Raw genomic sequence first — 57671 nt, forward strand, 5'->3', positions numbered from 1 at the left:
CAACCGGCACTGAGGCCGGCCTGGTGTTCTTTGAAAACATGTAAACGAGTGACAAGCGTCTTGGTTCAAACCGAACCGAGATAAGTGTTAAGGCGAAACGAAGTGGCTGGATGTATGTGGCCCCGAGGCGACTTGGGGTTATATGGTCAAGCGACTAAGCGTATACGGTGGATGCCTTGGCAGTCAGAGGCGATGAAGGACGTGGCAGCCTGCGAAAAGTGTCGGGGAGCTGGCAACAAGCTTTGATCCGGCAATGTCCGAATGGGGAAACCCACCGCTTAGGCGGTATCGTGCAGTGAATACATAGCTGTACGAAGCGAACCCGGGGAACTGAAATATCTAAGTACCCGGAGGAAAAGAAATCAACCGAGATTCCGTCAGTAGCGACGAGCGAACGCGGACTAGCCCAAAAGTGTCGTACATTCTAGTCGAACAGCGTGGAAAAGCTGGCCGTAGACGGTGATAGCCCGGTAGACGAAAGGGTGCATGGCATGAAATTGAGTAAGGCGGGGCACGTGAAACCTTGTCTGAACATGGGGGGACCATCCTCCAAGGCTAAATACTCCTGACTGACCGATAGCGAACTAGTACCGTGAGGGAAAGGCGAAAAGAACCCCGGAGAGGGGAGTGAAATAGACCCTGAAACCGTATACGTACAAGCAGTGGAAGCCCGCAAGGGTGACTGCGTACCTTTTGTATAATGGGTCAGCGACTTACTGTCAGTGGCAAGCTTAACCGTATAGGGGAGGCGAAGGGAAACCGAGTCTGAATAGGGCGAATAGTCTCTGGCAGTAGACCCGAAACCGAGTGATCTATCCTTGACCAGGTTGAAGGTGCGGTAACACGCACTGGAGGACCGAACCCACATCTGTTGCAATAGATGGGGATGAGTTGAGGATCGGAGTGAAAGGCTAAACAAACTCGGAGATAGCTGGTTCTCCTCGAAAGCTATTTAGGTAGCGCCTCGTGCGAACACTGTTGGGGGTAGAGCACTGTTATGGCTAGGGGGTCATTGAGACTTACCAACCCATGGCAAACTCCGAATACCAACACGTGATACACGGGAGACACACGGCGGGTGCTAACGTCCGTCGTGAAAAGGGAAACAACCCAGACCCGCAGCTAAGGTCCCAAAGTCATAGCTAAGTGGAAAACGATGTGGAAAGGCATAGACAGCCAGGAGGTTGGCTTAGAAGCAGCCACCCTTTAAAGAAAGCGTAATAGCTCACTGGTCGAGTCGGTCTGCGCGGAAGATTTAACGGGGCTAAGCTATGCACCGAAGCTCGGGGTGTACGGATTTTGATCCGTACGCGGTAGAGGAGCGTTCCGTAGGCCTGTGAAGGTGGATTGTAAAGTCTGCTGGAGGTATCGGAAGTGCGAATGCTGACATGAGTAACGATAAGGGGGGTGAAAAGCCTCCCCGCCGAAAGCCCAAGGTTTCCTCGCGCAACGTTCATCGGCGCAGGGTGAGTCGGCCCCTAAGGCGAGGCAGAAATGCGTAGTCGATGGGAAGCAGGTTAATATTCCTGCACTTTTCTACAGTGCGATGTGGGGACGGAGAAGGTTAGGTCTACCAGGCGTTGGTTGTCCTGGGGAAAGGCGGTAGGCATGATTCTTAGGCAAATCCGGGAATCTTTATGCCGAGCACCGAGACGAGTCCTTTGGGACGAAGTGACTGACACCACGCTTCCAGGAAAAGCCACTAAGCTTCAGCTGTAGAAAAACCGTACCGTAAACCGACACAGGTAGGCAGGGTGAGAATCCCAAGGCGCTTGAGAGAACTCGGGTGAAGGAACTAGGCAAAATGGCACCGTAACTTCGGGAGAAGGTGCGCCTCTTGGTGTGGTCACGTGCGTGACTGAGCATCGAGGGGTCGCAGTAACCTGGCCGCTGCGACTGTTTATCAAAAACACAGCACTCTGCAAACACGAAAGTGGACGTATAGGGTGTGACGCCTGCCCGGTGCTGGAAGGTTAATTGATGGGGTCAGCCGCAAGGCGAAGCTCTTGATCGAAGCCCCAGTAAACGGCGGCCGTAACTATAACGGTCCTAAGGTAGCGAAATTCCTTGTCGGGTAAGTTCCGACCTGCACGAATGGCGTAACGACAGCGGCGCTGTCTCCACCCGAGACTCAGTGAAATTGAAATCGCTGTGAAGATGCAGCGTTCCCGCGGCAAGACGGAAAGACCCCGTGAACCTTTACTATAGCTTTACATTGAACGTTGAGTTCTTCTGTGTAGGATAGGTGGGAGGCTATGAAACCAGGACGCTAGTTCTGGTGGAGCCATCCTTGAAATACCACCCTGAAGTGCTTGACGTTCTAACCTAGGTCCGTAATCCGGATCGGGGACCATGTATGGTGGGTAGTTTGACTGGGGCGGTCTCCTCCCAAAGAGTAACGGAGGAGCACGAAGGTACGCTCAGCGCGGTCGGACATCGCGCACTGTGTGCAAAGGCATAAGCGTGCTTGACTGCGAGATCGACGGATCAAGCAGGTACGAAAGTAGGTCTTAGTGATCCGGTGGTTCTGTATGGAAGGGCCATCGCTCAACGGATAAAAGGTACTCCGGGGATAACAGGCTGATACCGCCCAAGAGTTCATATCGACGGCGGTGTTTGGCACCTCGATGTCGGCTCATCACATCCTGGGGCTGTAGCCGGTCCCAAGGGTATGGCTGTTCGCCATTTAAAGTGGTACGCGAGCTGGGTTCAGAACGTCGTGAGACAGTTCGGTCCCTATCTGTCGTGGGCGTTGGAGATTTGAGGGGGGCTGCTCCTAGTACGAGAGGACCGGAGTGGACGTTCCGCTGGTGTTCGGGTTGTCATGCCCATGGCATTGCCCGGTAGCTACGAACGGAAGTGATAACCGCTGAAAGCATCTAAGCGGGAAGCACGCCCCAAGATGAGATCTCCCGAGAGCTTGACTCTCCTTAAGGCACCATCAAGACTAGGTGGTTGATAGGCACGGTGTGGAAGTGCAGCAATGCATTGAGCTTACGTGTACTAATGAGCCGTGAGGCTTGACCATATAACCCCAAGACGCTTCACCGTCTTATCTCTTAACTCGCTGTTCGACTAAACCCGGACGCTTGTCACTCGTTTACACCCTCTGTGGAGCCGGCGCTCAATGCGCTGCTCCCACCCCTTCCCTGGCGGCTATAGCGGCGTGGTACCACCTGATCCCATCCCGAACTCAGAAGTGAAACGCGCATGCGCCGATGGTAGTGTGGCTCAAGCCATGCAAGAGTAGGTCACCGCCAGGGGCTTTATCCTGAAACACCCGTCCTCACCAGAGGGCGGGTTTTTCTTTTGCGCGCAGCGCGACCCGCAACAGGTCACCGCCAAGCGCTTTGTCTGAAACACCCGTCCTCGTCAGAGGGCGGGTTTTCTTTTGCGCGCAGCGCGACCCGCAACAGGTCACCGCCAAGCGCTTTATGTTCTTGAGGCCTCTCCCTTACCGGAGAGGCCTCGCCTTATCCAACGCTCAAAGAATGTTGATCTGGGTGTACACCGTGTTGTGCGGTGCATTGGTCGACGTGTTCTGATACTTGAACAGTCCGGACTCGTAGCCGTCCACGTTGTACTCGTTGAGCCAACCGACCACCGTCTGGCCTGGCGTGCATGGCCACGTGTACTGCGTGCCGGTGACACAGATGCCGGTGCTCGCGTATTGGGCCGAACGCGGCAACTGTCCGCCATTCATGGACGCGATCGGGTTGGATCCGTACCCGATCTCCATGACGGCGACGCGGAGCTCGCCGCCGCCGTGATTGCATGTCGTTGTTCCCTTGCCATCGGGATATTCCCAACCGCACGCAGTCGAGCCCACGGCAAGAACACGGACGCTCGAGAGTCCAGGAGCGGGCGCACGTGGGACAGGCACCACGGACTGCGCGTCGATCGGCACGTGCATCTCATTGTCTGCCGCAGTCAACGACGGCATCGCGGTCATGGCATGCCGGGGGACGGCAAAAGCTTCTTGTGCATGGACGCCCAGGGCGGGTGTGCAGGACAGTGTCATGGTGCAGAAAAGAAAACGAACGGAATTCAACGGAGATCCTTTGCATAGAACGGCTTGAGTCGCGTGCGACGATGGCCGGTCGTACCGCCATGTATGCCATGCCATGCCATGCCATGCCGCGCAGCGACGTGATGAGTAACGCGTCGGTGCCGCGTTACGCAGCTTGGGAACGAGGCCCACGGACTGCGCAACAAGGATCGCGTCTCGCGCTTCCCACGAATGTCGGATTGAGGCCGTACCAGTACGCTGAATAGGCAAAGGTGTGATCGTCGACGCATCGACGCCGGTGCAACATGACACTCGTCCGATTAGACGCCATCATGTCGGCGCGTCGTGCAAGAAGGGAACGTCATGGATTTACGCCTCAATCGAAGACAGGAAGAACTGGTCGCGATCGTCCAGCGCCAGGGCTTCGTCGGTGTCGATGAACTCGCCAGCCACTTCGACGTGGCGCCGCAGACCATCCGGCGGGACCTGAACCTGCTTGCCGATGGCGGGTTGATCCGCCGCTACCACGGCGGCGTCAGCACCCCGACCAGCAGTGTCGAAAACGTGGCTTACGCGGCGCGCCAGACATTGCAAGCGGCGGAGAAGGGCCGCATCGCCGCGGCTATCGCCGCACAGATTCCCGACGGGTCATCGTTGTTCATCAACCTCGGCACGACCAACGAGGGGGTGGGACGCGCGCTGCTCGAGCGTCGGGACCTGCGTGTCATTACCAACAATCTCAACATCGCCTTGCTGCTCAGTGAAAACCCGACGTTCGAGGTGATCGTCGCCGGCGGTGTGGTCCGGGCTCGCGATCATGGTGTGACAGGCGAGGCCACCATCGAGCTGATCCGTCAGTTCAAGGTGGACTACGGGATCATCGGCATCTCGGGTATCGAGCTGGATGGCACCTTGCTGGACTTCGACTTCCACGAAGTGCGTGTTGCCCAGGCGATCATCGAGCACTCGCGCCAGGTCTACCTGGCGGCGGACCACACCAAGATCGGCCGCAACGCGATGGTCAGGCTGGGTGACTTCAGCCGGGTGGATGCCTGGTTCACCGATAAGACGCCGCCGGAGCCGTTGCTCCCGGTGATCGAGGCGGCGGGTACGCGGTTGTTTGTGGCGGACTGAGGGGCGCCACCGCCCCCAGCACGGCTTCCCAGCGCCTCCCCAGACGGCTCGCGAGCCTGCCCTCGCTCCTTGAAAGACTTACCCAGCTCGCATTACGGACAAATCGTACGCTGCACTGCAGCGTGCGATGTTCGTTTGTGTTCGAATATGCTCCTTTCAACGCGGGCGACGCCTTGCCGATGGTTTGACATGTTCGTTTTTGCGCCCTTCGGGCGCTCCCTCAGGGAAAACGAACGTACCCGAGCGTAGGGTTCTCTCCTCAGCAACGCGCCGCCCCCAGCCAAGTGGGGTGGGTAATGGTCGAGCAGGTCGATGTTCTGGTGGTCGGTGGCGGCGTCAACGGTGTCGGCATCGCGCGTGACGCCGTGGGCCGCGGGCTCTCGGTGTGGCTGTGTGAACGTGACGATCTGGCCTCGCATACCTCGAGCGCGGCGACCAAGCTGATTCATGGTGGCTTGCGCTATCTCGAGCAGTTCGAGTTCGCCCTCGTGGGCAAGGCACTCGCCGAGCGCGAGGTGCTTCTTCGCGCGGCCCCGCACATTATCTGGCCGTTGCGTTTCGTCCTTCCGCATCAGCCGCATCTGCGCCCGGCGTGGATGATTCGTATCGGACTGTTCCTCTACGATCATCTGGGCCGCGGTCGCCGCACGCTGCCGGGCTCGCGCCGCGTTCGTTTCGCCAAACACGTCACCGGCGAGCCGATGCGCGATGACTTCGCGGTAGGCTTCGTCTATTCCGACGCCTGGGTGCAGGACGCACGTCTCGTGGTGCTCAACGCCATGGACGCCGTGCACCGCGGCGCCAAGGTGGAGACGCACACCAGGTGCGTCAGCGCACGTCGTGACGCGGACGGCTGGACGGCTGAACTCGAGTCCCGCGACGGCACCCGCCACTTCGTCAAGTCGCGGGCGCTCGTCAACGCCGCGGGTCCGTGGGCCGCGAGTTTCCTCGACGACGTAGTGCACGTGAAGCACACGCACTCGCTGCGCCTGATCAAGGGCAGCCACATCATCGTTCCGAAGATCTTCGATCATCGCTACGCGTATATCTTCCAGCAGCCCGATCGTCGCATCGTGTTCGCTATCCCGTACGAGCGCGACTTCACGCTGATCGGCACCACCGACGTCGAGTACAAGGCCGACCCGTCGCATCCGGAAATCGACGCCGACGAGACGCGTTACCTTTGCGACGCCGCCAACCGTTACTTCAAGAAGCAGCTGACGCCGGACGACGTGGTCTGGAGCTATAGCGGCGTGCGTCCGCTGCTGCAGGACGAAGCGGGCAGCGCCTCGGAAGTGACGCGCGACTACCTGCTCGACATCGATCAGACCGGTGGGGCGCCGCTGCTGAACGTCTTCGGCGGTAAGCTGACCACGTACCGCAAGCTGTCCGAAGAGGCGGTCAACAAGCTCGCCCCGCTGCTGGGTAACGACAAGCCGGCGTGGACGGCCGACGCGCGTCCGCTGCCCGGTGGCGGTGAGCGCGACATCGACGCGCTCACCGACGACATCCGGTCGTCACGTCCTTGGTTGCCTGAGACCTTCGCATGGCGGCTCACGCACATGTACGGCACGCGTGCCCGCGATCTGCTGGGCGAAGCCGATGGCCTCGATGCGCTGGGGACACACTTCGGTTCCGACCTGTACCAGGCTGAAGTCGACTACCTGATCCGGCACGAATGGGCGACCGAAGCGGAAGACATCCTCTGGCGGCGCAGCAAGATCGGCCTGCGTGTCGGTCCGGACGACGTGAAGCGTCTTACCGAATACCTCAATCAGCGGGTCCCGAAGGGCCCCGCCATTAACCCGTAGCGCTCACGCGCTGCCCCTGCCATGAAACCGATGGAGAGACGGATCATGCGACAAAATATAGGCGAGTTGATTTCCGAAGCCCTGGCGATGTTCATCATCATCGCTTTCGGCGATTCCGTAGCATGCATGTACGTGCTCTACGACCCTAGTCCCTATCTGAATGCCTACTGGGGTGTCTGTATCGCGTGGGGTCTCGCGGTCACCATCGCGATCTACGCGACCGCATCGGTGTCCGGTACGCACGCCAACCCGGCCGTAACGCTGGCCCTGGCGGTATTCCGCGACTTCTCCTGGAAGAAAGTCGTGCCTTACTGGATCGCCCAGGTGATCGGCGCGTTTCTTGGCGCGGCTATCGTCTATGCGCTGTTCGGTCCGGTCATCGATCACTTCAACGCCACGCACAACCTGACCCGTGAAGCGGGCGGTGCGGCGGGCGTGTTCTTTACGCATCCGGGCCTGGCCGTCTCGCCCATGCACGCGCTGTCCGATCAGATCATCCTCACCGCTTTCCTGCTGTTCGGTATCTTCGCCATCACCGAGCAGTACAACGAAACCGCACCGGGCGCGAACAACGGCGCGCTGATCATCGGCCTGCTGGTCGCCACCATCGGCGCGTCGATGGGCTATCTCGAAGCATGGGCGATCAACCCCGCGCGTGATTTCGGTCCGCGACTGTTCGCCTACTTCGCCGGCTGGGGTCCCTCGGCGCTTCCGTCGCCGGACAACTACTGGTGGGTGCCGATCGTCGGTCCGCTGATCGGCGGTGTCGTCGGTGGCGGCGCTTACCAGCTGCTCGTGCATCCTTTCCTGCCAGCACGTCAGCGTGCGCTTGAAGAAGCGCGCCAGAAGGCGGCGCGCGGCACATCTTCCACCAACACCATTTCGTGAGGCCGCAGATGAGCAAGCAGAAATACATCCTCGCCATCGACCAGGGCACCACCAGCTCTCGCACGATTCTTTTCGACCACGACGGCAACATCGCCGGCACCGCGCAGCGTGAGTTCCCCCAGATCTTCCCGCAGCCGGGCTGGGTCGAACACAACCCGCGCGAAATCATGACCAGCGTGCTGTCGACGATGACCGAGGTCATCAGCAGCTCCGGTATCGACGCCAGCTGTATCGAAGGCATCGGCATCACCAACCAGCGCGAGACCGCGGTGGTGTGGGACAAGAAGAGCGGTCAGCCCATCTACAACGCGATCGTCTGGCAGTCGCGCCAGACCGCCGACATCTGCGAGAAGCTCAAGGCCGACGGCCATGACGAGATGGTGCGCGAGAAGACCGGCCTGCTGATCGACGCGTATTTCGCCGGTACCAAGGTGCGCTGGATTCTCGACCATGTCGAAGGCGCGCAGGAGAGGGCCGAGGCGGGCGAGCTTCTGTTCGGCACCATCGACACCTGGGTGATCTGGAACCTCACCGGTGGCAAGGTGCACGTGACCGATTACACCAATGCGTCGCGCACGCTGATGTACGACATCTACAAGCGCGAATGGGACGATGAGCTGCTGAAGATGCTCAACGTGCCGCGCGCGATGCTGCCGGAGGTGAAGTCGTCCAGCGAGGTCTACGGCAATACGCTGGCCAAGCATTTCTTCGGGCGCGAGGTGCCGATCGCCGGTATCGCCGGTGACCAGCAGGCGGCCTTGTTCGGTCAGGCATGCTTCGAGCCGGGTCTGGCCAAGAACACGTACGGCACCGGCTGCTTCATGCTGATGAACACGGGCGAGAAGGCCGTGCGTTCGAAGAACGGTCTGCTCACCACCATCGCGTGGGGTGTGGACGGCAAGGTCGAATACGCGCTGGAAGGCAGCATCTTTGTCGCCGGTTCCGTCATCCAGTGGCTGCGCGACGGTCTGCGCATGCTGGGCAAGGCGTCGGATTCGCAGTCGTATGCGGAACGCGCGAAGGACAACGATGGTGTGTACTTCGTGCCGGCGTTCGTCGGTCTTGGTGCGCCGTACTGGCGCAGCGATGTGCGTGGCGCTGTGTTCGGTCTCTCGCGCGGTACGACGAAGGAACAGTTCATCCGCGCCGCCCTCGAGTCGATGGCGTACCAGACGCGCGACGTGCTCGAAGCGATGCAGATCGACTCGGGCATCGAGCTGAAGGAGCTGCGCGCCGACGGTGGTGCGATCGCCAACGACTTCATGGCGCAATTCCAGGCGGACATTCTCGACGTGACGGTGTTGCGTCCTAAGGTGCAGGAAACCACGGCGCAGGGCGCGGCGTACCTCGCCGGCCTCGCGGTCGGTTTCTGGAAGGACCGTGCGGATATCGCCAAGCGCTGGGCGGTCGATCGCAAGTTCGAGCCGGCGATGACCAAGGAAGCGCGTGACGACCTCTACGAAGGCTGGAAGCAGGCGGTGACGGCGACGATGGGGTTCAAGCCCAGGAACTGACGCGGCCGTGTGGGGGTGCGCCCTGCGCGTGATGCGCTTTGTCGCGGGGTGGGTCGCGCGCGGGGCGCGCTCCTACCGTTTGCTGCATGAAAAAAGGGGCGACGCATCGATGCGTCGCCCCTTTTTTTCAAGCGTCTTACAAGCGGCTGTCAGCCCAGCTTGTAACCGAACTGGCTTTCGAACTCGGTCGCGAACTGCTCGTACGTGAAGTACTGGTTTTGCGTGCCCGGATGCTCGACCTTCAGCGCGCCCATCAGCGACGCCATCTTGCCGACGGTCGGCCAGTCGTAGCCCTTCATGATGCCGAAGATCAGACCGGCACGATACGCGTCGCCGCAGCCGGTGGGATCGACCACCTTGTGCTCCCGTGCCGGCGGGATCTCGATCGTCTGGCCGTCGACGTGGATGAGCGAGCCGCGCGGACCCTGCGTGATGATGTACGCGGTGACCTTCGACGCGATGTCCGCCGCGCTCCAGCCGGTGCGCTGCTGCAGCAGCTGCGACTCGTAGTCGTTGACGATGACGTACGTGGCCTTGCCGATCATCGAGCGGAACTCGTCGCCGTTGAACAGCGGCATCGCCTGGCCCGGATCGAAGATGAAGGGCACGCCGCGTGCGGCGAACTCGTCGACGTGCTGCAGCATGGCTTCGCGGCCGTCCGGCGCGACGATGCCGAACTGATAGTCCGGGATATCACGCACGTGGTTTTCGTGCGCGCTGGACATGGCGCCCGGATGGAAGGCCGTGATCTGGTTGTTGTCCAGATCCGTGGTGATGAAGCACTGCGGCGTGAACTGGTCGTCGAACTGGCGGACGCCATCGAGGCGGATGCCGAATTTCTCGAGGTGCGCGCGGTAGGGCGCGAAATCCTGGCCGACGGTGGCCACGGGCATCGGTTCGCCGCCGAGCAGCTTCAGGTTGTATGCGATGTTGCCGGCGCAACCGCCGAACTCGCGGCGCATGGCCGGCACCAGGAACGACACGTTCAGGATATGCACCTGGTCCGGAATGATGTGGTTCTTGAACTGGTCCTGGAACACCATGATGGTGTCGTAGGCGAGCGATCCGCAGATAACGGCAGTCATGCTTGGGCGACCCTGAAAGGATGAATGGCGCGGCCGTGAGCCGGCCGCCGCGAGCGCCGAACGCGAGGGGTTCGGCAAACCGACGGATCGTACCCAAAATCGTCCGCCGAGGCGACAGGTACTCACGTACAGAATTACGGATATGCGTCACCTTTCGCTCGCATCCATCGGACTTACAAGACTTTCTTAACTTCTTCGCCTCCGCTCCGCCCTTGCGTGGGGGAGGGCGCCAATCTAGACTTCCACGCTTACTTTTTGCCGCAACGGGCGCCCGCCGCATCATGTTTAAGAAGTTCCGCGGACTCTTTTCGAACGACATCTCCATCGATCTCGGTACGGCGAATACGCTCATCTACGTGCGCGGGCAGGGCATTGTCCTGAACGAGCCGTCGGTCGTGGCCATCCGTCAGGATCGTGGCCCGGGCGGCCCGCGTGCCGTCGCCGCCGTGGGTGGCGACGCCAAGCGCATGCTCGGCCGCACCCCGGGCAATATCGCCACGGTGCGTCCGATGAAGGACGGCGTCATCGCCGACTTCACCATGACCGAGGCGATGCTCCAGCATTTCATCAAGCAGGTGCACCGCTCGCGCATGCTGCGTCCCAGCCCGCGCGTGCTGGTCTGCGTGCCCTGCGGTTCCACTCAGGTGGAACGCCGCGCCATCAAGGAATCCGCCGAAGGCGCCGGTGCGCGCGACGTGTTCCTGATCGAAGAACCGATGGCCGCCGCGATCGGCGCCGGCATTCCGGTGCACGAGGCCCGTGGCTCCATGGTCCTCGACATCGGCGGCGGTACCTCCGAGGTCGCGGTCATCTCGCTTAACGGCATCGTCTACTCGCAGTCCGTGCGCGTGGGCGGCGACCGCTTCGACGAAGCCATCATCAACTACGTGCGTCGCAACCACGGCACGCTGATCGGTGAATCCACCGCGGAGCGGATCAAGCTCGAAGTCGGCTGCGCCTTCCCGCAGAGCGAAGTCCGCGAGATGGAAATCTCCGGCCGCAACCTCGCCGAGGGCGTGCCGCGCATGTTCACGATCAACTCCAACGAAGTGCTCGAAGCCCTCCACGAGCCGCTGTCCGGCATCGTGGCCGCGGTCAAGGCGGCGCTGGAGCAGACCCCGCCGGAGCTCTGCTCCGACGTGGCCGAGCGCGGCATCGTGCTCACCGGTGGCGGCGCGCTGCTGCGCGATCTGGATCGCCTGATCTCCGAGGAAACCGGCCTGCACGTGCAGGTGGCCGACGACCCGCTCACCTGCGTGGCGCGTGGCGGCGGCAAGGCCCTGGAGATGATCGACCAGCACGGCAGCGACTTCTTCGCTTTCGAATGACCGCCGCGCTCGCGGCGCCCGGACGCTAGGCCGTGGCGCTGAATCGCGACGACAAGTCGCCGCTTTTCGCACCAGGCGTAGCGGGAACGCTACGCCTGATCGTGTATCTGGCCCTCGCCTGTGTCCTGATGGTCCTTGACCACCGGGGCGGCTGGCTGGCCAACGTGCGCTACGGCCTGTCGATCGTCATCGAACCCGTTTACCGGATCGCCGGCCTGCCATCGCAGGGTTTCCAGGCGGCCACGGTGGCGTTCGCCGATCGCCAGCGCCTGACCGAGCAGAACCAGCGCCTGCGGGAAGATCTGCTGCTGGCCAATGCCAAGCTCAACCGCATGGCCTCGGTCGCCGAGCAGAACCAGCGCCTGAAGGAACTGCTCGATACCCAGCACAGCCTCTCGCTCAACGTGCAGCTCGCGCGTCTGGTCGGCGTGGACCTCGGTCCGTTCCGACACCGGATCGTGCTCAACCTCGGCGCCCGCGACAAGGTGCAGCAGGGGCAGGTGGTGATCGACGCGCGTGGCGTCATGGGCCAGATCGTCGACGTGATGCCGACTACCTCGGTGGCCATGCTGATTACCGATCCCAACCACGCCATTCCGGTGACCATCGAGCGCACCGGCCTGCGCACCGTCGCCTATGGCTCACGTGCGGGCGACATGCTGACCCTGCCGACCATTCCGGTTTCGGCTGACGTGCAGGCGGGCGACAAGCTGGTCACGTCGGGCCTCGGCGGCCGCTTCCCGCCGGGCTTCCCGGTGGGGGAGATCCGTGACGTCGCACAGACCGCATCGGGAACCTTTCTTTCCGCGCAGGCCAAACCGGCCGCCGATCTCGACCGCAGTGAAGACGTGCTGCTCCTGCACGACCTGGCCGAGCCGGCGGGTCCGCCGTCGCTCGCGCCGGAAGCGGGTCCGCCGGCCAGCATGGCGCCCGATCCGAACGCACCGCCCGCGGCCCCGACGCCCGCGCCCACGCTGCCTTCGGTGACCTCGCCGACCACGAGTCGCGTCGCGCCCGCGCGCGCATCCACGGCCGGGAGCACGCCATGAACCGTATCCGCGTCCGGCAGCTCTGGTTCGCGGCGACGCTCCTGCTGTCGCTGTTCCTGATGCTGATTCCGTTGCCGGGTCCGCTGACGCCGTTCAAGCCGTACTGGCCGGCGCTGATCCTGCTTTACTGGTGCCTGCAGTCGGGCGACCGGGTCACGCTTGGCATGGCGTTCTGTCTGGGCGTGGGCGCGGATCTGTTCGACGGTGTGTTACTCGGCGAGCAGGCACTGCGACTTACCGCCATGGTCTTCATCGCGCTGCGCTTCCGCTCGCGGCTGCGTTTTTTCCCGATGTGGCAGCAGGCGCTGGCCGTGCTGGCCCTGCTGCTCAACGACCGTGTGCTGCTCCTTCTGATCCGCGTGCTCGGCGGCGATCCCGTGCCGCCGGCGGAATACTGGATCTCGCCCTTCGTCGGCGCGGCCTTGTGGCCGTTCGTGTTCCTGATCCTGGACGACCTCCGCGCACGGCTGCGCATCCACGAGACATGAGCACCCGGCGCGCCTCGATCAAGGAGGTCCGTGGCGAGGTGGCGCTGTTCCGCCGCCGCGCGCTGGCCGGTTTCGCGCTGATTCTGGCCGGCCTGATCGCCGTGTGCTGCCAGTACGTCAACCTGCAGGTCAATCACCACGACGAGTTCGCCACGCGTTCGGAGCAGAACCGCGTGAAACCGCGTGCGATTCCGCCCGCGCGTGGCCTGATCTTCGATCGCAACGGCGTGCTGCTGGCCGATAACGTGCCTGCGTTCCGGCTCGAGGTGACGCCCGAGCAAGTCGGCAACATGGACGCCATGCTCGCCAGGCTCGGCGCCATCGTGCCACTCAGCGATGACGATATCGCCACGTTCAAAAAGCAGGTGAAGGGCAGTCGTCGCTTCGAAGGCGTGCCGCTGAAGCTCAAGCTGACCGAGGACGAGATCGGCCGCTTCGACGTCAATCGCTGGCGGTTTCCCGGCGTGGATGTCGTGCCTTACCTGACCCGTCGCTACCCGCTGGGTCCGGCGTTGGCCCACGTCATCGGTTACGTCAGCCGGATCGACGTGGACGACCTCAATCGCATGGACGACGAGGAAGAGGCCAGCTACAAGGGCACCACGCACATCGGTCGCATCGGCATCGAGCGCTCGTACGAGAAGCTGCTGCACGGCGCGCCGGGCTACGAGCTGGTCGAGGTGAATGCGGACGGCCGCACGCAGGCCGTGCTCGACACCACGCCGCCCACGCCGGGCAAGAACATCTACCTGAGCATCGACGTGCGCCTGCAGAAGGCGGCCGAGGATGGACTCAACGGCCGCGCGGGCGCGGCGATCGCGATCGATCCGCGCAATGGGCAGGTGCTGGCCTTCGCCAGCGAGCCCAGCTTCGATCCCAACCTGTTCGTCAACGGCATCAGCTCGGCGGACTACAAGGCGCTGACCACCTCGCCCGACAAGCCGCTGTACAACCGTGCGCTTCGCGGCGTGTATCCGCCGGGTTCCACGGTGAAGCCCTTCCTCGCGCTCGGTGGCCTCACGATGGGGATTCGCCGGCCGTCGGACACCGTGCTGTCGACGGGTGAGTTCTGCATCCCCGGCCAGTCGCGCTGCTATCGCGACGACGTGCGCGGCGGTAACGGCACGGTCAACATGGTCCGCGCCATCGAACTGTCGACCAACACCTATTTCTATCGTCTCGCGCTCGACATGGGCATCGACCGCCTCTCCCAGTGGATGGGGAGTCTCGGCTTCGGCAAGAAGACGGGCATCGATCTGGTCGGCGAAGTCGAGGGCATCCTGCCGTCGCGTGAGTGGAAGGCGTCGCGCAGTAAGGCCGGCTGGTTCCCGGGCGAAACGATCATCGCAGGCATCGGTCAGGGTTACTGGGCCGTGACGCCGCTGCAGCTGGCGCACGCGGTCGCGACGTTCGCCGGGCGCGGCGTGCCCTACACGCCGCACTTCCTCCTCGATACGCAGGACGGTGTGGACAGCCCGCGCGTGGCTCAGTCATTCCCGCCTTCCGGTCCCTCCGTGATTCGCAAGGAGGCCGACTGGGAAACGGTCAACGACGGCATGAAAGCGGTGATCACCGGCGGTACGGGCAAGAAGCTGGGCATCGGGTTTCCGTACGTCATCGCGGGCAAGAGCGGCACGGCCGAGCGCTTCTCGCGCACCACCAACGCCTACGACCAGAACAAGAATTCGGCCTATCTGGCGTCGCGCCACCGCGCGCTGTTCATCGCCTACACGCCGGCGGACGACCCCAAAATTTCGGTGGCCGTGGTGCTGGAGGCCGGCGCGTGGGGCGCGCAGGATTCCGGCCCGATCGCGCGCAAGGTGCTCGATCAGTGGGTGGTCGACGAGGGTGGCCCGCGTCCGGCCGAAGCGCCACCCGGCCCCATCGCGACCGCCGATGCGCCGCCTGAGGCGGCGCCGCCGGAAGACGCTCCCGCCCAGGGCGTGCAGCCCGCCGGTGCCGCCAGCAGTGCGGAGCCGCCCGACGACAATGGTGAGGACCAGTGACCGTGATCGCCAACCTCACCATGCGGATGAAGCGTTTCGGCCTGCGTCTTCTGAGCCGTCCGCGCCTCGACATTCCGCTGCTGCTGGCGCTCTTCATCCTGGCCTGCGTCGGCCTGACCACGCTTTACAGCGCGGGCAATGCCGATGCCAGTCTGGTGACGGGGCAGGCCATGCGCTTCGGTCTCGGTGCCGTGCTGCTGGTCGTCATCTCGCGGATTCCGCCGCCGGTGCTGCGCTCGTGGACGCCCTGGCTGTACATGGGCAGCACCGCCTTGCTGGTCGTCGTCGCGATCCTGGGCGAAGGCCGCGGCGCCTATCGCTGGCTGGATCTGGGTGTCATGCGTTTCCAGCCGTCCGAACTGCTCAAGCTGACCATGCCGATGATGGTCGCCTGGTACCTGCATCCCCGGCAGCTGCCGCCGAGCTGGAAGGACATCGCGGTGGTCGGTCTGCTGATCGCGGTGCCGGCCGGTCTGATCGCGAAGCAGCCCGACCTGGGCACGGCGCTGCTGGTGGCGGGAGCGGGTGCGTTCGCGCTGTTCCTTTCCGGCATGGCCTGGTGGCGCATCGGCCTGATCGTCGGCGCCGTGGGCGGCGCCATTCCCGTGGCCTGGCAGTTCCTGCACGAGTACCAGCGCAATCGCGTGCGCACCCTGCTGGATCCGGAATCCGACCCGCTGGGCAACGGCTGGCACATCATCCAGTCGAAGATCGCCGTCGGCTCCGGCGGCATGTTCGGCAAGGGCTGGCAGCACAGTACGCAGTCGCGTCTGGAGTTCCTGCCCGAGCACACCACCGACTTCATCTTCGCGGTGTTCTCCGAGGAATTCGGCCTGATCGGCGTTATCGGCATCATGCTGCTGTACGCGTTCATCATCGGCCGCTGCCTGTGGATCGCGATGAACGCGCGCGACACGTATTCACGCCTGCTGGCCGGCGCCATCGGCATGAGTTTCTTCGTCTACGTGGCGGTCAACGGCGGCATGGTCGCGGGCATTCTGCCGGTGGTCGGCGTGCCCATGCCGCTGGTCAGTTACGGCGGTACGTCGGCCGTCTCGCTGCTGACGGGCTTCGGTGTGCTGATGTCGATTCACGCCAATCGCAAGCTGCACGATTGATGGCTGAACAGCGGCCGAAACGCGCCCCGGATGCGCCACACCTGCGTGTTACCCTTCGGCGCATGGATGAAGTTCTGACTGCGCGCCGCGCCCGACCCGCACGCCAACTCCCGCGCCTCGCTGGCGCGTTGATCGGTATCCCCCTGCTTTTTGCAGCGTCCGCGCATGCTGAGACGCATCCTGGCCAGGATGCGCTCGTGCGCGAGGTGGCGAAGGACACCGGCAAGAGCAAGGCCTCGCTGAACACGTTGCTCGACAACGCGAAGAAGCAGCAGGCGATCCTCGACGCGATCAGCCGACCCGCCGAGGGCAAGCCCTGGCGCGATTACCGTCCGATTTTTCTCACCGAGCAGCGGATCGCCGCCGGTGCCGCGTTTTACGAGGAACACCGCGCGCTGCTCGACGGCATCGGCCGCAAGTACGGCGTGCCGCCGGAATACATCGTCGCCATCGTCGGTGTCGAAACCTTCTACGGCAAGAACACCGGCAAGTGGAAGGTGATCGATGCGCTCACCACGCTCGCGTTCTACTACCCCAAGCGTGCGCCGTTCTTCCGCGAGCAGCTGAAAACGTTGCTCGAACTGCCGTCGAACCACCTGGGCGGGCCCGTCGACACGCTGACCGGCTCCTATGCCGGCGCGCAGGGGTGGGGCCAGTTCATGCCGTCGTCCATCCGCGACTGGGGTGTGGATTACGACCACGACGGCCGTATCGACATGAAGGGCTCGATGGGCGACATCTTCGCCAGTATCGCCAACTACTTCGTCGAGCATGGCTGGGAGCGTGGCGGTCCCGTGGCGGCGCGTGCGCAGCCCGATACGCGCGTGCGCGCGCCCGACGTCCCGAAGGACTGGCGCCCCGTGGCGCCGGTGGAATCGTTCGTCGCCGACGGCTTCGCGCCCGTGCAGCATCTCAACCCGGGTCGCGACGCACAGCTGGTGCGTCTCGACGGGCCGTCGGGTGACGAGTACTGGTTCACCTTCCAGAATTTCTACGTGATCACCACCTACAACCGCAGCCCGATGTACGCCATGGCCGTGAACCAGCTGGCGCAGGCCATCCGCGAGCGCGCCGGCGGACCCGCCCCGCGATGAGGCATCGCGCCGGTACGGCGGCGATGCCGGGTAGGAGCGCGCCCTGCGCGCGACATCCTTTCGCGTCGTGTTCCGGTGCCGCGCGTGTGCTCTCGATGGCTGCCCGGGGGTATCGCATGCGGGGCGCGATCCTGCGGGTTGCCACTGTCCTGCTGGTCGCGTTGTTGCTCAGCGCCTGCGGCGGCTCGAAAAATACTCGCCCGGCCTCGCGTGGCGGTAGCAGTGGCGGCTCCTCATCCTCATCGCGCGGCGGCTACGACGACATCCGCAAGTCGCAGGGCTCCCGCTATCGGTCCAGTTCCGACAGCGTGCCGACCGAGATTCCGGATGTCAGCAAGCTCCCGGAGCCGGTGCCGAAGGTCGAGCCACGCTCGCTCTACGGCAACAAGAGCCCGTATTCCGTGCTCGGTCAGACCTACAACGTGCTGCCCTCGCCGCGCGGTTACGTCGAGCGTGGCATCGCCTCGTTCTACGGCAACAAGTTCCACGGCTACAAGACCTCGAGTCTCGAGGAATACGACATGTATCAGTTCTCCGGCGCGCACAAGACGTTGCCGCTGCCGAGCTACGCACGTGTCACCAACCTCGAGAACGGCAAGACGGTCATCGTCCGCATCAACGATCGCGGTCCGTTCCACGAGAACCGCATCATCGATCTGTCCTTCGCCGCGGCCGTGAAGATCGGTGTCTGGCCGAAGGGCACGGGTCTGGTCGAAGTCCGCGCGATCGATCCGACGGAAGCCAACAGCGATCGCGGCGCGCCGTACGTCAACACGGCGCCGAAACCCGCGCCGATCACCGCGCCCCCGCCGCCGCCGCGGGTGGTCGCCAGCGCGGCCGCTCCCGCGCCGGTCGGCGCGCGTCCCGCGTCCACGCCCGAGCGCGCGCTGGCGCCGCGCGCACCGTCGCAGGATATCGATGCCCCGGTCGGTGGAGCGGCGGTGGCTGGCGTCAGCCCCGCCGAGGGCCATGTGCCTGGCATGACCGGGGTGTCGCCGACCGAGGCGCTGCCGCCCCTCGCGGGCGCGGGCACCGGGACAGGCGCCAAAGCCCCGGTTTCCAGTCCCTCCCGTGGCCCGGTTACCGCGCCCGTGGTCGGCAAACCCACCATCTATCTTCAGGTCGGCGCCTTCTCGGATGCCGCCAATGCCAACCGCGTCGCCGACCAGCTGAACAAGGCTGGCCTTGGCCCTGTCAGTGTGATCGAGACCGCCGTCGGCGGCCGCAGCGTGCGCCGGGTCCGGGTCGGGCCCATGGCTGACGTCGATACGGCCGACCGCGTGACGGACCAGATCGCTGGCATGGGTCTGCCCCGCCCCTCGGTCGCGGTAGACTGACCTTCTTTTTTTGTTGCATTTGACTGGACCGTTGAAACGATGAAGCTTCTGCCTCGCTCCCTGTTCGCTTTTGCCGCCGCCGCGCTCGTCGCGGGTGTCGCGGCGCAGCAGCCCCCCCGTCCGCCCGTCGTACCGCGCCCGGTGGTGCCCGAGGCGCCGGTGCCGCCGCCGCCGGACGTCGAGGGCAAGAGCTGGGTGCTGATGGACTACAACACCGGGCAGATCATCGCGTCGAAGGACATGGACGTGCAGCTGGAGCCGGCCTCGATCACCAAGATCATGACCGACTACGTCGTCTCGGCCGAGCTGGGCAACGGCAAGATCCACAACGAAGATCCGGTCACCATCAGTGAGAACGCCTGGCGCGGCGGCGGCGCCAGCACCGACGGCTCCACCAGCTTCCTCAAGCTCAACAGCCAGGTGAAGCTGAAAGACCTGCTCTACGGCATGATCATCCAGTCCGGTAACGACGCCGCCATCGCGCTGGCCGAACACACCGCGGGCTCGGAGCCGGCCTTCGCCAATCTGATGAACGCGTACGCCAAGCAGCTGGGCATGACGCATTCGCAGTTCCAGAACGCCTCCGGTTATCCGGTCGCCAACCACTACACCACCGCGCACGACATCGCGATCCTGTCCCGCGCGCTCATCCACGACTTCCCCGAGGACTACGCGATCTCGGCCGTCAAGGAGTTCGAGTGGAACGGCATCAAGCAGCACAACCGCAACCTGCTGCTGTGGCGCGATAACACCGTCGACGGTATCAAGACCGGTCACACCGCGGCGGCCGGCTACTGCCTGGCGGCGTCGGCCAAGCAGGGCGACGCCCGCATGATCGCCATCATCATGGGCGCCAACAGCGAGAAGGGCCGTGCGGACGCCGCGCTGGCGCTGCTCAACTACGGTTTCCGCTTCTTCGAGAGCCACAAGCTCTACGAAGCCAACAAGCCGCTGGCCACGCCCAAGCTGTGGAAGGGCGCCGAGAACACCATCCCGCTCGGTGTTGCCGAGGACGCGATGGTGTCGGTCAAGCGCGGCGACTACGACAAGCTCAAGGCCAACCTCGACATCCCCTCGACCCTGATCGCCCCGTTCAAGAAGGGCCAGCAGGTCGGCACGCTGCGCGTGACGCTCGACGGCCAGCCGGTGCTCACCGCGCCGCTCGTGGCCCTGAACGACGCGCCCGAAGGCGGCTTCTTCTCGCGCCTGTGGGACACGATCATGCTGTGGTTCCACAGCGACGGCGACAAGAAGTAAGAGGGCTCGGGCGATGAAGGAAATCGACTTCACTGACGCGCAGAAAGACGGCAAGGGCTTCCAGTTCCCGGGCGAGTTCGAGATCACCGCGATCGGCAACGCCAACGCGGGTCTGGACAAGCACGTGCCGGCCTTGCTCCACGGTGTCGGCCTCGAAGTACTGCACGAGACACTGTCGACCAAGCTGACCCCGGCCGGCAATTACCAGTCGGTGACGGTGAGCTTCGTCGCGCCGACGCGCGAGAAGTACCTCGAGGCGCATAGCACCTTGCGTGCGGACGAGAATATTCGCTTCACGATGTGATCCGGGCATGCCCCTGCAGGAGCGCGCGGGGCGCGCTCCTGCAGGGGGGGCTATCCTTGTTTAGCGCGGGCATCGCCCACAATTCCTCGGCATCCCCTCCGACCCCATCCTCATGACCCACCCCCTCAACGTCCGCCGGCTGGGGCGCGTCCCCTACGAATCCACCTGGAAGGCCATGAGCGCCTTCACCGACAACCGCACCGACGACACGGTCGACGAGCTGTGGCTGCTGGAGCACGACCCTGTCTTTACGCTGGGACAGGCCGGCAAGGAGGAGCACGTGCTGGCGGCGGGGGATATCCCGGTGGTCCGCGTGGATCGCGGCGGTCAGGTGACCTATCACGGGCCCGGCCAGATCGTGGCCTACCCGATGATCGACCTGCGCCGTGTCGGGGTGGGCGTGCGTGAGCTGGTCTGCCGCATCGAGCAGGCCATCATCGATACCCTGGGCGAATGGAACATCGGCGCCGAACGTCAGGAAGGCGCGCCCGGCGTCTACGTGGCTGGTGCCAAAGTGGCCGCCCTCGGCCTGCGCATCCGCCGCGGCTGCAGCTTCCACGGGCTGGCCTTCAACGTGGACATGGATCTCGAGCCCTACCACCGCATCAATCCCTGCGGGTACAAGGGTTTGGAAGTCACCCAGGTGCTAGACTTGGGCGGTCCGTCGCGGTTGGTGGACGTGGAAGACGTCCTGGTACAGGAATTCTGTAAGCAGTTCGGCTTCCATGCCGTCGCCGCCGACTCCACTCTCCCCGAACTCCCCGCCCGCGTCGCGGTCTGAGGACGTAGCCGTTATGAGCCAAACCTCCGCCACTCCCTCCCGCAGCATCCCTATCGCCGTCGTCGACAAGCCGGGCGAGAAGATGCTGGGCAATGACAAGATCGCGCTCAACCGTGCGGGCTTCGATACGAACGTGCCCGTTCTGCGCAAGCCGGGCTGGATCCGCGTCCGTCTGCCGCAGGGCAACGCCGTGCAGCAGCTGAAGGCGCGCCTGCGCGAAAACTCGCTGGTCACGGTCTGCGAGGAAGCCTCCTGCCCGAATATCCACGAGTGCTTCTCCAAGGGCACCGCCACGTTCATGATCCTCGGTGAGGTCTGCACCCGTCGCTGCTCGTTCTGCGATGTGGCCCACGGCCGCCCGCAGCCGCCTGACCCCCTGGAACCGGCGCGCCTGGCCGAGACCATCCGCGACATGCGCCTGAAGTACGTGGTGATCACCTCGGTGGACCGCGACGACCTGCGCGACGGCGGTGCCGAGCATTTCGCTTCGTGCATCCGTGCCGTGCGCCATGCCAGCCCCAACATCCGCATCGAGATCCTGACCCCGGATTTCCGCGGCAAGGGCCGGATGGAGCGCGCGCTCGAGGTCATGAAGGACTTCCCGCCGGACGTCTTCAACCACAATCTCGAGACCGTCCCGCACCTCTACCGCGAAGTGCGCCCGGGCGCGGATTATCAGTGGTCGCTGGACCTGCTCAAGCGCTTCAAAGCGCAGCATCCCGAAGTGCCGACCAAGTCCGGCATCATGCTGGGCCTGGGCGAAACGATGGAGCAGGTGCTCGAGACCATGCGCGATCTACGTAACCATGACGTGGACATGATCACCATCGGCCAGTACCTGCAGCCGACCGCGCATCACCATCCGGTGGTCCGTTACTGGACGCCGGACGAGTTCGAGGCGCTGCGCGTCGCGGGCGAAGAGATGGGCTTCGGCCATGTCGCTTCCGGCCCGTTAGTGCGATCCTCCTACCATGCCGACCTGATGGCTCACGCCGCCGGTGTCGTCGAATAAACGATTTGAAGCACTCCGAGGCTGCGACTACATGACCCTTCGTCCCGCGTTCGCTCTCCTGCTTGCCCTCTCGGCAGCAGGCGTCCAGGCCCAGACCGCCAAGCCGCAGCCGGACACAGCGCCCGCGACCAAGCCGGCCGCACCGCAGCCGAAGGACGCGTCGGAAGCTGCGACCTCGCCCGAGCCGCAGCGTAAGGAATCCACCCTGCCGCTGAAGGCCACGCCGGCCGAAGCGCAGGCCTCGCAGCTGTCGGCGCGCTTCCTCACGCGCTTCCACTATCAGGCCCAGCCGCTCGACGACGCTATGTCGGCCAAGATCTACAAGGCCTACATCGAGTCGCTCGACAGCGAGAAAGTCTTCTTCACGCAGGAAGATCTGGCCAAGTTCGAGCCGATGAAGACCCAGCTCGACGACGCCATCTGGAACCAGGACCTGACCGCGCCGTTCTCGGTGTTCAACCTGTACATCACGCGCGCGGTCGATCGCATGAACTACGCGCGCAGCCTGCTGGCCAAGGGCTTCGACTTCAGCGGCAACGAAAGCTTCAACTTCGACCGCAAGAAGGCCGCCGCCCCGAAGAACCAGGCCGAGCTCGACGACGTGTGGCGCAAGCGCACCATGAACGACTGGCTGCGCCTGAAGCTCGCCGGTAAGACCGACGACGAGATCCGCAAGACGCTCGATAAGCGCTATGCCACGTACATCTCGCGCGTGCGCCAGCTGGATAACGAGGACGCGACGCAGGCCTTCATGACCGCGTACGCCAACTCGACAGACCCGCACACCGATTACCTCGGCCCCCGCGCCGCGGACCAGTTCGACATCGCCATGCGTCTGTCGCTGGAAGGCATCGGCGCGGTGCTGCAGGCCCGCGACGACTACACCACCATCCGCGAGCTCGTCCCCGGCGGCCCGGCCATCAAGTCCGGCAAGATGAAGGCGGGCGACCGCATCGTCGCCATCGGTCAGGGCGAAACCGGTCCCATGGTCGATGTGGTCGGCTGGCGCCAGGACGACGTGGTCAAGCTGATCCGCGGCAAGAAGGACACCACCGTCCGCATCGAGATTCTTCCCGCCGATGCCGGCGTCGACGGCAAGCACAACGTCGTGACGCTCGTCCGGAAGAAGGTCACGATGGAAGAGCAGGCCGCGAAGTCCAAGGTCATCGACGTCAAGGACGGCGATGTCACGCGCAAGATCGGCGTGATCGACCTGCCCACGTTCTATCAGGACTTCGGCGCCCGCCGTAACGGCGACGCCAACTTCAAGAGCGCCACGCGCGACGTGTCCAAGCTGCTCACCGAGCTGAAGGCGCAGAAGGTGGACGGCATCATCATGGACCTGCGCAATAACGGCGGCGGTTCGCTGTCGGAAGCCACCGAGCTCACCGGTCTGTTCATCGACACCGGCCCGGTCGTGCAGGTGCGTGACGCGCGCGGCCAGATCGACGCGCAGGGCGACGACGTCCCGGGCATGTCGTGGGACGGCCCGATGGCGGTCATGGTCAACCGCGGTTCGGCGTCGGCCTCGGAAATTTTCGCGGCGGCCATCCAGGACTACGGCCGCGGCATCATCATCGGTGAGCCGACCTTCGGTAAGGGCACCGTGCAGAACCTGGTCGACCTCGACCGTTTCGGCAAGGCGCAGACCGGTGAAGACGCCAAGTACGGCGAGCTCAAGATGACGATCGCGGAATTCATCCGCATCAACGGCGACAGCACGCAGCTGCATGGCGTGACGCCGGACGTCCAGTTCCCGCAGAACGGCGATGCGAAGGAATTCGGTGAGTCGACCTATGACAATGCGCTGCCGTGGCGTCATATCGACCCGGCTGACTACAAGCCGGTCGCCGACCTCAAGCCGATCATCGGTCCGCTCAACCAGAAGCACGACGCACGCGTCGCCACCTCGCCCGCGTGGAAGCTGATGCTGGACGAACTCGCCCAGTACAAGAAGCTGCGTGACAAGACCGACATCTCGCTCAACTTCGCCGCCCGTCAGGCCGAGCGTAAGCAGTACGACGCGCTGCAGACCGACTTCCGCAATCGTCGCAAGGCGATCTTCGGTGGCGATGGCAGCGCGGCGGATCCGAACGACGACGACACCACCGGTGACGATGGCCTCAACGCCAACGAGCGCAGCCTGAAGTCGGAGATCAAGCAGGAAGCCGACGCGAAGAAGGCCAAGGACACGCCGCTGGACGAAGCCGCGCACATCGTCAGCGACGAAGTGGCGCTGATCAAGGCGGACCCGAAGGTCGCCGCCGAGGTGCTTCCGTACGGCGGCAGGAAGATCGACACCCCGCAGACGGCGCAGGTGCCGACCAAGCCGGCGGCTACCAGCACGCCGTAACGAAAAAGGCGCCGAAAGGCGCCTTTTTTGTGCCTGGAAACCACCTTTTCACTTCGTCGCTGCTAGCCTCGTCGCGCACTTTTCCACCGTCCAAAGGCAGCCCCATGAACGACTTCCTCGACCGTATCGGCGTCGATGCCGCCATGCGCACGCTCATCCTCTCGTACTCCGTACGCATCGGCCTTGCGCTCCTCCTGCTGGTCATCGGCTTCTGGCTCGCGGCACGCCTCGCCAACATCGGCCGTCGTGCACTCGAGCGCGCGCATGTCGATGTCACGCTGGCGCTGTTCCTGCGCAACGTCGTCTACGGCGTCCTGCTGGCGCTGCTCTTCATCCAGGTGCTCGGCACGGTCGGTATTCCCACCGCTTCCTTTATCGCGGCCATCGGCGCCGCCGGACTCGCCGTCGGCCTCGCGCTCACCAGTTCGCTGTCCAATCTCGCCTGGGGCGTGCTGCTGATTCTGTTCCGGCCGTTCCGCGTGGGTGATTACGTCACCGTCGGCGGCATCGATGGCACGGTGCAGAGCGTCAACCTGATGCACACCTATCTGATCACGCCGGACAACCGGGAAGCCGTGGTGCCGAACGCGAAGGTCGGCGGCGACGCGATCATCAACTACAACGTGCGTGGCACGCGTCGCTTCGAGTTCAAGGTCGGCATCGGCTACAGCGATGACATCGGCAAGGCGATGAAGGTGATCACCGATCTGTTCGATGCGGATCCGCGCATCCTCAAGGATCCGGCGCCGGGCGTCTGGACCGATGCGCTCGGCGACTCCAGCGTCAACCTCGTGATCCGCGCCTGGACGGCGGTGGCCGACATGCAGGGGGCGCAGACGAATCTGCTGCGTCGGATCAAGGAGCGCTTCGACGAGGAGGGGATCACCATTCCTTACCCGCAGAGCGAGATCCGGGTGATCGGCAATCCGGCGCCGGCGGCGGAAGGGCAGGGCAAGGTCGACGGCCCGGCTGCGAATCCGCTCAGTCCGTCGTAACTCCCAGTAAAAGCAGAAATTCATCCCAACGACCGTTTGAATCGTGGGAAAAGCTGCGTGAGGGATTACAATCGACCGGTTGCGCCGCAGCATAGGCGCCTGTCTTCCCCCGCCGGTGGGTTCGCCGCCCTCCGACGCCTGTTTTCTAGGAGGTTCCATGGCCGACGTCAAAGAAGCCCGCGTCCCCGATATTGGTGGTAGCGCGGTCCCCGTCATCGAAATCATGGTCAAGGTCGGCGATCGCGTCGAAAAGGACCAGAGCCTCGTGACGCTCGAATCCGACAAGGCCACGATGGAAGTGCCGGCGCCGTTCGCTGGCGTCATCAAGGAACTGAAGGTCAAGGTCGGCGACGAAGTCGACGAAGGCCACGTGATCGCCCTGGTCGAAGCCGAGGGCGATGCCCCGGCCGAAGCGCCCAGGGCTGACGCTCCCAAGGCAGATGCACCGAAGGCTGCCGCTCCGAAGGCCGACGAGGCCAAGGCCGCCGCGCCGGCTCCGGCTCCGGCCGCCGCCAAGGCGCCGTCCGCCTCGAAGTCGTCGGGCCCGGTCAACGTCACCGTCCCCGACATCGGTGGCAAGCCGGTGCCGATCATCGAGCTCATGGTCAAGGTCGGCGATACCGTCGAGAAAGATCAGAGCCTGATGACGCTCGAGTCGGACAAGGCCACGATGGACATCCCGGCCCCGGCCGCGGGCGTCATCAGGGAACTGAAGGTCAAGGTGGGCGACGAAGTGAACGACGGCGACCTGATCGCCGTGCTCGAAGGCGCCGGCGGCGAGTCCGCTGAAGCCGCCTCGGCCGACGCACAGCCCGCCGCTTCGACCGACAAGCCCGGTATCTCGGAAGCCCCGGCCGAAGCACCGAAGCGTGCCGTCGCCTCCGACGCCTCGACCTCGGAAGCCTCGAAGTCCGAACCCGCCGGTGGCACGCCGCGTACGCCGCCGGTGTCGTTCGACGCCAGCGTGATCATGCCGGGCAATGCCCCCTACGCCAGCCCCGCCGTGCGCGCATTCGCACGCGAGCTCGGTGTCGACGTCGCCCAGGTCAAGGGCAGCGGTCGCGGTGGCCGCATCCAGCGCGAAGACATCTCCGGCTACGTGAAGCAGGTGATGGCCTCGGGTGCGTCCCCGTCGAAGGGCGGCGCGGTCGCCGGTGGCAATGGCCTCAGCCTGCTGCCGTGGCCGAAGGTCGACTTCTCGAAGTTCGGCGACATCGAAGAAAAGCCGCTCGGCCGCATTCCGAAGATCTCCGCCGCGAACCTCGCCCGCAACTGGGCGATGATTCCGCACGTCACGCAGTTCGAAGACGCGGACATCACGGAGCTCGAAGCCTTCCGCAAGAAGCTCGGCGAAGAGAACAAGGACCTCAAGGTCACCCCGCTGGTCTTCCAGATCAAGGCGGTGGTCGCGGCGCTGAAGAAATTCCCCACGTTCAACGCGTCGCTCGATGCGGCCGGTGAAGTGCTGACGCTCAAGAAGTACTACAACGTCGGTATCGCCGTGGACACGCCGGACGGCCTCGTCGTCCCGGTCATCCGCGACGCCGACAAGAAGGGTCTGCTCGAGCTCGCCGCGGAACTGGGTGAGATCTCGAAGAAGGCACGCGACAAGAAGCTTACCGCCGCCGACATGTCGGGTGGCTGCTTCTCGATTTCCTCGCTCGGCGGCATCGGCGGTACGGCGTTCACGCCGATCGTCAACGCGCCGGAAGTGGCGATCCTGGGCGTTTCCAAGGCGGCGATGAAGCCGGTGTGGAACGGCAAGGAATTCGCGCCGCGCCTGATCCTGCCGCTGTCGCTGTCATACGATCACCGCGTTATCGACGGCGCCCTGGCCGCACGCTTCGCCGTGTATCTCGCCCAGCAGCTCGGCGACATCCGTCGCCTGTTGCTCTGACCGGAGACGACACGCATGGCTAACACGATCGAACTGAAAGTCCCCGATCTCGGCGGCTCGCACGATGTGCCGGTGATCGAGATCCTGGTGAAGGTCGGCGACACCGTCGCCAAGGACCAGAGCCTGGTCACGCTCGAATCCGACAAGGCCACGATGGACGTGCCCGCCTCGCAGGCTGGCAAGATCGTCGAGATCAAGGTCAAGATCGGTGACGAACTCAACGACGGCAGCGTGATCGCCCTCATCGAAGCGGAAGGCGCCGATGCGCCGGTCGCGGAGAAGGCCGTCGGCCAGTCGACGGTGAAGGACGCGCCCGCCGCTCCCACCCCGTCGCCCGCGCCGGCACCGCCGAAGCCGGCCACTCCGGTCGCCGCGCCCGCCGCCGCGTCGTCGTCCGCTTCGTCCGTCAAGGCCGCGGCCGATACCGGTCGCAAGGCCGACATCGAATGCCAGCTGGTCGTCCTCGGCTCCGGTCCGGGCGGCTATACGGCCGCGTTCCGCGGCGCCGACGTCGGCCTCGACGTGGTGCTGGTCGAGCGTTACGAGTCGCTCGGTGGCGTCTGCCTCAACGTCGGCTGCATCCCGTCGAAGGCGCTGCTGCACGCGGCCGCCGTCATCGACGAAGCCGCCGCCATCGAAGCGCACGGTATCGCCTTCGGCAAGCCGACCATCGACCTGGACAAGCTGCGCTCGTTCAAGGAGAAGGTCGTCGGCAAGCTCACCGGCGGTCTCGCTCAGATGGCCAAGGCGCGCAAGGTGCGTACCGTCACCGGCGTCGGCACGTTCATCTCGCCCAACGAGATGGAAGTCGTCACGGCGGAAGGCACGAAGCTGATCCGCTTCGAGAACGCCATCATCGCCGCGGGCTCGCAGTCGGTGAAACTGCCTTCGTTCCCGTGGGACGACGAGCGCGTCATCGACTCGACCGGCGCGCTCGAACTGCGCGACGTGCCGAAGAAGATGCTGGTCGTCGGCGGTGGCATCATCGGCCTGGAAATGGCCACGGTGTACGCGGGTCTCGGCTCGGAAGTCACCGTCGTCGAGCTCGCCGACCAGCTGATGCCGGGCGCCGACCTTGATCTGGTCAAACCGCTGCAGGGCCGCATCGCCAAGCGTTACAAGGGCATCCATCTGAAGACCAAGGTCGTCGCGGCCAAGGCCACCAAGAAGGGTATCGAGATCACCTTCGAAGGTGACAGCATCCCCGAAACCACGGTGTACGACCGCGTTCTCGTTTCGGTGGGCCGCTCGCCCAACGGCAACAAGATCGGTGCGGACAAGGCCGGCGTGGAAGTCAGCGATCGCGGCTTCATCCCCGTCGACCGCCAGATGCGCACCAACGTGAAGCACATCTTCGCCATCGGCGACCTCGTCGGTCAGCCTATGCTGGCGCACAAGGCCACGCACGAAGCCAAGGTCGCGGCGGAAGCGGCCGCCGGTCAGAAGAGCTTCTTCGACGCTCGCGTGATCCCGTCGGTGGCCTACACCGATCCGGAAATCGCCTGGGTCGGCGTGACCGAGCGCGAAGCGAAGGAAAAGGGCCTCAAGGTCGGCGTGGGCAAGTTCCCGTGGGCGGCCTCGGGCCGTGCCATCGGTATCGACCGCACCGAGGGTTTCACCAAGCTGATCTTCGACGAAGAGACGCATCGCATCGTCGGTGCCGGCATCGTCGGCCCGCACGCGGGCGACCTCATCTCCGAACTCGCCCTGGCGATCGAGATGGGTGCCGAAGCCGGTGACATCGGCCGCACCGTTCACCCGCACCCCACGCTCGGCGAGTCCGTCGGCATGGCGGCCGAGGTGTACGAGGGCACGATCACCGACCTGTATATCCCGAAGAAGAAATAAGCCCCGCAAAAGGCGCGCTCCTGATGTAGGAGCGCGCCCCGCGCGCGACATGTAAGAGCGCGCCCCGCGCGCGACCCCAACCCTCAACTCCCCACCCAGATCGCATCCCAGTACGGATAGTCCCCAACGCGCCGCACCAGCCCCGCGCGAATCGGATTGGCCACGACATACCGCGCCATGGCTTTCAGATCGTCTTCCTTGCGAAGCGCACGATCATGAAAGGCCCGCTGCCAGACGGGCGACTCCCGCCCTGTCTTTCGAAGCGCCCTGGTGACCCGCGACTTCATCTTCCCTATCGTTTTCGACAGATCGGCGTCCTCCCCAAGCTGGATGATTCCGTGCCAGTGGTCCGGCATCAGGACCCATGCGAGGCATTCCGCATTTAGCCAGGTCTTCGGGGAATGAATGGCGCGGGCTGCCATACGAGCCGTAACGTGATCGCGGAACAGCGGTGCGCGATTCCACACCACCGTTGTAACCAGATAGATCCGGCCGGCTTCTGAAAAACGACCGATGCGAAGAGCGGAGTGTCCGGAAGAAATCGTCATCCGCTAATCCTGGTTCACCGCGCGGCGACTCCGGTATCCACCCGACCCTCGTCACCTTGTAGGAGCGCGCCCCGCGCGCGACACCCGTTCGCCGTCCCGCCATGACATCCGCCGAACCCAGGTCGCGCGCAGGGCGCGCTCCTACAGTGGTCTCGGTGTGCCGGTTATGGCATCGTCACCCGATGCCAGCACCTCAGCCAGCTCACTATCTCCGCCGTCTCGGTATCTGGGATGCCGCGATGATCGTTATCGGCGGTGTCATCGGGGCGGGTATCTTCCGCACGCCGGCCACCGTCGCGCAGCTGACCAGCTCGGGCACGGAGGTGATTCTCCTCTGGACGCTGGGCGGCCTGCTTACCCTTGCAGGTGTCCTCTGTTACGCCGAGCTCGGCGCGCGTCGTCCGCAAGCGGGCGGTACCTACGTCTATCTGCGCGAAGCCTTCGGCCAGCTGCCAGCCTTCCTGTTCGGCTGGACGATGGCGCTGATCAATTACCCGGGCAGCGTGGCCGCCGTGGCGACGACGTTCGCCGACTACGCGTGCCGCGCCACCGGTCTGCCGCACGAGTGGGTCAAGCCGCTCGCCGTCGGCGCCATCAGCTTCATCGTCGCGGTGAATCTGTTCGGTATCCGCGCCGGCGCATGGGTGCAGAACATCTTCACCGTGCTGAAGCTCGGCGCGGTGTCGTTGCTGATCGTCGTCGGTATCTTCCTCGCGCAGGGCCATCTCGGCGCGGCGTTCGCTACCGATCCGACACACGACGTGCCGGCAAGCACGGTGATCGGCGCGATTCTTCCGGCGCTGTTCGCGTACGGCGGCTTCCATTACCTGAACGACCTCGCCGGTGAAGTACGCGAACCGCAGCGCACGCTTCCACGCGCGCTGGGTCTCGGCATGCTCGCCGTCGTCGTCTGCTACGTGCTGGTCAACATCGCCTACATGGCGGGCCTTGGTCACGCCGGCCTCGCCGCAAGCACGGCGCCGGCGGCGGATCTCATGCGTCGCGTGTTCGGCGAATCCGGCGCGACGATCATCGCCGTCGGTATCGCCTGCTCGACGTTCGGTTATTGCAGCATCGCGATCGCCGGTGGTGCGCGCGTGCTGCAGGTGATGAGCGCCGACGGCATGTTCTTCAAGCCGATCGCGCGTATCGACGCGAAGACCGGCGCGCCGCAGTTCGCGCTCGTGGCACTGGGTGGCTGGGCGATCGTGCTGATTCTCTCGGGCAGCTTCAAGGCACTGCTGAACTACACGACCGTGGGCGAATGGTTGTCGCATGCGTTCGGTATCGCGACCATCTTCTGGTATCGCAAAAAGCTGCGCGACGAGCCATCGCCGTACCTGGTGCCGGGTTATCCGGTGCTGCCGCTGGTGTTCACCGTCACGGTGCTGTGCGTGATTGCCGCGACGGCGATCACGGAGCCGGGCGATGCGGGCATGAGTCTGGTGATCATTGCGATCGGCGTGCCGGTTTACTATCTGTGGCGGAAGCGGCTGGGCAAGGTGGGGTGAGTCCCCGTTCATGCCCGGCGTGGCAGATTCCGGGCATGCGTACTTACCTTCCCCTCGCACTGCTATCCCTCAGCGTCTCCGCCCACGCGGCGACCGTCGATCTCGTCCATCCGGCCGATGCCGCCCGCGTCACGACGCGTGACGCCACGCTCGACCCCACCGTGCGCAAGGCCGCCGACGGCGGTGAACTCGTCGCGGTCACCTTCAAACCCTCCGCGTCGCCGTCGCTGATCCTCGCGCCGAAGCAGGGCACCTGGGCCTGGCAGCCGGATGGCACGATGCGCCTGCGTGTGCAGAACGGCATGCCCTGGCCGGTGACGTTGATCGTCGATGTGGCTTCCGGCGACAAGCACCTGAAGACGGTGGTCGGCGTCCCTCCCGGTCCGCCGCAGACGCTGTCGGTGTCGCTGAAGGCGACGTCGCCGCGAGCGTTCGGGATGCAGGTCGGGCCGCCGATGCCGTTTGATGACGGTAAGGAGAAGCGTCTCGTCGCGACGGCGGTGGATGGTGCCGTCGATGCCAACGCGGTGACGTCGGTGACGTTGTCGATGCCGCAGCCGGGCGCGGCGCAGACCGTGTTGTTCGGAAAGCTGGATACCGTGGCGGGCGAGGGCGATCTGCGTGCGGCGTATACCGGGGTGGTGGATCGGTATGGGCAGTACACGCGTGGGACGTGGCCGGAGAAGATCGATAGCGATGAAGGCCTGAAGAACGCCGCCAATCGCCGACAGAGCTGGCTCCCACCGGTGGCGGCAGGTGGCAAAGCTGCGGCACCGGGTCTGGACCAGTTTGGTGGACGGACGGATCTGCCGGCGTTACAGGCAACCGGGTTCTTTCATGCGCAGAAGCAGGGCGAGCGCTGGTGGCTGGTGACGCCGGAAGGGCATGCGTTTTTCTCGCTGGGCGTCAACGCGGTGAATCTCACCGATGCGCGTACCTATGTGCAGGGACGCGAGTTCATGTTTGCCGACACGTCCGGGGCGAGCGGCAGGTTCGGAGGCGTATCGGACAGTCGGAGCGATCAGGGCTCGCAGCGCGACAACGGCATGAATCACGGGCGCTGGTGGGACATCTATTCGCAGAACGTGTCGCGGACGCTCGGTAACGATTTCGCGGCGGCGTGGCGTAAGCGCAGCGTCGACCGGCTGAAGAGCTGGCGCTTCAACACGCTGGGCAACTGGAGCGATCCGGCGTTCGCCCGCGATCACCGTATCGCCTACACCGTGCCGGTGATCATCAAGGGCGACTTCAACACGGTGAGCACCGGTTACGACTACTGGGGTCGCATGCCCGATCCGTTCGATCCGCGCTTTGCCGCGGCGGCAACGACGGCGGTCGCCAATGCGAGCAAGGGTGTCAAAGACGACCCATGGTTGCTCGGCTACTTCGCGGATAACGAACTCGCCTGGGCGGGGCAGGGCCCGCAGGGTCGCTGGGCGTTGGCTGTGGGCTCACTCGTGCAGGGGCCAGAGAGCCCGGCCAAGCAGGCGTTTCTCGCCTACCTGAAAAAGACGCACGGCGATGCCGCGACGTTCGCGAAGGCCTGGGGCGTGGACGTGCATTCGTGGGACCAGGTGGCGGCCAGGGGCTTCAAGGCACCGGATCCCAGCGAAGCGCATCCTGCGGTCGCCGCCGATTACATCGCTTTCCTGAAGCTGTATGCCGACCAGTACTTCCGCACGGTGGCGCAGACGTTGAAGAAAGCCGATCCGCATCACCTTTTCCTCGGCGGACGTCTGGCCGTCCGAACGCCTGAGACCGAGCAGGCCAGTGCGGCCTATGCGGACGTCACCAGCATCAATACGTACACCGACGTGCCCGAGCACGGCTTCGACGTCGCCGCCTTCCGCAAGATGGACAAGCCGGTGATGATCACGGAGTTCCATTTCGGCTCGGCCGACCGGGGGCCGTTCGGGAACGGAGTCGCCGCCGTCGGCAGCGAGGAGGAGCGCGGCAAGGCTTACGCGCGTTTCGTCGACGCGGCGGTCGCGTCAGGCGTCGTGGTCGGCACCCACTGGTTCCAGTACGTCGACCAGCCCGTGACCGGTCGCATTCTCGATGGCGAAAACTCGCATATCGGGCTGGTCGGCATCACCGACATCCCGTTCGACGGCTTCACGCATGCCGTCACCGTCGCCAATGCGCGCGCAGGCGGTGGATCAGGCGGCGTGCGCTAGGGGCGGGCCGCGGCGCGACCCGCAGGTCACGTCGCGACCGAGGGCGAACGCGATCGGCTCGGCGATACCGACCAGCGTGCTCAGTGCGACGTTCTGGTTGACCGCGTAACTCATGGAAAACGCGATGCTGAAATGCGTCGCTGCATATTTGATGGTGCGGGCCATGGCCACGTCCTCAATGGGAATGAATCTCATTATGGGGATCGCGGAACACAAGTCCAAGTGATCGTTAAGATGATTCCAATAGGTTTTCCCTATCGATGAATCGCCATCGCCACGACGATCGTCACCACCATCAGGATCGCGACCGTCATGCAGGCGCTGGTCGGTTTGACCCGTCGGGCATCGACCCGGGGCACCAGCCGCCAGATGAGAAACGCGCCCAGCAGCATGTCCAGCACCAGCCAGCCGCGAACCCAGGCCAGTTCCAGCAGCGAGGCATCGATCGGCTGCCCGTGCCGGGTGATCAGCAGTACCGTGCCGCCCAGGCCCAACGCCACCAGCAGCCAGATCAGCATGGCCAGATACGTGCGGTTGAACACCACGGGGGTGCGCTCCAGCCAGCGCAGGACGGACCAGCCGATCACGGCGGGGACCACCGCGCCCACGCTGGCATACAACACCAGCCAGATCGCGGCGGAAAGCAGGGTCAGGATCGTCTGGGTCACCGGACAGCCCGCATCAGTAGGGAGCGCCGAAGCGACTGAGCGCCTTGCTCATCAGCCACGCCGGGCCGATCAGGAGGTACTGCAGGTCGGTGAGGAAGGAGGGACGTCGCCCTTCGATCCGGTGCCCGATGAACTGGCCGATCCAGGCAACGACGAAGACGGTGATGGCCGACCAGAGCAGGCCGCTCGTGCCGATGTTCCGGTAGAGCGAGTCGGTGACCAGGGCGAGGATGATGAAAGCACCCGCCATGGCGATGCCGATCTTTCGCGAGAGGCGATAGAAGTAGAAGCAGAAGGCCAGGAACATCGCCAGCACCGCCCAGAGGCCCGGGCGACCGAGCCACCCGGGGACGGGAATGAGCCAGAACAGCGCGACCACCGTCCAGGTGATCGCCGGCACGCAGATCCAGTGGATCAGCTGGTTGGTCTCGTTCTGGTGGTCCCGGCTGTAGTTGCCGAACCAGGTGGCTGCATCGCGCATGAGTGGCCCTGTGAAGCGTTAAGCGTCAAGCGCGAGAGTTGACCGTTGGGCAACGCGCGTCAATCGTGCGTTGCGGCAAGAGTGATCGTGCGTTGCGGCGAGAGCGATCGTACGTTGCGGCGAGAGCGATCGTACGTTGCGGCGAGAGCGATCGTACGTTGCGGCGAGAGCGATCGCCGGCAGGGCCGGCTCCTACACGTCTGCCGTGGCCTGGAAGCCCCCCCCCAGATCTGCCGTGGCCTGTACGACACCGCAGACATGTAGGAGCCAGCCTTGCTGGCGACCCCCACCCGCCTCAGTCCAACCGAATCCCAGCCAGCTTATCCAGCGCCTCGGCATATTTCGACGCCGTCCGCTCGATCACGTCGGCGGGCACTTTCGGCGCCGGCGGCGACTTGTTCCAGCCCAGCTCTTCCAGATAATCGCGGACGAACTGCTTGTCGTAGCTCGGCGGGCTGATGCCGACCTGATACTCGTCAGCCGGCCAGAAACGGGAGGAGTCCGGGGTCAGCATCTCGTCCATCACGTGCAGCACGCCGTGCTCGTCCGTGCCGAATTCCAGTTTGGTGTCGGCGATGATCACGCCACGCTCGGCGGCGTAGGCCGCGGCGAAGGTATAGATCTCCAGGGTGGCCTTGCGTACGGCGTTGGCCAGCTCCTCGCCGACCGCGTCGACGACCACGTCGAAGCTGACGTTCTCGTCGTGATCGCCTACCGCCGCCTTGGTCGACGGGGTGAAGATCGGCTCGGGCAGCTTCTGCGCCTGATCGAGGCCTTCCGGCAGCCTGATCCCGCAGATGTCGCCGGTCTGCTGATACGACTTCCAGCCGGAGCCGATGATGTAACCACGGGCGATGGCCTCGACCGGCACCGGCTTCAGCCGCTTGGTGATCACCGCGCGTTTCGCATAGAGCGCGGGATCCACGCCGGCCGGCAGCACCGAGGCCACGTCCTCACCGGTGAGGTGGTTCGGCATGAGATGTTTCGTCTTCTCGAACCAGAAGTTGGAGATCTGGGTCAGCATTTCGCCCTTGCCCGGAATCGGATCGGGGAGCACCACGTCGAAGGCCGACAGCCGATCGGTCGCCACCATCAGCAGGCGGTTGCCGGGCAGGGCGTACACGTCACGCACCTTGCCGCGATGGATGAGCTCCAGGCCCGGCAGGTCGGATTGCGAGAGGGTGGTCGGCACGGGGTGACTCCGATGAGGGGCGGTTCGAAGTCGGTCATTGTACCGGGGGTAGGGTGTGGCTCCCACCGGGGTGAGGGATTTCGCGCGCGGTGCGCGCGCCTGCGCGCAGGCGGACGTGGTCCGCCTGCTAGAATTCGGGGTTACTGCCCCCATTGCCCTGCCATGCGATTTCTATTGACCGCGGCGCTTGCCCTGGCCCTCTCCGCCCCCGTCCTCGCCGCACCGCCTGTGAAGCCGGCGCGCCTGGGCCTGTGTGCGGCGTGCCACGGGGAAGACGGCATGGCGCGGATCCCCGGCGCGCCCAATCTGGCCGGGCAGAAGCTCGACTACCTGCGCGAAGCCTTGCGCCAGTACCGTGACGGTCGCCGCGATATCCCCGTGATGCGCGCGGCGACGGGCCCTCTCACCGACGCGGAAGTCGACCAGCTGGCCCAGTGGTTCGCCGCACAGACCCCCACCAGGGCCGCTCCATGAATTTCACCGGCACTCTTATCGGCGCAGTCCTGGGCATGTGGGCGACCCACAACCTGCTCGGCGCCCTCATCGGCGGCGCGCTCGGCTTCATGTTCGATGCCAGTCGCCAGCAGCAACGTCGCCGTACGCCCGCACAGGGTGGCTACATCGCACCGCTGTTCGCGCTGATCGGCGCGGTGGCCAAGGCCGACGGACGGATTTCCGAAGCGGAAATCGCCATCGCCGAACGGCTGATGGTGCGCATGAACCTCGATCAGGAGCAGCGTCGCCAGGCCATCGACGCGTTCAACGAGGGCAAGCAACCCGAGTTCAACGCGACCGAAGTCATCGACGAGCTGCGTCAGTGGGTCGGTCATCGTCGCGACCACGCGTTCCCCGTGATCGACGTGGTCATCGAGACGGTGCTCGCCGAGGGTGGCAATCCGTCGACCGAAAAGATGGGCATCCTGCGCCAGCTGGCTTTCGCGCTGCGGGTAAGCGACATGGAGCTCATGGCGCTGATGGCGATGAAGGGCTATGCGTGGAACGCCACCGGCGGCGGCCGCTCGTACGGTGGCGGGCAGGGTGGCGGTGGTTACGTGCCGCCGCAGCGGAATACCGCCGGTCCGGACCCCTACGCGGTCCTCGGCATCCAGCGCGGCGCCGACGATCGCGCGATCAAGCGGGCCTATCGCAAGCTGATTTCCGAGCATCACCCGGATCGCCTGGGCGACCTGCCGGACGACATGCGTCGCCGGGCGGAAGCGCGGGCCAGCGAGATCAATGCGGCCTACGAGCGGATCAAGGCGGAGAAGGGGTTTAAATGATGACGCGAAGCGCCATCATGTAGGAGCGCGCCTCGCGCGCGACCTTCCGTAATACCGCGACAAAACGCGTCATCCCCGAACGGCTAACGGTACCCATCATGTCCAGGCAATCACCCGTCATCGCCCCCTCCATCCTCTCGGCCGACTTCGCCCGCCTGGGTGAGGACACCCGCAAGGTGCTCGATGCCGGCGCGCAATGGGTGCACTTCGACGTGATGGACAACCACTATGTGCCCAACCTCACGATCGGGCCGATGGTGTTGAAGGCGCTGCGCGATTACGGCATCACCGAGCACATCGACGTGCACCTGATGGTCAAGCCGGTGGATCGCATCGTCCCGGACTTCGCCAAGGCCGGCGCACGCAGCATCAGCTTCCATCCGGAGGCCAGCGAGCATGTGGATCGCACCATCCAGCTGATCCAGGGCGAGGGCTGTGAGGCCGGCCTCGTGTTCAATCCGGCCACACCGCTGAACTGGCTCGACTACGTGATCGACAAGATCGACATGATCCTGATCATGTCGGTGAATCCCGGCTTCGGCGGTCAGAAATTTATCCCTGGCGCCCTGGACAAGATCCGTCATGTGCGTGAGCGCATCGACGCCAGCGGCCGCAGCATCCGTCTGGAAGTGGATGGCGGCGTCAATGCCGACAACATCGGCCAGATCGCGGCGGCGGGTGCCGACACGTTCGTCGCCGGCTCGGCGATCTTCAATGCGCCGGATTACGCCGATGTGATCCGTCGGATGCATGCGGCGATCGGCGGCTAAACAAGTTTTCACGAGACAATAGCGAACTGCGTAGTATTGTAATCTCCAGTTCTCGGGGTGAGAGCCTACTGGAGGATGCGCACATGAAGTCGTTGTCCGTATTAGCCCTCACCGCGATGCTCGTCGCTCCCGCCGCTTTTGGCGCCGAGCGACCCCAGCCGCTCCCCGATCAGAAAGACATCGTCGCCAAGTCGCTGCTGCCGTGCCCCGGCGGTCTCGAGCGCTTTCTTCCCGGCGATTACTATTTCTGTTCCGCCGCCCGCAATTACTGGTCCGGCCATCCCGGTCTCGCACGCGAAAGCCTGAAAAACGCGGCACAGTGGGCAAGCAAGCCGGCGCAATACGCGCTCGGCATCATGTATTTCAATGGCGACCGGGCGGAAAAGAATCGTCCGCTGGGTCTTGCCTGGCTGGCGCTCGCCGCCGAGCGGCACGATCCCGCTTACGAACCGGCCTTCATCTCGGCTTACAAAGAGGTGTCGCCGGAAGAGCTGGCGCAGGCCAACGCCTATTGGCAGGACCTGAAGAAGACTTACGGCGATCCGGTGGCCGCCCCGCGTGCCGAAAAACGCTTCGACCGCGAATACGCCCAGATCGCGTGGGCCGTCAACTTCGGCGGAAGCATTTTTGTCGACGGTGTGACGGTTCCCTATAACGACGCGATGGCGAACGACCTGCCGTTGCAGAGTGGGTTTACGCTGGGCCGCATGCTGCAATCGCAGAAGGCCATGTACTTCTACGGTTACGATAGCCACGTCTTCGTGGGTGACGCCGAGCTGGTGCCGATCAGTCAGGTCGCGTCTCGCAAGGACGACTGACGCTTGGGGACACCCGTGCACGTCACGGGTCAAGGTGTGTTTAACGGACTAACTTCCATGGCTGCCGGGGAGGCAGGTGCATGAAAATCTTTCGGACTCTTTCTTTCGTTCTCATGGCGACCGTATCGGTCGGTGCTTCGGCGATGGCGAATACCGCTCAGCCTGCGGATCCCCGGGCCCTGTTGCGCAAGGTCAACGCGTACTGCCCTGGCGGCATCGAGCGCATCCTGCCCGGCGAGTACTACTTCTGCGCCGCCGCTCGCGACTTCGGTAAGAACCACGATGCCCGGGCCCGCGAACGTCTTCGCGATGCCGCTTACTGGGCGAGCAAGCCGGCGCAGTACGTGCTCGGGCTGATGTACTTCAACGGCGACGATGGCCCGATCAATCGTCCGTTGGGCGTGGCCTGGCTGGCACTCGCATCGGAACGCCACGATCCGCGCTTCGAGCCGGCGTTCGCCAAAGCCTACCTGCAGCTGTCGCCTGCGGAGAAAACCCAGGCGGATGCCTACTGGGTCGACATGCGCGAAAAGTACGGTGACAGGACCGCGGGGACGCGCGCGCACCGGATCTATCTGGCCGAGATGCGTAATCTGCAAGCCGCCTTGATGTTCGGCGGTTCCGTCTTCATCGATGGCATTGCCCCTCCGAATGGCGATTCGGTCGGTTCGTTCAATGGTCCGGGTGGCGCGCGCGCTTCCAGCGTGGGTAGCGGATCCACGGGTTTCACAATCCAACGTCTGATCGGAAAATCAGGCGATGACTTCTTCCGGGGCCTCAACGGGACGGTCACCGTCGGCGATGCCGAAATGGTGCCGCTGGGCAACGTCGTGACGAAGGCGTCGCCGAAGGCCGACTGAGGCCATGAAAAAGCTCCCCCGTCCGGTGCCGGATGGGGGAGTGAAGGAAGCTCCGGCAGGAGCGTCGGGGGAAAGGGTCAGTGCAGGCCGAACAACACGCCGAGCAGCAGAGCGCCCAGCGCGAGGGTGACGCGCAGGGGCTCGAAGTCGCGTTCGAGTTCGGTGTTGTCAGCGTCGGGTTTGGTCATCGTCGGTTCTCCTCGGCGCCGGTCGGCGCGCCGTCATGCCTAGTTGAATGCCGCACGCGGCGGGCGAGGCGTCCCATAAGGGGCAATCCGCGGATGGTTTATGGCAAAGCGAAGGCAAAGACTTCGTGCACGGCGGTTCGCGGCGATGTATAGGGCGAAACGCGGGCAATCGCGGCGCAGGCCTTGCGCCCGCCGGTCCCCCATAGCACCCTGCGCACGCCGATCCTCCACACGGAATGCCCATGGCCCGCAGCATCGCCATCGTCGAAGACGAACCCCTCATCCGCGCCAACTACGTAGAAGCCCTCAACCGCTTCGGTTACGAGGCCCGCGGCTACGGCTCACGCCGCGATGCGTCGACGGCCTTCGCCATGCGTCTGCCGGAACTGGTCATCATCGACATCGGCCTGGGCGACGAGCCGGAAGGCGGTTTCGATCTTTGCCGCGAGCTCCGCGCCAAATCGGCCACGCTGCCGATCATCTTCCTGACCGCACGTGACTCCGACTTCGACGTCATCTCCGGGCTGCGTCTGGGCGCCGACGACTATCTGTCCAAAGACACGAGCCTGCACCAGCTGGCCGCCCGCATCGCGGCGTTGTTCCGCCGCATCGAATCGCTCAAGGCCCCCGCCGCGAGCGAAACCGTGATCGAACACGGTTCGCTGAAGCTCGAGTCCGAGCGCATGCGCGTCCTGTGGAACGGCATCGAGATTCCGCTCACGGTGACCGAGTTCTGGATGGTGCACACGCTGGTGCGGTTCCCGGGTCACGTGAAGAATCGCGATCAGCTGATGCGTGAAGCGGAGCTCGTCGTGGACGATGCGACGATCACCTCGCATATCAAGCGCATCCGCAAGAAGTTCATCGCGCTGGCACCCGAGTTCGATGCGATCGAAACGGTGCACGGGGTCGGGTATCGCTGGACGCCGTGAGCCTCCGCCAGAAACTCCTCCTTGTCGCCCTCTGCACCCTGGCCCTTCCGGTCGCCGGGTGGCTCTACGTACGTCAGATGGAGACACTGCTCCGCGAAGGCCAGGCCCAGGCACTGGTGGCCAGCGCGCGAGCCATGGCCCGCAGCCTCGTCGTGGTCGATGCACCGTTGCCGCCGGCGGGGCCGGCCTGGTTCCTCCAGCGCGCCAACGTGCCGATCACCATCGACGGTTATGCCGACGACTGGGCCTCGCTCAGCCCCTGGGCGCAGCCTTTCGGCAAAAACTCCCGGGTGATGCTGGCCGAGGACGACCACTGGGTCTATTTCTACATCGACGTGCGGGCGACGCATCGCCGTCGCGCCGACGCGGCCGACCGCCTAGCGCTCAACGCCGATCACCTCATCGTCTCCATCGCCAGCGGCGACGATAGCCAGCGCTACCTGATGGCCAGCGCCGCGCCCGGCGCGACGACGGCCATCGCACTGGATGCCGATGCGGGCGTGTTGCCCGATCGCATCAACGCGCAGTGGCAGGAAGACGGCAGCGGTTTCCGCGCGGAGTTCCGGCTGCCTCGCGGCCTGCGCCTCGATCGCTTCGGTCTCGGCGTTCATGTGGCCGCGGACGGTGATCCCGATCCACTGACCGCCGACAACCGGCCGCTGATCGATTTCTCCGCGCCGCTGTCGCAGGAAGTGGCGCGTCTGGCGCCGGACGGTGTTCGCGTACGTATTCTCTCGCCCGACGCGTGGCTTGTCGCACAGAGCGGCAAGCTCGCGCTGCCGGACCTGCCCGCGGGCGATCGTCCGGGTTGGTTCGCTTCGCTGGTCTATCGCTCGCTGCTGGCGACCCGTCTGGATAGTGACAGCGCGTGGGCCGAAGACGCTCCACGTATCGACCTGCCGGAAGTGCGCGAAGCCATGCAAGGCAAAACCGCCACCGCGTGGCGCGCGGGTGAGGCGCGTGGGAGTGTCGTACTCGCCGCCGCCATGCCGATCCAGATGCAAGGCAAGTCCCACGGCGTGGTGCTGCTCGAACAACCCAGTCGCGCGGTGCCGCTGCTGGCGAACCGCGCGCTGTTCGGTCTGCTGCTGACGAGCTTCGCCGTGCTGCTGGTCGCTGGCGGCGTGCTGCTGTTGTTCGCGACGCGACTGACCATTCGCCTGCGTCGTCTGCGCAACGCCGCCGAGCGTGCGCAGGCCAACGATGGTCGTCTGGATGGCCCATTCCCTCTGACCGATGCCACCGACGAACTCGGTGACCTCGCGCGCAGCTTCGAGCGGCTCTTCGAAGTGGTGGGCGGCTACACCGATTACCTGCGGACGCTGGCATCCAAGCTCTCGCACGAACTCAACACCCCGCTGGCCATCGTCAAATCGTCGCTGGATAATCTCGATCACGCAGGACTGCCGCCGGAAGCCGCGCCTTATCTGGCCCGTGCGCGTGACGGCGTGGCACGTCTCGGCCAGCTGGTGCGAGCGATGAGCGAAGCAAGCCGCATGGAGCGCGCCATCGCATCGGCGGAAGCCGAGGACGTCGACCTCGCCGACATCGTGCGCGGCTGCGCCGAGGGCTACCGCGCACTGGCAGGCGATCGCCGCCTCGACGCCGAACTGCCTCCCACGCCGGTCCCGATGCATTGCTCGCCCGAGCTGATCGCGCAGGCGCTGGACAAGCTGTTCGACAACGCGTTGTCGTTCACGCCACCCGGCGGATGGTTGCGCATCGCCCTGACGTCGACCGTCGACGGCGCGGACATCGAGCTGTCCAACGAAGGGCCGCCGCTGCCCGCGGCGATGCAGGGGCGTCTGTTCGATTCGCTGGTCAGTCTGCGCGACAAGGCGACGCCCGGTGACGCGCCGCATCTTGGCCTCGGCCTCTACGTCGTGCGGCTGGTCGCCGAGCGCCATCAGGGGAGTGCCAGTGCGCGGAACCTCGAGGGCGGGGTGGCGTTTACACTGCATTTGAAGGGGTTGCCCAGACAGCGACTGGGCTGACCCATGAGCTCCGAGGCGCGGCAGCGGACACCCCCCGACAGATCCCGGGCTACAATCGAAGGTCACCCCCCAAGCTTCAGACCGCCCGAATGATCTCCCGCGAACAATTCGACGCCTACGCCGCGCAGGGCTACACCCGTATTCCGCTGGTACGCGAGGTCTTTTCCGACCTCGACACGCCGCTGTCGGTGTATCTCAAGCTGGCCGATGGCCCGTACACCTTCCTCTTCGAGTCGGTCGAGGGTGGGGCGACCTGGGGACGCCACTCGATGATCGGCTTGCCGGCGCGGCGGGTGTACCGCCTGCGCGGCCATGAGCTGGAAGTCGAGGAGAGCGGCGAGGTCATCGAGCGTCGCCACCTCGAGGATCCGCTGGGTGAGATCGAGCTGCTGCGCAAGCAGTACGAGGTGCCGCAGCTTCCGGGTCTGCCCGATTTCACCGGTGGGCTGGTCGGGTACTTCGGTTTCGAGACGATCGGCTACATCGAAGAGCGCCTCGCCCAGTGGGACAAGAAGGACGAGCTCGGTACGCCCGACGTCCTGCTGATGCTCGCGGACGAAATCGCGGTATTCGACAACCTCAAGGGTCGTCTGTACCTCATCGTTCATGCCGACCCCTCGCGTCCACAGGCCTACGCGGAAGCCTCGCGCCGCCTGGATCAGCTGGCCTTCCGCCTGCGTCAGGGCGGCGTTTCGTACCCGCAGCTGCTGCAGCCCGCCGCGCTGGACGAGTCGGATTTCAAGTCGAGCTTCACCCGCGAAGAATACGAAGCGATGGTGCGCAAGGCACAGGAATACATCCTTGCCGGCGATATCTTCCAGGTCGTGCCTTCGCAGCGCATGAGCGTCGGTTTCAACGCGCGTCCGGTAGACGTCTACCGCGCGCTGCGCGCGACCAATCCGTCGCCGTACATGTTCTTCATCGACATCGGTCCGACGCAGATCGTCGGCTCGTCGCCGGAAATTCTCGTCCGCCTGAAGAACGGCCGCGTGGTACTGCGCCCCATCGCAGGCACGCGCCGTCGCGGCAAGGACGAGGCCGAAGACATCGCCCTCGAGACCGAGCTGCTGGCCGATCCGAAGGAACGCGCCGAGCACCTCATGCTGATCGACCTCGGCCGCAACGATGTCGGCCGCGTCAGCCAGACGGGTACGGTGGAGCTGGCCGAGTCCTTCGTGGTCGAGCGCTACTCGCACGTGATGCACATCGTCTCCCAGGTAGAAGGTGACATCCGTGGCGATCTTTCCTACATGGATGTCATCAAGGCGACCTTCCCGGCCGGTACCGTCAGCGGGGCGCCGAAGGTCCGCGCCCTGGAGATCATCCAGGAGCTGGAACCGTTCAAGCGCAACATCTACGCTGGCGCCATCGGCTGGCTCGGCTGGTGGGGCGACGCCGACACGGCGATCGCTATCCGCACCGCCGTGATCCAGGATGGCCGCCTGCACGTGCAGGCGGGCGGCGGTGTGGTCTATGACTCCGATCCGGCCGCCGAGTGGGAAGAGACGATGAACAAGGGCCGCGCGTTGTTCCGCGCGGTGGCGCAGGCGGCCAAGGGCCTCTAATTTTTGCGGGGCCCTTGCCGATAACCGCCAGGGCGTCGTAAAAATGCGCGCCGCAACCACGCAACGACCTGGCAGCACTCACTTCACGGATCGATTGAACGCATGAGCAGCACACGCACTTTCATCGCGGCAGGAAGCATCGCCATCATGGCCGCCGCCGTTCCGGCGCAGGCCCGTGAGCCCTTCACCGACGACGTCGCCTCGCGGACGCAGGCGCTGGCGCTGCTGGAAACGCTCAATGCCGACCTGCTCAGCCATCCCAGCGCCACGCTCACGCTCGAGCGCTGGTGCGGCGATCATGCGCTGGCCGGTGAGGCGAAGATTCTCGCCCGTCGGGTGAAGGGGCAGGACAAGGCCCTGCCTGACGAGGCGCGGCAGACCCTGGGTATCGGTCCGGATGAGCCGGTGCGTTATCGCCGGGTGCAGCTGGCCTGCGGCGATCACGTGCTGTCCGAGGCCGATAACTGGTACGTGCCGTCGCGCCTCACCCCGGAGATGAACCAGATCCTCGACAGCACCGACCAGCCGTTCGGCAAGGTCGTCCAGGCGCTGCACTTCCGTCGCCAGACGATCAGCGCCGACCTGCTGTGGACGCCGCTGCCCAAGGGCTGGGAGATGGATGCGCCATTGCCCGTGGCGCACAAGGGGGCTCTGGCGATCCCGCACGAGGTGCTGAGGCACCAGGCGGTACTGTTCACCGAGGGGAACCAGCCGTTCAGTCTCGTGGTGGAGACTTACACGTCCGAGGTGCTGGCGTTCGGTCGCAGATAGTCGCCCGGCTCTCACCAAGCGCTTAGCCCATCCGGCCGACTAGGCAGGGCCTCGCCTCCGTTCGAAGATGTACGTCACGCATGACGGAGACGGGCAGATGCCTCTGGCGACACCGAGCTTGCGCAAGACCCCCGCGAGCGGCCTGACGGGTATGAACCCGCTCGGGGCGATGCTCGTCGTTGCGCATGAACCGCGCCTCGGCCCGCAGCCCAATTCACTGGATAACGCGGTGTCCTGCGCGACGCATTGGGTGCAGTTGTCCGACAACCGCCGACCGGATGCGATGTGGCTCGAGGCGGGCGCGATGATGCAGCGGATCGTGCCGCGTGCGGAGTGGGTGCGCTATATGCGCAAGATCCGTCTCGATCGTGGCTTGCTTGTGGGCCGGGAGTGGTTCGAGGTGACACGCGTGCGGGACCCGGTCGGTCTCCCTGCGGGCGACTATCTCAACGTCATTTTCGTCGCGCATTTCGCCCGCGCGGTGTTGTTCGAGACGGTTTCGCTGGCTCCCGGGAACTCGGGGTGGATGCCGGTGGGCTACGTGATCCGGCCGGTGCAGCGCGAGATCAAGTTCGCGTAGGAGAGTTTCGGTGCGCTCGGTAGGCTGCCGGGGGCACAACCCTTTTCGGAGCGATGGCATACTCACCGCCTGAGTTTTAGACGGGGTGTTCCTCATGTCCGATTTCGATCCGCCGACGCGCGAATACACGCGGCCGCAGATGACGCGCGGCGTGGACCCGCAGCGCATGAACTGGCTGTGGCAACTGATCCTTCAGTCGACGGATCTTGATCCGGCGGACGTGCGCAAGGCGCTCAACGCGATGGGTGTCGCCGCGACCGAGAAGCGCATGAATAGCTGGCAGGTCGGCGATCGCGATGAGGATTATTTCCCGCTGACGATCGCGGAGCTGGAGCGGAATCTGCGCGCGGTCGTCGCGTGGAAGAAGGTCAGGAGTGACGCTGCGTCTGCGTCTGCTGCGGAAGCAGCGCCGGCCGGTGGTGCTTCCGTCGCATCATCCGACGCCGCCTCAGCGGCATCGGACGACAGCGGCGATCAGGCGTAACGCTCGGACAGGAACCGGTAGAACGCGCGAAGCCCCTGCGCTTCGCCGCCGCGCGGATGTGCCGGCGTGTCGCCGTCGTTCCATGAGTAAGTGTCCAGGTGCATCCAGTTCTGGTTCTCGGGCACGAAGCGCTCGAGATACAGCGCCGCGGTAATCGCGCCGGCATGACGCGATGCGCCGGAGTTGGCGAAGTCGGCGATGTACGAGTCCAGCATGCGCCGGTATGGACGCCACAACGGGAGGCGCCACAGCGGATCGGCGGAGACTTCCGCGGCACCGATGACGTGATCGGCGAGCTGATCGCGATTGGTGAACAGTGCGGGCACTTCGGGACCGAGTGCGACGCGCGCGGCGCCGGTGAGGGTCGCGAAGTCGACGATCAGATCCGGTGCCTGCTCGACCGCGAACGCAATGGCGTCGCACAGCACCAGGCGGCCTTCGGCATCGGTGTTATCCACTTCCACCGTCATGCCGGCGCGGGTGCGAATGACTTCGCCAGGACGCATGGCGTTGCCGCTGATCGCGTTCTCGACGGCGGGCACCAGGAGCGTCAGACGCACCGGCAGCTTCGCCTGCATGATGAGGCCGGCCAGCGCGATCGCGTGTGCCGCGCCGCCCATGTCCTTCTTCATCCAGCGCATGCCGTCGGACGGTTTGATGTCGAGGCCGCCGGTATCGAAGCACACGCCCTTGCCGATGATCACCAGCTTCGGGTTCGAATTCTTGCCCCATGTCAGCTCGATCAGACGCGGCGCACGATGGCTCGCGCGACCCACGGCGTGGATCGTGGGGAAGTTGGCGGTGAGCAGTTCATCGCCGACCCACTCGCGCACCTTGGCCTTGTGCGTCGTCGCGTGGGCGCGGATGGCCTCGGCGAGATGCTCGGGGCCCATGTCTTCCGTCGGCGTGTTGACCAGATCGCGCACCTGATAGGTCGCGTCGATGATCGGCTGCAGCGAGCGCAGCGTCGCCGAGTCCACCAGCAGCTGCGCCGGTGCGCGACCGCGCGAGCGATACCGGTCGAAACGGTAGGCGCCCAGCGCCCAGCCGAGTGCGACCAGATCGGGATCGGCGGGAATACTTTCCTTGGCGATCTCGTAAGTGCCTTCCGGCAAGCGGTAGGGCAGAGCGCCCAGCGCCATGATCGGTTCCGACGGATCCACACCCACCAGTACCCGCTCGATCACGCCATGGGTGTCGGGCAGCAACAGCACCGCGCCGGGGTTGGGGCGGAAATTCGTCGAGACCATCCACTGGCGATGGGCGGCGGTCAGCCGGGCTTCGAGGGCCGGGATGCTGGACGCATCGACCATCTCGACAGGAATGGCGCGGCGCTTACCGGACCTGGTTTCGATCAGCGATGGCATCAGGCCTCCCGAGCCCAGCGACGGAGATGTTGCCGCTATTCTAGCTGTCAGCGACCGTCGACGCTTCTATCCAGTCGGCAAGCGACATCATGTCAGCGAATTCCAGGTCCGGCGCAGGCCCATGCGACCACGTTTCGCCGTGGCGATTGAGCCAGACCGTACGCATGCCGGCCTCGCGCGCACCGATCACGTCGAGTAACGGATCGTCACCAACGTGAAGAACGTCTTCAGGCGCAACGCCCAGAGCGTCAGCGGCGGCAAGGAAAATACGCTTGTCAGGCTTGGCGACACCGACGCCCGCGGCATTGAGGCGCGTGTGGAAGAGATGGTGGAGGCCGATGACCTCCAGATCCGCGTTGCCGTTGGAAATCGCGACGATCGGCACGCGCTCGACGATGCGGTTGAGTGCGGGAAGGCTGTCGGGATACAGCTCGACGTTGTTGCGCGCCGCGAAGTAGATGCGCCAGAGCTCGTCGACCGGTGCGTCGTCGATGCCGCAGGCGGCGAAGGCGTGGCGGATGGTCAGCCGACGCTGTTCGCTGAAATCGTGCGAGAGATGCGTGTGGTCGCGGGCGACCTGCTCGCGGAGCTCACGCATGGCCTCGATGGGCCATGCGCTTGCGACTTCGGGATGATGCTCTTTCAGCCATCGGTCCACGCAGTGCTCGGCTTCGATCAGGGCCGGCATGACCGGCCACAGGGTGTCGTCGAGGTCGAGGGATACGGCGCGGACCGGCACGGCTTAGCGGGCGCCGACCTTCAGCACCTGACCCGGATGGACGTTGTTGTCCTTCAGGCCGTTCATCGCGCGAAGCTGGTTCACGTCGACGGCGTTCTTCTTGGCGATCGAGTAGAGCGTGTCGCCAGCCGACACCTTGTAGGTGCGCGACGCGGCGGCAGGCTTCTTCTCAGCCTTGGCGACTTCCTTCGCGGCCGACTTGGCAGCGGCCGGCTTGGCCGCCGGTGCCGCTTCGGCGACCTTTGGCGTTTCCACCTTCGTCGACTTCTCCGTCGCATCGACCGGAGCCGCCGGCTTGGCGACCTGCTTGCCCTTCACCGTGACGGCGTCGGCCGTGACCTTGGCGAACTTACCGCCGACCTTGGCGTTGTCGGAGACCGTGACGGCTTCAGAACGGACGCCCGCGAAGCCGACGTGTGCCGAGGTGCTGACGCTGGCGACGACGCGTGCGAACTGCGACGGCTCGGCCGTGGTGGAGGCGACGGAGCCCTTGGCTTCTTTCGCGACCTTGGCGCCCTTGCCAGCGACCTGGGCCTTGGCGACCGCGGTTTCCTTGGCGACCTGGGCGGCCGGGGTAGCGGCAGCAGCCACGGTCGGCGTAGTCATCGCCTGACCCACGTTGGCACGCGTGCCGACGGTGGAGGCGATCTTCGCGCGACGGGCGGCGTCATTGGAGGCCAGCGAAGCGCCATCGGCGTACGGCACGAGGCTGTGCGAGCGGAGCAGCGAGCTACCGGCGCTGGAGGTGACGAAGCTGATGAATTCCTTGACGTCGGCCGCCTTCGGGCTGGTCTCGTTCGACACCAGATACAGCTCGGTGTAGAGCGGATACGCGCCGCTGCCGACCGTCGACATCGAGGGCGTGACGCCGTCGATCGAGAGGATCTTCACCTTCTTGTTCGAGGAGGCGCCCGCGAGGGTCGTGGCGCCCAGGCCCTGCTTGTCGAGGGTCACACCCTCTTCGAGCTTGGCGACGTTGACGTACAGGCGCGGGGCGGCGACCGGCTGGTTGCCGCGACCGAACAGCAGCTTGCGCAGGCTGTATTCCACGCCGTCGCCGGGGCTCGCCACCGCGTAGAGGTTGATCGGCTGGTCAGCGCCGCCGAGCTCCTTCCAGTTGGTGATCTTGCCCATGTAGATCTCATGCAACTGCATGAGCGTGATGTTGCTCACCGGGTTGGACGGGTAGGTGACCATGACCAGCGCGTCCCACGCGACCGGCGTAAAGGTCAGCGACTGCTCGGCGCCGCCGATACCCGGGCGTGCCGAGCCGGCGATGTCCGCCGTGCCCTTGGCGACGGCGTCGATACCGGAGGCGGTGTTGAACGGCTGGAGCTCGATCTTGCCTTTGCCGGATTTCTCCCAGGCCTTGGCGACATCGGTAACCACGCCGCGGGCGGTGGTGATGTCACCGCGCCACACCAACTGGGTGCCGGCGGCGAATACGGTGGCGGAGGCACTGAGGCCGATCAGCGTGGCGGTGAACAGTCGCGCAAGACGAAGAGACATGGACGGCAAGAACCTCGGGACGGAAGCGGGGTTGGGCAATGGGGCGCCATTGTGGGCTAAGGCGGGCCCGCGCGCACCATTGGCGTCATTCAGCATCCTGCCGAGGGGAAACGGAACGTAGGCTGTAGGGGCAGCCACACCTGTAGGAGCGCGCCCCGCGCGCGACATCTTTTAAGGCGGAGCCTTGAAATTCCTCGTGAAACCGGGTCGCGCGCGGGGCGCGCTCCTACAGGACGGCGTAGTAGATGGCGTTGTCCCTCACAAGCGTCAGCATAAGTTGTCCCGGAATCGGCACCCCTACCGGCAGCCCCTTCACCGAGACGATCTTCCGCTGACCGATGCCGACGACGATGTCGCCGTCCTTCAGTCCGGCGCGATCGGCCGCCGAGCCGGGCTTCACTCCGGTCAGGGCCACACCGAACAGCCCGCCGGCCTTCTGCTCCGCCGTGAGGTCGCTCAAGGTCACCCCGCTCAGCCGCCGGTCCACCTTGCCGCCATCCAGCGTCGCCAGTCGCGGCGCGGTGATGGTCGCCTCGATGTCTCTGGACGCCCCCTCCCGCTTCACCGACAACGTCACCTTCGCGCCCAGCGGCAACAAACCCTCCGCATTCCGCACGTCCTGAGAACTCCGCACCGGCTTCCCATTGATCGCCGTCAGCACGTCACCCGGCTGCAGCCCCGCGCCATCGGCAGGCGATCCCGCATTCACCTGCGTGACCACCGCGCCGGTGGTGTCCTTCACCCCCAGCGCGGCGGCGATACGCGGGGTGAGGTCCTGCACCTCCACGCCGAGGTTTCCGCGACGGACCTTCCCATACGCGAGCAGCTGCTTCATCACGCCTGTCGCCAGGTCCGTGGGAATGGCGAAGCCGATGCCGACGTTGCCGCCCGACGGCGTGAAGATCATCGAGTTGATGCCGACCAGCTCGCCGCGCAGATTCACCAGCGCGCCGCCGGAATTGCCGGGATTGATCGAGGCATCCGTCTGGATGAAGTTCTGGAAGCCCTTGCCCAGGCCCGAACGTCCCAGCGCGGAGACCATGCCCGACGTCGCCGTCTGACCGAGCCCGAACGGATCGCCGACGGCGACGACGAAATCGCCCACTCTCAATTGAGAAGAGTCAGCGATCGGCAGCGCCTGCAATTTGTCGGCAGTGATCTGAAGCAACGCGACGTCGGTATCCGGGTCGCTGCCGATCAGTTTTCCCTTGAAGTCGCGGCCGTCCTGCAGCGTCACGGTGATATCGTCCGCGCCCCCGACGACATGGTTGTTCGTCAGTACGTAGCCCTTCGCCGCGTCGATCACCACGCCCGAACCCAGGCTCTGCTCCACGCGTTCGCGCGGTACGCCCTGGTTGCCGAACAGCTGGCGAAACAGCGGATCGTCAAAATACGGGTCGCGTGCCCGCACGCGGGTTTTCGTCGAGATGTTGACCACGGCCGGCGTCACCTTCGCGAGCATCGGTGCCAGCGAGGGCAGGGGCTCGCCATTGACGGCCGGTGGCAGGGAGGCGAACGCGGGCGAGGCGAGGGCCATCGCCAGGGCGGCGCCGAGGGACAGAATCGGCGAGCGCCGGGGTGTGGATACGGGCATGAACGAACTCCTTGGCTGTGTGCTCCGCGCACGTGGATCGCCGCTTTCGACCACATTCCTGTCGCCGGGTTTCAAACGGTGAGACGCGCGCCGATGACACTTTACATCGCCCCCCTCCGGGGTTAAGGTTCCCACCGGTCGCAACCACAACATCTTGTGTTCCTCTGTTCGCTATTTACCAAGTGCTGGTGTTGCGGATCATCAGGTTCAAGCTACAAACCTTCGTCCTCCAAGGCATTTTTGCCGCCGGGCGAGGGTGGCAAGGATGGTCGCTGCAACTCCGGGGGGAGGGGTAGCGACGGTGGGGCCGACAACAGCCCAATAACACGGCCTACAGAAGCCGAGACACGAGGACGACACATACATGAGCACTTCACGTGCACAAGCCATGGGGCTTGAGACCGCGGCCATTCCGCTTCAGCCCGCCTCGTACGACATCTGGGACAAGAAGTACCGTCTTAAGGCCAAGTCGGGCGTTCCCGTCGACGACTCCGTCGACGGCACCTACCAGCGCGTCGCCCGCGCACTCTCCGACGTGGAAGCCACCGACGAGCTGCGCGCCCACTGGTACGAGCGCTTCCTCTGGGCCCTGCGCCGCGGTGCCATTCCCGCCGGTCGCATCACGTCCAACGCCGGCGCCCTCGCGCACAAGCCGGCCACCTCCACGATCAACTGCACCGTCTCGGGCACCATCCACGACTCCATGGATGACATCCTCGAGAAGGTGCACGAAGCCGGCCTCACGCTGAAGGCCGGCTGCGGTATCGGCTACGAATTCTCGACGCTGCGCCCGCGTGGCGCCTACGTGTCCGGCGCTGGCGCCCACACGTCGGGCCCGCTGTCCTTCATGGATATCTACGACAAGATGTGCTTCACCGTCTCGTCGGCCGGCGGCCGCCGCGGTGCGCAGATGGGCACGTTCGACATCAGCCACCCGGATGCCAAGGAATTCATTCGCGCCAAGCGCGAGGACGGACGCCTGCGTCAGTTCAACCTGTCGCTGCTGATCACCGACGGTTTCATGGACGCGGTGGAAAACGACCAGGACTGGCCGACCGTGTTCCCGGTACACATCAAGGAACAGCACGAGATCGACCTCGCCGACGCCTCCAAGGTGGTCTGGCGCGAGTGGCCGACCAAGGACAACTACGTCACCCGTGAGGATGGCCTGGTCGCCTGCAAGATCTACGGCCACATCCGCGCGCGGCACCTGTGGGACATGATCATGGTCTCGACGTACGACTACGCCGAGCCGGGTTTCATCCTGATCGACCGCGTCAACGAGATGAACAACAACTGGTGGTGCGAGCACATCCGTGCCACCAACCCCTGCGGCGAACAGCCGCTGCCGCCGTACGGCTCGTGCCTGCTCGGCTCGGTCAACCTCACCACCTTCGTGCGCGATCCGTTCGGCCCGAAGGCGAAGTTCGACTGGGAGGAGTACCGCGAGGTGGTCCGCGTCTTCACCCGCATGCTCGACAACGTGGTCGAGATCAACGGCCTGCCGCTGCCGCAGCAGCAGAAAGAGATCCTCTCCAAGCGTCGCCACGGCATGGGCTTCCTCGGCCTCGGCTCGACCCTGACCATGCTGAAGATGCGCTACGGCGCCGCCGACGCGGTGGCATTCACCGACGAAGTGTCGCGTGAGATGGCCATTGCCGGCTGGGAAGTCGCTCTGGAACTGGCGAAGGAAAAGGGCCCGGCCCCGATCCTCGCGCAGGACTACGAGGTCACCGCCGAGATGCTGCGCAAGCGCCCGGAGATGGCGAAGGACGGCTGGAAAGTCGGTCAGACCATCAAGGGCAGCGCCCTGCACGCGAAGTATTCCCGCTACATGCAGCGCGTGGCCTCGGTCGCCCCCGAGCTGGTCGACGCCCTCGCCGAGACCGGCGCGCGCTTCACCCACCACTCGTCGATCGCGCCCACCGGCACCATTTCGCTGAGCCTGGCCAACAATGCCTCCAACGGCATCGAGCCCAGCTTCGCGCACCATTACTCGCGTAACGTGATCCGCGAAGGCAAAAAGTCGAAGGAAAAGGTCGAGGTCTACAGCTACGAGCTGCTGGCCTACCGCGCCCTCATCAACGGGGACGCCATGCCGTATTCCGACGACCCGAAGGCCCGCCTCCCGGATTACTTCGTCGCCGCCGACGACATCAGCCCGAAAGAGCATGTCGACATCCAGGCGGCCTCGCAGAAGTGGATCGACTCGTCCATTTCCAAAACCGCGAATGTCCCGACGGACTACCCGTACGAAGACTTCAAAGACATCTATTTCTACGCATATAAGCAGGGTTTGAAGGGTTGCACGACCTTCCGGTTCAACCCCGCCGCGTTCCAGGGCGTACTGGTCAAGGAGACTGACCTTGAGAACACCCTCTATCGCTTCGAATTGGAAGACGGTAGCGTTGTCGAACTGAAGGGTAACGACGAGGTTGAATACGACGGTGAAATGCACACCGCCGCGAACCTTTTCGATGCTTTGAAGGAAGGCTATTACGGTAAGTTCTGACCCCGCGGAGAGGGAATACGTATGTCGAGTGAAAACCAGATCGTCGAGGGTGAGCTGCCCTCGGTCGATACCATCGATACCGACAGCACGCCGGCAGCGGAGACGGAAGTCGCCGCTGACGTTGCGCCTGCTGCACCGGTTGTCGCCAAGAAGGTCGTGAAGCGCAAGCCCGTCGCGAAGAAGGTGATCGAAGCCACTGCGCCGACGCCGTCGAGCGACACGGCCGTCCAGCACGACGAAGAAGTCACCCCGGTGGCCGATGAGCCGGCGCCGGTCGCCACTGTGAAAAAGCCGCGCAAGCCGGCCGTCCGCAAGCCGAAGGCTGCGGTCGTCGAAGCTGCTCCGGTCGAAGTAGAGGCTCCGGCCCCGGCGAAGAAGGCGGCGAAGAAGGCCACCCGTAAGGCTCCTGCGAAGGCTGCCCCGGTGGCTGCGAAGAAGGCCACCAAGAAGGCTGCTTCGAAGAAGGCCACGAAAAAGGCTGCGGTGAAGAAGGTCGCTGCCAAGAAGGCTGCGGTCAAAAAGTCTCCGGCCAAGAAGACCGCTGCCAAGAAGGCCGCCGTGAAGAAGGTTGCCGCCAAGAAGGCTGCGGTCAAGAAGGCTCCGGCCAAGAAGACCGCCGCCAGGAAGGCTGCCGTGAAGAAGGTCGCAGCCAAGAAGGCATCGGCCAAGAAGGCATCGGCCAAGAAGGCTGTCGCCAAGAAGGTCGGTCGTCCGGCCAGGTCGGTCGCGGCGAAGAAGCCGGGTCGTCCCGCTAAGTCGGCCACGGCGAAGAAGCCGGGTCGTCCGGCCAAGTCGGCTGCGGCGAAGAAGCCAGGTCGTCCGGCCAAGTCGGCTGCCGCCAAGAAGGGTCGGGTCGCCAAGACGGTCGCTGCCGGTCGCAAGACCGCGAAGAAGGCCGCTGGTCGCGTCGCGAAGAAGGTAGCTGCCGGTCGTAAGACCGCGAAGAAGGCTGGCCTTCGCGTCGTCAAGGTCGCATCGGGCGCCCGCAAGGCCATCAAGAAGGCCGCCGCCCAGGTGGTTCGCCGGAACGCCGGCCGCCCCGCAACGAAGAAGACGGCCGCCAAGGCCGCCGGCAAGACGACCGCTCGCAAGGCGGTTGGCAAGAAAGCGGCTACGGCCGTCAAGAGGTCCACTGCCAGCAAGACCGGTCGTACGTCGGCACGCAAGTCCGCCGTTCGTGGCCGTCGTAAGTAAGTAGTACCCATCCGGCCCGGCGTACGCGCCGGGCCGGATAACCAGCACAAGAAGAGAAGAAGATCATGGCGATCAAGATCGACAAGAAGATCAAGGGCTACAACGTCGTCAAGCCCGAAGACAAGGCCGCTCCGGCCCCCGTCGTCGCACCCGTCAAAGAGGTTGCGCCGGTCGCCGAAGTCATCCAGATGCACGAGAGCCTCGAGCGTCCGGAAACCCTGGTCGGCAGCACGTACAAGATCAAGTCGCCGCTCTTCGAGCACGCGCTGTACGTGACGGTCAACGATATCGTCCTGAACGCCGGTACCCAGCACGAACAGCGCCGCCCCTTCGAGCTCTTCATCAACTCGAAGAACATGGACCACTTCCAGTGGATCGTGGCGCTCACCCGAATCCTGTCCGCCGTCTTCCGCAAGGGTGGCGACGTGACGTTCATCGTCGAAGAGCTCAAGGCCGTCTTCGACCCCCGCGGCGGCTACTTCAAGGCCGGCGGCGTATACATGCCCAGCATAGTGGCCGAAATCGGCGGCGTGATCGAAACGCACATGAAGTCGATCGGGCTTATCCACGATCCGGAAATGAGCGAGGCGACGCGCAAGCTCATTGCCGAGAAGCGTGCGGCTTACGAGAACGCCAATGCTAAGCCGGCCGCCGCCGCATCGGCCACCCCGGCTCCCGCTGCTTCGGTAGGAGCCAGCCCTGCTGGCGAAAGCCAGGCCGCCTCGCACACCAATGCTTCCGGATTCCCGGCTGGCGCGACCCTTTGCGCCAAGTGCAATACGCAGGCGCTGGTGCTGATGGACGGGTGCCAGACTTGTTTGAATTGTGGGTATTCGAAGTGCGGGTGATCTGCTCGTAGCTTTATGCTGGCGCTAAGTTGGCGCCCTTGAGTCAAAGTCTCGGTCCCCTGACAATACCCGCCGCGCCCGTGCCAATGCATGTGCGCGGCTGATGCCGTTGGTGGCACGCACCCTATGCAGGACTGAAAGTGACTCGTCCACGGAATTCAAAGTTGACCCCCCGCAGGCGCAGGGCTGCGGATAAGAAGCTAAATTGCGTCGATCTTTTCGCTGGAGCTGGGGGCTTTTCTCTAGGCGCTATCGATGCCGCCCTAAATGTTGTCGCCGCCGTTGAACTCAATTCCCGAGCCGCTCGTACTTATAAAGTGAATCTTTCCACGAAGTACGGGGTCACTCTCTACGAGCGCGATATAACCGCCTTAGATCCACTTGAAGTTGTGCGCGCCCATTTTTCTTCCAGAACCAAAAAGTGCGATGTCGTGTTGGGAGGGCCGCCTTGTCAGGGCTTCTCCGTTCACAGAATAAATGGCGCCGGCGTGAAGGATCCTCGCAATGAGCTTATCCTCCGCTACTTCGACTATGTGCACGCGCTCCGTCCAAAAGTCTTCTTGATGGAAAATGTTCCCGGAATCCTGTGGCCTCGGCACAAAGATTTTTTGGACGCTTTCTATGAGGCAGCTTCTGCATCTGGCTACCGAACATTGGCCCCAGTGATCGTCGATGCTCGTGACTACGGAGTCCCGCAGCGACGGAAGAGAGTCTTTATTCTTGGAATTAGAGAGGATGTTCAACTGTCGTTGACCTGGCCTCCGCGCCCTACACACCATGATCCGGCGATAGAGCCATCCAGGAAACGCATGAAACCGTGGGTCCCCGCTTCGACGGTTTTCAATAAATCAATTCGCAAAGCTGATCCGAACAATATTCACATGAATCATTCGGCTGAACTGGTCGAGGTTTTCAGAGCTACACCCAAGAACGGTGGTAGTCGACATCAATCAGGGCGTTTGCTGGCTTGCCACGATGGGCACTCCGGCCATAACGATGTCTACGGGAGAATCGACCCTGAAATCGCTGGGCCGACGATGACCACGGCGTGTATCAATCCTTCAAAGGGGCGTTTCGTTCACCCTACTGAGCATCATGGAATTACCGTTAGGCACGCCGCTCGCTTTCAAACCTTTCCGGATTGGTTTGAGTTCCAAGGTGGCCTTATCGCGGCGGGCGAGCAGGTAGGAAATGCAGTTCCCGCAAAATTGGCGGCAACTCTTCTTCGGGAAATTAAGTCCGCACTTCGCAAATCTTCCACAAAAAAAACGAAGAGCGGATGAACGCAGGGCGCGCGCCGCAGTTCATCCACCCTCTTTTTGTCAAGCGGTGACTGGCCTTGCTGTCGCTCCCTGCAAAGGTTCTGAGCCTTTCATGGGGAGGTCTAGGTAGTCGACGCCAATTCTCCCTGCTTGGTGGCCAGCTAGGGTTAATAGGCGGCCAGCGTACTCATTACGAAGCCGCGCGACGACTCCGAAGGTCTTCGACTCTAGAACTACGTCACCGTCTGAGTTTTTTGCGAGCACGCGGCCATTGAACGATCCCTCGTTGATGGCACCAGCGCCATCTAGGAAGATTACTTCAAGGTCCATTTGACGGCTATGTTCGTCAGTGACTTCGAAGGCAATCCAGCTTTCGCCTTCGGTAACAAAAATATGTCGGCCGCGTTCAGCTTCTCGGAGGCATTCGATGACGCTCTTTTGATTGGAAATGCGTCGCAGTCGGGCGGCTGTTGCGGGTCTAGAGGGCGAAATTTCTTTAGCGATACCCCGCATTGCCTG

48 protein-coding genes and 2 rRNA genes (1 of these 50 running past the window's edge) are annotated in these 57671 nt (G+C 64.4%); 38 read left to right on the forward strand and 12 right to left on the reverse strand.

Annotated elements, in window-relative coordinates; all coding sequences use genetic code 11:
- Positions 1-144: 144 nt before the first annotated feature.
- Positions 145-3028 (forward strand): 23S ribosomal RNA (locus FA87_RS02305).
- 120 nt (positions 3029-3148) lie between these two features.
- A 5S ribosomal RNA gene (gene rrf, locus FA87_RS02310) occupies positions 3149-3263 on the forward strand.
- A 221-nt stretch (positions 3264-3484) separates the two neighbouring features.
- On the opposite strand, the gene FA87_RS02315 is transcribed toward rrf, so the two are convergent.
- Positions 3485-4051, reverse strand: coding sequence for a YolA family protein (locus FA87_RS02315; RefSeq protein WP_197062353.1), 567 nt, complete (start codon positions 4049-4051; stop codon positions 3485-3487).
- A 321-nt stretch (positions 4052-4372) separates the two neighbouring features.
- On the opposite strand from FA87_RS02315, the gene FA87_RS02320 reads away from it, so the two are divergent.
- The 4 genes from FA87_RS02320 (at position 4373) to glpK (ending at position 9356) form a co-directional block, all read left to right on the forward strand.
- A complete protein-coding gene (locus tag FA87_RS02320) occupies positions 4373-5143 on the forward strand; it encodes a DeoR family transcriptional regulator (protein ID WP_036116147.1) in 771 nt (256 codons plus the stop codon).
- 296 nt (positions 5144-5439) lie between these two features.
- Positions 5440-6954: a glycerol-3-phosphate dehydrogenase gene (gene glpD / locus FA87_RS02325; protein ID WP_043692107.1), complete on the forward strand. Its 1515-nt coding sequence runs from the start codon at positions 5440-5442 to the stop codon at positions 6952-6954.
- A 42-nt stretch (positions 6955-6996) separates the two neighbouring features.
- Positions 6997-7842, forward strand: coding sequence for an MIP/aquaporin family protein (locus tag FA87_RS02330; RefSeq protein ID WP_036118475.1), 846 nt, complete (start codon positions 6997-6999; stop codon positions 7840-7842).
- 8 nt (positions 7843-7850) lie between these two features.
- Complete coding sequence (gene glpK, locus FA87_RS02335) at positions 7851-9356, forward strand: glycerol kinase GlpK (protein WP_036116145.1); 1506 nt, start codon at positions 7851-7853, stop codon at positions 9354-9356.
- Between the two features lie 149 nt (positions 9357-9505).
- Here glpK and FA87_RS02340 read toward each other — a convergent pair whose 3' ends face one another.
- Positions 9506-10441 (reverse strand): carbohydrate kinase family protein, encoded by a 936-nt coding sequence (locus FA87_RS02340; protein WP_036116144.1) that lies wholly within the window; start codon positions 10439-10441, stop codon positions 9506-9508.
- A 281-nt stretch (positions 10442-10722) separates the two neighbouring features.
- On the opposite strand from FA87_RS02340, the gene FA87_RS02345 reads away from it, so the two are divergent.
- The 15 genes from FA87_RS02345 to lpdA all read left to right on the forward strand — a co-directional run bounded on the left by FA87_RS02345 (position 10723) and on the right by lpdA (position 29308).
- Positions 10723-11769, forward strand: coding sequence for a rod shape-determining protein (locus tag FA87_RS02345; RefSeq protein WP_036116143.1), 1047 nt, complete (start codon positions 10723-10725; stop codon positions 11767-11769).
- Positions 11770-11801: 32 nt separating this feature from the next.
- Positions 11802-12818 (forward strand): rod shape-determining protein MreC, encoded by a 1017-nt coding sequence (mreC, locus tag FA87_RS02350; RefSeq protein ID WP_043692109.1) that lies wholly within the window; start codon positions 11802-11804, stop codon positions 12816-12818.
- Positions 12815-13306, forward strand: coding sequence for a rod shape-determining protein MreD (mreD, locus tag FA87_RS02355; RefSeq protein ID WP_036116140.1), 492 nt, complete (start codon positions 12815-12817; stop codon positions 13304-13306). The genes mreC and mreD overlap by 4 nt, the downstream gene beginning before the upstream one ends.
- Positions 13303-15312, forward strand: coding sequence for a penicillin-binding protein 2 (gene mrdA / locus FA87_RS02360; RefSeq protein WP_036116139.1), 2010 nt, complete (start codon positions 13303-13305; stop codon positions 15310-15312). The genes mreD and mrdA overlap by 4 nt, the downstream gene beginning before the upstream one ends.
- A 20-nt stretch (positions 15313-15332) precedes the next feature.
- Entirely contained in the window at positions 15333-16430 is a 1098-nt protein-coding gene (gene rodA / locus FA87_RS02365) for a rod shape-determining protein RodA (protein WP_156128600.1), read from the forward strand.
- 197 nt (positions 16431-16627) lie between these two features.
- A complete protein-coding gene (gene mltB / locus FA87_RS02370) occupies positions 16628-17524 on the forward strand; it encodes a lytic murein transglycosylase B (RefSeq protein WP_309866868.1) in 897 nt (298 codons plus the stop codon).
- A 116-nt stretch (positions 17525-17640) separates the two neighbouring features.
- A complete protein-coding gene (locus FA87_RS20155) occupies positions 17641-18861 on the forward strand; it encodes a septal ring lytic transglycosylase RlpA family protein (protein ID WP_081996435.1) in 1221 nt (406 codons plus the stop codon).
- Between the two features lie 39 nt (positions 18862-18900).
- A complete protein-coding gene (locus tag FA87_RS02380) occupies positions 18901-20118 on the forward strand; it encodes a D-alanyl-D-alanine carboxypeptidase family protein (RefSeq protein WP_036116136.1) in 1218 nt (405 codons plus the stop codon).
- A 13-nt stretch (positions 20119-20131) separates the two neighbouring features.
- Complete coding sequence (locus FA87_RS02385; protein ID WP_036116134.1) at positions 20132-20422, forward strand: DUF493 family protein; 291 nt, start codon at positions 20132-20134, stop codon at positions 20420-20422.
- A 112-nt stretch (positions 20423-20534) separates the two neighbouring features.
- A complete protein-coding gene (gene lipB, locus FA87_RS02390; RefSeq protein WP_051944020.1) occupies positions 20535-21203 on the forward strand; it encodes a lipoyl(octanoyl) transferase LipB in 669 nt (222 codons plus the stop codon).
- Positions 21204-21216: 13 nt separating this feature from the next.
- Positions 21217-22215, forward strand: coding sequence for a lipoyl synthase (lipA, locus tag FA87_RS02395; protein ID WP_036116128.1), 999 nt, complete (start codon positions 21217-21219; stop codon positions 22213-22215).
- 31 nt (positions 22216-22246) lie between these two features.
- Positions 22247-24568, forward strand: coding sequence for a carboxy terminal-processing peptidase (locus FA87_RS02400; RefSeq protein ID WP_036116125.1), 2322 nt, complete (start codon positions 22247-22249; stop codon positions 24566-24568).
- A 104-nt stretch (positions 24569-24672) separates the two neighbouring features.
- Entirely contained in the window at positions 24673-25563 is an 891-nt protein-coding gene (locus FA87_RS02405) for a mechanosensitive ion channel domain-containing protein (RefSeq protein WP_052191095.1), read from the forward strand.
- Positions 25564-25720: 157 nt separating this feature from the next.
- The gene (aceF, locus tag FA87_RS02410; protein WP_043692112.1) at positions 25721-27460 is read left to right on the forward strand and encodes a dihydrolipoyllysine-residue acetyltransferase; all 1740 of its coding nucleotides are present in this window, start codon (positions 25721-25723) and stop codon (positions 27458-27460) included.
- Positions 27461-27475: 15 nt separating this feature from the next.
- Positions 27476-29308, forward strand: coding sequence for a dihydrolipoyl dehydrogenase (gene lpdA / locus FA87_RS02415; RefSeq protein ID WP_043692113.1), 1833 nt, complete (start codon positions 27476-27478; stop codon positions 29306-29308).
- An 83-nt stretch (positions 29309-29391) separates the two neighbouring features.
- On the opposite strand, the gene FA87_RS02420 is transcribed toward lpdA, so the two are convergent.
- Positions 29392-29856, reverse strand: coding sequence for a transposase (locus FA87_RS02420; RefSeq protein WP_043692116.1), 465 nt, complete (start codon positions 29854-29856; stop codon positions 29392-29394).
- 182 nt (positions 29857-30038) lie between these two features.
- On the opposite strand from FA87_RS02420, the gene FA87_RS02425 reads away from it, so the two are divergent.
- Both FA87_RS02425 and FA87_RS02430 read left to right on the forward strand, forming a co-directional pair.
- Complete coding sequence (locus tag FA87_RS02425; RefSeq protein ID WP_036116120.1) at positions 30039-31367, forward strand: amino acid permease; 1329 nt, start codon at positions 30039-30041, stop codon at positions 31365-31367.
- Between the two features lie 35 nt (positions 31368-31402).
- Positions 31403-33544, forward strand: coding sequence for a hypothetical protein (locus tag FA87_RS02430; RefSeq protein WP_052191096.1), 2142 nt, complete (start codon positions 31403-31405; stop codon positions 33542-33544).
- Here the strand turns inward: FA87_RS02430 and FA87_RS02435 are convergent.
- From FA87_RS02435 to FA87_RS02450, 4 genes are all read right to left on the reverse strand, one after another.
- The gene (locus FA87_RS02435; RefSeq protein ID WP_043692119.1) at positions 33527-33709 is read right to left on the reverse strand and encodes a DUF2061 domain-containing protein; all 183 of its coding nucleotides are present in this window, start codon (positions 33707-33709) and stop codon (positions 33527-33529) included. The two genes, FA87_RS02430 and FA87_RS02435, sit on opposite strands and share 18 nt — an antisense overlap.
- 89 nt (positions 33710-33798) lie before the next feature.
- Positions 33799-34212 (reverse strand): hypothetical protein, encoded by a 414-nt coding sequence (locus FA87_RS02440; RefSeq protein WP_036116117.1) that lies wholly within the window; start codon positions 34210-34212, stop codon positions 33799-33801.
- 13 nt (positions 34213-34225) lie between these two features.
- On the reverse strand, positions 34226-34693 hold the full coding sequence (locus FA87_RS02445; protein WP_036116115.1) for an Mpo1-like protein: 468 nt from the start codon (positions 34691-34693) through the stop codon (positions 34226-34228).
- A 295-nt stretch (positions 34694-34988) separates the two neighbouring features.
- Positions 34989-35885 (reverse strand): phosphoribosylaminoimidazolesuccinocarboxamide synthase, encoded by an 897-nt coding sequence (locus tag FA87_RS02450; RefSeq protein ID WP_043692121.1) that lies wholly within the window; start codon positions 35883-35885, stop codon positions 34989-34991.
- A gap of 162 nt (positions 35886-36047) precedes the next feature.
- Between FA87_RS02450 and FA87_RS02455 the strand changes: the two genes are divergently transcribed.
- From FA87_RS02455 to FA87_RS02505, 11 genes are all read left to right on the forward strand, one after another.
- The gene (locus tag FA87_RS02455; protein WP_043692123.1) at positions 36048-36359 is read left to right on the forward strand and encodes a c-type cytochrome; all 312 of its coding nucleotides are present in this window, start codon (positions 36048-36050) and stop codon (positions 36357-36359) included.
- Entirely contained in the window at positions 36356-37165 is an 810-nt protein-coding gene (gene djlA / locus FA87_RS02460) for a co-chaperone DjlA (protein ID WP_036116111.1), read from the forward strand. The genes FA87_RS02455 and djlA overlap by 4 nt, the downstream gene beginning before the upstream one ends.
- 98 nt (positions 37166-37263) lie before the next feature.
- Positions 37264-37935 (forward strand): ribulose-phosphate 3-epimerase, encoded by a 672-nt coding sequence (gene rpe / locus FA87_RS02465; RefSeq protein ID WP_043692126.1) that lies wholly within the window; start codon positions 37264-37266, stop codon positions 37933-37935.
- Between the two features lie 83 nt (positions 37936-38018).
- A complete protein-coding gene (locus FA87_RS19635) occupies positions 38019-38753 on the forward strand; it encodes a hypothetical protein (protein WP_051944014.1) in 735 nt (244 codons plus the stop codon).
- Between the two features lie 80 nt (positions 38754-38833).
- A complete protein-coding gene (locus FA87_RS19640) occupies positions 38834-39613 on the forward strand; it encodes an SEL1-like repeat protein (RefSeq protein WP_156128479.1) in 780 nt (259 codons plus the stop codon).
- A gap of 430 nt (positions 39614-40043) precedes the next feature.
- Positions 40044-40733 (forward strand): proteobacterial dedicated sortase system response regulator, encoded by a 690-nt coding sequence (gene pdsR / locus FA87_RS02480; RefSeq protein WP_043692127.1) that lies wholly within the window; start codon positions 40044-40046, stop codon positions 40731-40733.
- Positions 40730-42727, forward strand: coding sequence for an ATP-binding protein (locus FA87_RS02485; protein WP_043692128.1), 1998 nt, complete (start codon positions 40730-40732; stop codon positions 42725-42727). Before pdsR ends, FA87_RS02485 begins: the two co-directional genes overlap by 4 nt.
- Positions 42728-42816: 89 nt before the next feature.
- Positions 42817-44292, forward strand: coding sequence for an anthranilate synthase component I (gene trpE / locus FA87_RS02490; RefSeq protein WP_036116106.1), 1476 nt, complete (start codon positions 42817-42819; stop codon positions 44290-44292).
- A gap of 102 nt (positions 44293-44394) precedes the next feature.
- Positions 44395-45063, forward strand: coding sequence for a hypothetical protein (locus FA87_RS02495; RefSeq protein ID WP_036116105.1), 669 nt, complete (start codon positions 44395-44397; stop codon positions 45061-45063).
- Between the two features lie 118 nt (positions 45064-45181).
- Positions 45182-45643 (forward strand): DUF4019 domain-containing protein, encoded by a 462-nt coding sequence (locus FA87_RS02500; protein WP_197062354.1) that lies wholly within the window; start codon positions 45182-45184, stop codon positions 45641-45643.
- A 94-nt stretch (positions 45644-45737) separates the two neighbouring features.
- Positions 45738-46127 carry a hypothetical protein gene (locus FA87_RS02505; RefSeq protein WP_043692134.1) on the forward strand — a complete coding sequence of 130 codons (390 nt, stop codon included), beginning with the start codon at positions 45738-45740 and terminating at the stop codon, positions 46125-46127.
- Here FA87_RS02505 and FA87_RS02510 read toward each other — a convergent pair.
- From FA87_RS02510 to FA87_RS02525, 4 genes are all read right to left on the reverse strand, one after another.
- Positions 46118-47494 carry a leucyl aminopeptidase family protein gene (locus tag FA87_RS02510; RefSeq protein ID WP_052191098.1) on the reverse strand — a complete coding sequence of 459 codons (1377 nt, stop codon included), beginning with the start codon at positions 47492-47494 and terminating at the stop codon, positions 46118-46120. The two genes, FA87_RS02505 and FA87_RS02510, sit on opposite strands and share 10 nt — an antisense overlap.
- 40 nt (positions 47495-47534) lie before the next feature.
- Complete coding sequence (locus FA87_RS02515) at positions 47535-48233, reverse strand: HAD family hydrolase (RefSeq protein ID WP_043692137.1); 699 nt, start codon at positions 48231-48233, stop codon at positions 47535-47537.
- A 3-nt stretch (positions 48234-48236) separates the two neighbouring features.
- A complete protein-coding gene (locus tag FA87_RS02520) occupies positions 48237-49742 on the reverse strand; it encodes a substrate-binding domain-containing protein (RefSeq protein ID WP_043692140.1) in 1506 nt (501 codons plus the stop codon).
- A 226-nt stretch (positions 49743-49968) separates the two neighbouring features.
- The gene (locus FA87_RS02525) at positions 49969-51336 is read right to left on the reverse strand and encodes a Do family serine endopeptidase (RefSeq protein ID WP_043692143.1); all 1368 of its coding nucleotides are present in this window, start codon (positions 51334-51336) and stop codon (positions 49969-49971) included.
- A 364-nt stretch (positions 51337-51700) separates the two neighbouring features.
- Between FA87_RS02525 and FA87_RS02530 the strand changes: the two genes are divergently transcribed.
- The 4 genes from FA87_RS02530 to FA87_RS20170 all read left to right on the forward strand — a co-directional run bounded on the left by FA87_RS02530 (position 51701) and on the right by FA87_RS20170 (position 57173).
- Positions 51701-53848 (forward strand): adenosylcobalamin-dependent ribonucleoside-diphosphate reductase, encoded by a 2148-nt coding sequence (locus tag FA87_RS02530; RefSeq protein WP_036116092.1) that lies wholly within the window; start codon positions 51701-51703, stop codon positions 53846-53848.
- A gap of 21 nt (positions 53849-53869) precedes the next feature.
- Positions 53870-55042 carry a hypothetical protein gene (locus tag FA87_RS21055; protein ID WP_239708950.1) on the forward strand — a complete coding sequence of 391 codons (1173 nt, stop codon included), beginning with the start codon at positions 53870-53872 and terminating at the stop codon, positions 55040-55042.
- Positions 55043-55107: 65 nt separating this feature from the next.
- Entirely contained in the window at positions 55108-55890 is a 783-nt protein-coding gene (locus FA87_RS02540; RefSeq protein WP_043692146.1) for an NrdJb, read from the forward strand.
- 164 nt (positions 55891-56054) lie between these two features.
- On the forward strand, positions 56055-57173 hold the full coding sequence (locus tag FA87_RS20170) for a DNA cytosine methyltransferase (RefSeq protein ID WP_081996438.1): 1119 nt from the start codon (positions 56055-56057) through the stop codon (positions 57171-57173).
- Positions 57174-57212: 39 nt separating this feature from the next.
- Here the strand turns inward: FA87_RS20170 and FA87_RS20615 are convergent, their stop codons facing one another.
- On the reverse strand, positions 57213-57671 hold the 3' end of the coding sequence (locus FA87_RS20615) for a response regulator receiver domain (RefSeq protein ID WP_156128480.1). 1284 nt of this gene lie beyond the right edge of the window; 459 of the gene's 1743 nt are visible here — the last part of the coding sequence; its start codon lies beyond the right edge, outside the window; the stop codon is at positions 57213-57215.

Origin of the sequence: Luteibacter sp. 9133, assembly GCF_000800155.1 — a bacterium.
GTDB classification, from domain to species: Bacteria; Pseudomonadota; Gammaproteobacteria; order Xanthomonadales; family Rhodanobacteraceae; genus Luteibacter; species Luteibacter mycovicinus.

Coding starts and splice junctions, on each gene's coding strand:
- FA87_RS02320 (WP_036116147.1), top strand. CDS start 4,373: ATGGATTTACGCCTCAATCGAAGACAGGAAGAACTGGTCGCGATCGTC.
- glpD (WP_043692107.1), top strand. CDS start 5,440: ATGGTCGAGCAGGTCGATGTTCTGGTGGTCGGTGGCGGCGTCAACGGT.
- glpK (WP_036116145.1), top strand. CDS start 7,851: ATGAGCAAGCAGAAATACATCCTCGCCATCGACCAGGGCACCACCAGC.
- FA87_RS02340 (WP_036116144.1), bottom strand. CDS start 10,441: ATGACTGCCGTTATCTGCGGATCGCTCGCCTACGACACCATCATGGTG.
- FA87_RS02345 (WP_036116143.1), top strand. CDS start 10,723: ATGTTTAAGAAGTTCCGCGGACTCTTTTCGAACGACATCTCCATCGAT.
- mreD (WP_036116140.1), top strand. CDS start 12,815: ATGAACCGTATCCGCGTCCGGCAGCTCTGGTTCGCGGCGACGCTCCTG.
- mrdA (WP_036116139.1), top strand. CDS start 13,303: ATGAGCACCCGGCGCGCCTCGATCAAGGAGGTCCGTGGCGAGGTGGCG.
- rodA (WP_156128600.1), top strand. CDS start 15,333: ATGCGGATGAAGCGTTTCGGCCTGCGTCTTCTGAGCCGTCCGCGCCTC.
- FA87_RS20155 (WP_081996435.1), top strand. CDS start 17,641: ATGCGGGGCGCGATCCTGCGGGTTGCCACTGTCCTGCTGGTCGCGTTG.
- FA87_RS02380 (WP_036116136.1), top strand. CDS start 18,901: ATGAAGCTTCTGCCTCGCTCCCTGTTCGCTTTTGCCGCCGCCGCGCTC.
- FA87_RS02385 (WP_036116134.1), top strand. CDS start 20,132: ATGAAGGAAATCGACTTCACTGACGCGCAGAAAGACGGCAAGGGCTTC.
- lipB (WP_051944020.1), top strand. CDS start 20,535: ATGACCCACCCCCTCAACGTCCGCCGGCTGGGGCGCGTCCCCTACGAA.
- lipA (WP_036116128.1), top strand. CDS start 21,217: ATGAGCCAAACCTCCGCCACTCCCTCCCGCAGCATCCCTATCGCCGTC.
- FA87_RS02400 (WP_036116125.1), top strand. CDS start 22,247: ATGACCCTTCGTCCCGCGTTCGCTCTCCTGCTTGCCCTCTCGGCAGCA.
- FA87_RS02405 (WP_052191095.1), top strand. CDS start 24,673: ATGAACGACTTCCTCGACCGTATCGGCGTCGATGCCGCCATGCGCACG.
- aceF (WP_043692112.1), top strand. CDS start 25,721: ATGGCCGACGTCAAAGAAGCCCGCGTCCCCGATATTGGTGGTAGCGCG.
- lpdA (WP_043692113.1), top strand. CDS start 27,476: ATGGCTAACACGATCGAACTGAAAGTCCCCGATCTCGGCGGCTCGCAC.
- FA87_RS02420 (WP_043692116.1), bottom strand. CDS start 29,856: ATGACGATTTCTTCCGGACACTCCGCTCTTCGCATCGGTCGTTTTTCA.
- FA87_RS02425 (WP_036116120.1), top strand. CDS start 30,039: ATGCCAGCACCTCAGCCAGCTCACTATCTCCGCCGTCTCGGTATCTGG.
- FA87_RS02430 (WP_052191096.1), top strand. CDS start 31,403: ATGCGTACTTACCTTCCCCTCGCACTGCTATCCCTCAGCGTCTCCGCC.
- FA87_RS02435 (WP_043692119.1), bottom strand. CDS start 33,709: ATGGCCCGCACCATCAAATATGCAGCGACGCATTTCAGCATCGCGTTT.
- FA87_RS02445 (WP_036116115.1), bottom strand. CDS start 34,693: ATGCGCGATGCAGCCACCTGGTTCGGCAACTACAGCCGGGACCACCAG.
- FA87_RS02455 (WP_043692123.1), top strand. CDS start 36,048: ATGCGATTTCTATTGACCGCGGCGCTTGCCCTGGCCCTCTCCGCCCCC.
- djlA (WP_036116111.1), top strand. CDS start 36,356: ATGAATTTCACCGGCACTCTTATCGGCGCAGTCCTGGGCATGTGGGCG.
- rpe (WP_043692126.1), top strand. CDS start 37,264: ATGTCCAGGCAATCACCCGTCATCGCCCCCTCCATCCTCTCGGCCGAC.
- FA87_RS19635 (WP_051944014.1), top strand. CDS start 38,019: ATGAAGTCGTTGTCCGTATTAGCCCTCACCGCGATGCTCGTCGCTCCC.
- FA87_RS19640 (WP_156128479.1), top strand. CDS start 38,834: ATGAAAATCTTTCGGACTCTTTCTTTCGTTCTCATGGCGACCGTATCG.
- pdsR (WP_043692127.1), top strand. CDS start 40,044: ATGGCCCGCAGCATCGCCATCGTCGAAGACGAACCCCTCATCCGCGCC.
- trpE (WP_036116106.1), top strand. CDS start 42,817: ATGATCTCCCGCGAACAATTCGACGCCTACGCCGCGCAGGGCTACACC.
- FA87_RS02495 (WP_036116105.1), top strand. CDS start 44,395: ATGAGCAGCACACGCACTTTCATCGCGGCAGGAAGCATCGCCATCATG.
- FA87_RS02505 (WP_043692134.1), top strand. CDS start 45,738: ATGTCCGATTTCGATCCGCCGACGCGCGAATACACGCGGCCGCAGATG.
- FA87_RS02510 (WP_052191098.1), bottom strand. CDS start 47,494: ATGCCATCGCTGATCGAAACCAGGTCCGGTAAGCGCCGCGCCATTCCT.
- FA87_RS02520 (WP_043692140.1), bottom strand. CDS start 49,742: ATGTCTCTTCGTCTTGCGCGACTGTTCACCGCCACGCTGATCGGCCTC.
- FA87_RS02525 (WP_043692143.1), bottom strand. CDS start 51,336: ATGCCCGTATCCACACCCCGGCGCTCGCCGATTCTGTCCCTCGGCGCC.
- FA87_RS02530 (WP_036116092.1), top strand. CDS start 51,701: ATGAGCACTTCACGTGCACAAGCCATGGGGCTTGAGACCGCGGCCATT.
- FA87_RS21055 (WP_239708950.1), top strand. CDS start 53,870: ATGTCGAGTGAAAACCAGATCGTCGAGGGTGAGCTGCCCTCGGTCGAT.
- FA87_RS02540 (WP_043692146.1), top strand. CDS start 55,108: ATGGCGATCAAGATCGACAAGAAGATCAAGGGCTACAACGTCGTCAAG.